This is a genomic window from Devosia sp. 67-54, from assembly GCF_001899075.1.
GTDB lineage: Bacteria > Pseudomonadota > Alphaproteobacteria > Rhizobiales > Devosiaceae > Devosia_A.
Genome location: NZ_MKVA01000011.1, coordinates 669,423 through 726,168, shown reverse-complemented (window position 1 = coordinate 726,168; position 56,746 = coordinate 669,423). Strand labels below are relative to the sequence as shown.

Here is a 56,746-nt window from a genome sequence, read left to right as displayed (position 1 = left end):
GCCGAAATCCGGCCGGGCACCGGCGTGATCCGGGCCAGGAACGGGCATGTCGATATCGGCGCGCTGCTGGGCATGGGGATCGGCAGCGAGGACCATCTCGAGGGCCGCGACAGCGCGCATGAGCTCGAGCATGGTGGCGAAGGGCACGAGCACGACGATTTCGATTCCTTCGCGGTGACACTGCCGGGGGTGGCGAGCCGCGACGAACTGCTGGCGGTGATCGAGGAAACCATCCGCACGCACGACGTGCTGCGGCTCAAGGGCTGGGCGGCGCTGCCGGGCAGCGAGGCGCGACTCGCCATCCAGGCGGTGGGGCCGCGCGTCAATGCGTGGTTCGACCGGCCGTGGAAGCCCGGCGAGGCCCGTGAGACGGCGCTGGTGGTGATCGGCGAATCGCCGCTCGACCACGACGCCATCCGGCAGAGCCTGGAGCGCGCGAGCCGCGTTCCGGCGTGATGCACCTGCTCTCGGCGCAGGCTGGGGCGCTGCAGCAGGACGGCGAGGCGATCGACCTCGGGCAATCGCCGGCGCCGCTGGTGTTCGCCTCGGCGGCGGACAGCGAGCTGGCGCTGCTGGCGGGGGCGGCGGACCGGGCTGCGACGGACGAGCTGCGCTGTGCCAATCTGCTGCGGCTGAGCCACAATCTGTCGGTCGATCTGTGGATCGAAAAGACGGTGTCGCACGCCAAAATGGTGGTGGTGCGGCTGCTGGGCGGGCCGGCCTATTGGCCGTACGGCGTGGACCAGCTCACGGCGCTGGCGGCGGCGGGACAGTTCAAGCTGGCGCTGCTGCCGGGAGATGCGACGCCGGACCCGATATTGCAATCGCGTTCTACCGTGGCGCCGGAGCTGTGGACGCGGCTGCATGCGCTGTTCACGGCGGGCGGACCGGAGAATGCCGACGCGATGTTGCGGCTGATGCGCGAGATGGCGGCAGGGACGGAGCTTGTCGCCCCCACCCCCGGCCCCTCCCCGCAAGGGGGAGGGGAGCCGGCCGGCGCTGATGGCGAGATCAGGCCGTTTCCGCGCTTCGGGTATTGGACGCCTGAGACTGGGGTGACGTTCGAGCTGTCGGCGAGCGAGCGCCCGGCGGTGCCGCTGCTGTTCTACCGCGCGGCGCTGGAGGGGGCGGGGACGGCGACGCTGGAGGCGCTGTATCACGAGATCGCACGGCAGGGGCTCGCGCCGCTGCCGCTGATGATCTCGACGCTGAAGGAAGCGGCCTGCGTGCGCTTCGTCAAGGCGGCGTTCGCGGCGCACCAGCCGCAGGCGATCCTCAATCTCACCGGGTTTGCGCTGGGGCTCGACGGGATCGAGGACAAGCTCAACCCCTTCGCCGAAACCGATGCGCCGGTGATCCAGCTGGTGCAGGGCGGGCGGCCGCAGGTGCAATGGGCGGCCGACAGCCAGGGGCTGAGCGCCAAGGATCTGGCGATGCAGATCGTGCTGCCCGAACTCGACGGGCGGATCGGCGGGCTGATCGTCGGGCACAAGGCCGAGGCGGTGTGGCATGCGCGCACGCAATGCCCGCTGTCGAGCTACGCGCCGGATGCCGACGGGGTGCGGCGTGCGGTGTCGCTGGCGGCGAACTGGGTGAAGTTGCGCGCGACGCCGCGCGGTGAGCGCAGGGTGGCGATGGTGCTCGCCAATTATCCGATCCGCGACGGGCGGCTGGCCAATGGCGTGGGCTATGACGCACCGGCCTCGACGGTAGAGATTTTGCGGGCGCTGGAGACGGCGGGCTATGCGCTCGCGGGTGTGCCGGCGGACGGCAATGCGCTGATCGAGCGGTTGCAGCAGGGGCCGACCAATGCGCATCCCGAGCGCAAGGGCGGCATGCCGTTTTCGCTCACGCGCTATCGCGAGCTGTTTGCAGGCCTGCCGGAGACGGTGCAGCGAGCGGTGACGGCGCGCTGGGGCGAAGCGGAAGCCGATCCGTTCGTGCGTGGAGCGGCGTTCCATCTGCCGGCGGTTCGCTTCGGGCATGTGGCGGTGCTGCTGCAGCCGGCGCGTGGCTACGATCGCGACGACGCAGCAGCGTATCACGATCCGGATCTGGCGCCGCCGCATGCCTATGTGGCGTCGTATCTGTGGCTGAAGCACGAATTCGGCGCCGAGGCGCTGATCCACAACGGCAAGCACGGCTCGCTGGAATGGCTGCCGGGCAAGGCGACGGCGCTCGATGCGACCTCCTATCCGGGGCTGCTGTGGGGCGAGCTGCCGCATCTTTATCCGTTCATCGTCAACGACCCCGGCGAGGGCACGCAGGCGAAGCGGCGGACGGGCGCGGTGATCATCGACCATCTGGTGCCGCCGCTGACGCGGGCCGAGACCTACGGACCGCTGAAGGATCTCGAAGCGCTGCTCGACGAATATTACGCGGCGAGCGGCATGGACCGGCGGCGGCTCTCACACCTCAGGCGGCGCATTCTCGACTTCACGCGCGATGCGCGGCTCGACCGCGACATCGGCCTGCCGGACGACGAGAGCGAGGCGTTGAAGGCGATCGACACCTTCCTCTGCGATCTGAAGGAAGCGCAGATCCGCGACGGGCTGCATGTGTTCGGGCAATCGCCGGCGGGGCGGCTGGAGCGCGACCTGCTGGCGGCGCTGGCGCGGGTGCCGCGCGGGGAGCGCGCGCCGGATCAGTCGCTGATCCGGGCGCTGGCGGACGATCTGAAGCTCGGGGTTGATCCGCTGACGGCGGGGCTGGGGGATGAGTGGACGGGGCCGGACTTTGGGCCGGTGGATGTGGCCCCCACCCCCAGCCCCTCCCCGCAAGGGGGTGGGGGCCGCCTGCGCAGCATCGGCGATGTGGTGGAGCGGCTGGAGGAGTTGGCGGCGGCAATGATCGAGGGAGCCGCCCCTGCCCCGGGTCCGGCGTCGGCGGCGGTGCTGGCGGCGGTCGAGACGGTGATGCGGCCACGGCTCCGGGCGTCGGGGCCGGCGGAGGTCGCGGCGCTGCTTGACGGGCTCGACGGCAAATTCGTCAGGCCGGGGCCGAGCGGGGCGCCGTCGCGCGGGCGGCTCGACGTGCTGCCAACAGGGCGCAATTTCTATTCGGTCGACAACCGCGCCATCCCGACGCCGACGGCGTGGGAGCTGGGGCGCAAATCGGCCGAGGCGGTGCTGGCGCGGCATTTCCAGGATCACGGCGTGGCGCTGCGATCGCTGGCGCTGAGCGTCTGGGGCACGTCGAACATGCGGACCGGCGGCGACGACATCGCGCAGGCGCTAGCCTTCATCGGCGCGAAGCCGGTGTGGGACCCCTCCTCACTCAGGCCCTCGGGCTACGAGATCGTGCCGCTGGCCAGGCTCGGCCGGCCGCGGGTGGACGTGACGCTGCGCATCTCCGGGCTGTTCCGCGACGCGTTCCCGCAGCAGATCGGGCTGTTCGACAAGGCCATCCGCGCCATCGGCGCACTGGACGAGCCGGCGGGCGACAATCCGATCGCGGCGCGCATGCGCTCGGACGCGCTGGAGCTGATGCGCGAGGGCAGGAGCGAAGCCGAAGCGGCGCTGGCGGCGGGGCACCGGGTGTTCGGCAGCAAGCCCGGCGCGTATGGCGCGGGGCTGCAGGCGCTGATCGACTCCGGCATGTGGGAGAGCAAGGCCGACCTCGGGCGCGCCTTCCTCAATTGGGGGCAGTACGCCTATGGCGCGCATGCCGCCGGCACGCCGGAGCTGGCGCGCTTTGCGGCGCGGCTGGGCGACATCGAGGCGGTGGTGCACAACCAGGACAATCGCGAGCACGATCTGCTCGACAGCGACGACTACTACCAGTTCGAGGGCGGGCTGGTGGCGACCGCCGAGAGCCTGACGGGGCGGCGCCCCCTCGCCTACCACAACGACCATTCGCGGCCGGAGCGGCCGGTGGCGCGCACGCTCGAGGAAGAAATCTCGCGCGTGATGCGCGGCCGCGTGGTCAACCCCAAATGGATCGCCGGGGTGAAGCGGCACGGCTACAAGGGCGCCTTCGAGATCATCGCCACGGTGGACTACATGTTTGCCTTCGCGGCGACCACGGGCGCGGTCAAGACGCACCATTTCGACCTGGCGTTCGAGGCGTTCGTCGAGGACGAGGCGATTCGGGCCTTCCTCATCGCCAACAACCGCTTCGGCTATGACGAGCTGATCGACAAATTCAACGAGGCGCGGCGGCGCGGCTATTGGGTGCCGCGGAGCAATTCGGCGTTCCAGTATCTCACGGCCCCTCACCCGGCTGCCACGCGGAACGACTGAGAGTTTGGAGGATGTGATGAGCGACAGGCAGCCCAAGAAGACCGACCTGATGAGCGAGGCGGAGCGCGACGCGTATCACGCCGAAAAGATGCGCAAGAAGAAGGAGGCGCGCACCCGCATGCTCGCCACCAAGACCGAGGAACGCGGCCTCTTGATCGTGCATACCGGCAAGGGCAAGGGCAAGTCGACGGCGGCGTTCGGCATGGTGTTCCGCGCCATCGGGCACGGCTTCAAGGTGGGCGTGGTGCAGTTCGTCAAGGGCGCCTGGGGCACGGGCGAGCGCGACATCCTCGAGAATTATCCCGAGCAGGTGACGATCAAGGCCATGGGCGAGGGCTTCACCTGGGACACGCAGGACCGCCAGCGCGACATCGCGGCGGCGCGGGCGGCGTGGGAGATGGCCAAGCAGATGATTGCCGATCCGGGCTACAAGATGGTGCTGCTCGACGAGCTCAACATCGTGCTGCGCTATGAATATCTGCCGCTCGAGGAGGTGCTGGAGGTGCTGCGCAACAAGCCGCGCGACCTGCACGTGATCGTCACCGGCCGCAATGCACGCGAGGAGCTGATCGAGATCGCCGACCTGGTGACGGAGATGACCGAGATCAAGCACCCGTTCCGTTCGGGGGTGAAGGCACAGGCCGGAATCGAGTTCTAGGCGATGCTCACAGCCGCCGCAGGTGGCTGAGGGCGTAGGCGAGACCGCCCAGGCCGGTGATCCAGAAGCTGGTGGGCCAGTCGGTGACATAGGCGAGCAGCAGGCTGAGCCAGGCGATGCCGACGGCAAGGCCGATGGCGAGCAGGAAGCCGCTGAGGAAGCGGCGGGTGAGACGCAGCGCGGCAGCGGCGGGCGCCACCATCAAGGCAAAGACCAGCAGCACGCCAACGATCTGGATGGCCTGGGCGGTCGCCAGCGCGACGATCAGCATGAACAGCGCCGACAGGCGCCGCAGCGGCACGCCGCGCGCTTCGGCCAGCTCGGGCTGCAGGCTGGCGAACAGCAGCGGGCGGCTGATGAGCGCGAGGCCGGCCAGCGTCACCGCGGCCATGCCGAGCAGCAGCCACACCGTCTGCTGGCCGATGCCCAGCACGTTGCCGAACAGCAGGCTGGTCGCCATGCCGGCATAGGCAGTGTAAAAATGCAGGAACAGCAGGCCGAGCCCGAGCGACAGGGTCAGCACGATGCCGATGGCGACGTCGCGGTTGGCGCGCTGTCCGACGACGGAGATGCCGAGGCCGGCAAGCAGCGTAAAGGCGGTGAGGCCGACAAACGGCGACAGGCCGAGCAGTACCGCGCCGGTGGCGCCGGCGAAGCCGACATGCGACAGCGCGTGGCCGGCGAAGGTCTCGCCGCGCAGCACCAGGAAATAGCCGATGGCGCCGGCGACCACCGCGACGATGGTGGAGGCGGCGAAGGCGTTGCGCATGAACTCGTAGGCGAAGATGTCCATGGTCAGTGCGCGTGCTCGTGGTGGTCGTGCGGGTCGTGACCGTCGAGCGCGCCGGCTTCGGAGTGCACGAAGACGTGGCCGTCGGCGCGGATGACGCGCACCGGCGTGCGGTAGAGGGCGGTCAGCACCTTGTCGTTGACCACCTGGTCGACGGTGCCGATGGCGGCGCGGCCGCCGCCCAGATACAGCACCTTGTCGATAGCGCCGAGCAGCGGATTGACCTCGTGCGCGGAAAACAGCACGGCGACGCCCAACTCGCGGCTGAGGCCCCGCACCAGCTCGACGATGGCGCGCTGTCGCGCCGGGTCGAGGCTGATCAGCGGCTCGTCGAGCAGCAGCAATTGCGGCCGGCCGACCACCGCCTGGGCAATGAACAGGCGCTGGCGCTCGCCGCCCGAAAGCTGGGCGACGGACCGGCGGGCGAGATCGGCGGCGCCGACGCGGGCCAGCGCCTCGGCCACCGCCGTGCGATCGCTCGCCGAGGCCAGCGGAAAGCCCCAGCGTTCGCCGCGATGGGCGCTGAGCAGCAGTTCCTCGCCGGTGATGCCGGGCGGCAGCGGCGTGCGGCGGAATTGCGGGACGTAGCCGATGGCCGGATTGCCGCGGCGCGGCGGCGCGCCGAGCACCTCGATGCGGCCGCCGGAGACGGGCGTGAGCCCGAGGATAGCGCGCATCATCGTGGTCTTGCCGGCGCCATTGGGCCCGAGCACGCCGACGAACTCGCCGGGCGCAATGGCCAGCGACACGTCGGCGAGCACGGCGCGGTCGCCGAGCGTGATGCTCACCCCATCGAAGGCGATGGCGCTCACGAGGTCCCTCCGAGGGCCGCGGCCACCGCCGCGATCTGGCCGGCGAACCAGCTCTGGATGGTCTGTCCCCCCGGCTCGGTTTCGGTGACGCCGATCACCGGCACCTTGGCCGCGTTGGCGAGAGCGAGCAGGCGGGTGGTGGTCTCGTCGGTCACCTGGCTGTTGTAGAACAGGATTTTGGCCGTGCCGGATTTGAGCGAGTCCTCGAAGGCGGCGACGTCGCTGGCGCTCGGCTCGGTCTCGTTCATCACCGCGAGCTGGAAGCGCTGGTTGAGCATGTCGAGGCCCATCGCCGCCGCCATGTAGCCGAAGACCGGTTCGGTGGCCGTCACCTTGACGCCGGCATGCGCCGCCTTGATGGCAGCGATGCCGGCCGTCGCCGTGGCAAAGTCCTGGTTGAACGTCTCGAGATTGGCACTGAACTCGGCGGCATCGGCAGGATCGCGCTTGGCGAGCTCGGCCGCCAGCGCCGCGGCCACCGCCGGGAACGTGGCCGGATCGTACCAGAGATGCGGGTTGTCGCCGCTCTTTCTGCCGACGAGGTCGGCGGCGACGAGCGTGGTGCGGCCGGGCGCGGCGGCTGCGGACAGCAGCTTGTCCATCCACGGGTCGTAGTCGGCGCCGTTGTAGAGGACGATGTCGGCGGTCGCGAGGCTGCGGGCGGTCGACGGGCTCGATTCGAACAGATGCGGGTCGTCGTCGGGGTTGGCCATGATGCTGGTGACGGCCACGTGGCTGCCGCCGATCTGCGCCGCGAGGTCACCGTAGAAATTCTCGGCCGCAACGATCCGGAGCGTGTCGGCGGCCACGGCCGGCTGGACGGATGCCGCAGCCAGAAGCACGACGGTGGCGGCCGACAGGATTTCGAAAAGGCGACGCATGGGAGGCTCCTTTGCCATCTGGTCAAACACGGATCAAGACGTTATAACATTACGTCTAGACAGTCCGAAGCGGGGCTGTCAACAGCGCCGGGGTGGCGCCGGCCAGGGAGACGAACTAGATTTTGCGGATGGCAGACTCGCATGCAGGACACGACCACGTCTGGGCCGACGATTTGACGCGCAACCAGGAGCTGGTGCTGGGCACGCTGGCGCATGCGACGGCGCCGCTGTCGGCCTACGACATCCTCGACCGGCTGCGCGACGAGGGCCTGAGGGCGCCGCTGCAGGTCTATCGGGCGCTCGACAAGCTGACCGAGCGCGGGCTGGCGCACCGGCTGGAATCGCTCAATGCGTTCGTGTGCTGCGCCGATGCACATTGCCACGGCGACGGCGGCAGCACGGCGTTCGCCATCTGCGACAGATGCGGCAAGGTCGAGGAATTCGCCGAGCCGGCGATCGACAGCAAGCTCAGGAGCTGGAGCAAGGCATCGGGTTTCGTGCCCGCGCGGATGACGATCGAGATTCGCGGCCTCTGCAAGGAGTGCAGCGCGAGCCGAGGCCCCTGAGCCTGGCCTACCCGGCCTTGCGCGCCGCCGGCCTGGCCGGGGCCAGCGCCAATTGCGTGAAGGCGGCGAGCGGCAGCGGCCGGGCCAGCAGCTCGCCCTGGAATTCGCGGCAGCCGAGGCGCAGCAGCTTGGCGGCCTGTTCGCGCCGGTCGATGCCGGGCACCGTGACGGCGACGCCGGCGGTGCGCGCCGCATCGACCGTGGCGGCCAGCAGCGCCTCATGCGCGGCGCCGCCATCGCTCCGGCCGGTGAGCGCCGTGGCGAGGCGCACGCGATCGACGAGACCGGCATCGAGATAGGCGGCCGTGGCCGGATCGATGGAGAATTCGGCGAGCGCGATCGTGACCCCGAAGCGGTGCAGCTCGGCGATCGACGGCGCAATGTCGGCGAGCGCGGGCAGCAGCGGCGCATCGACCGCCAGGGTGAGGCGCGCCGCCGGGAAATTGGTGGCGCCGAGGGTGCCGAAGACCTTTTCCGCGTAGACGCTGCTCTGTAGCTGTTCGGGCGTGACGGTGAGGGTCAAATTGACGCCGAGCAGCGGCGCGATCTCGCCGGCGACACGCCGCAGCGCGATGATGCCGGCGCGGTCCAGCAGGCGGGCGCGCTCCCGCGGCGGCAACGATTCCTGGGGGAGGACGGTGCCGTCCGGCGCGGTCCAGCGCAGCAGGGCTTCGGCGCCGACCAGGGCCTCCGAGCGCAGATCGAGAATGGGCTGATACTCGATGACGAAATCGGCGGCGCTGACGCCGCTGATCAGGCCGAGCGGCAGGTCGACCGCCGCGTCGATCGCCACGGCCGCCGCGGCACCGGCGACCACGGCGGAGCTCGCGGCAGTCTCGACGGCCGCCATCTGCGCCGCCGTCACCTCCTCGGCGCGGCGGACCAAAGCACGCCGGATGGCGGCGAGGCACAGCGCGAGGATGACGCCGATGGCGAAGAACACCCCGGTGGCGACGAGGACGGCGTGATTGAAGGCGATCTCGCCCGGACGGTCGGCGGTCCAGGCCAGCGTCCCCACCGGCTTGCCGTCGGCATCGCTGATGGCCAGCGTCGACATGTCGGGGGCGGGCGTGGCGTCGAGCGCGGCAAGCGGGCTCTGGTAGCGGACGGCGATGTCCTGCAGCACGCCGGGCGTCAGATGGCGCGCGATCCACAGGATGCGGCGGGCCTCGCGCGGCACCGCGAGCTGGCCGGGCGAGGATTTGTGGATGCTGATGGCGGCCAGGCCGATACTGCCTTCGGGATCGGCGGCGAAACTGCTGACCGTGGTGGCGTCGCCGGTGGCGGCAATGCCCTTGTCGAGGTTGGCGAGCATGGTGGGCGCCGCCGGGATGTGCGTGGCGATGTTGCCGCTCACCGGACCGGAGGCGTTCTGGCCGAAGACGATGGCGCCGGCCTGGTCGGTGACGAAGACGCTGTCGTAGCTCTGGCCGAGCCGCGCGGTGGCGCCCCATGTGCTGTCGAGCCAGGCCGGGTCGGGCTTGACCACGACGTTGAGGTAGGCCTCGTCCCAGGTGCCCTCGTCGGCGACCGCGCTGCTCAGATCGTTGAGCACCGAGCCGAGCGCCGCATGCATGGAGGTGAGGCTGCGCTGCATCTCGAGCCGATCCATCTCGCCGGCCATGATGGCGAGGGCAGCAATGACCAGCGCCACGCTCATCACGTAGAGCAGGAACACCGGCAGGGCGACGACGAGCCCGAAGGTGCGCAGCGGCCGTGCCCCGAAGGGCAAGACCAAAGCGGGCGCCGGCCCGGCGGAAGCTGCGGTTGCGGTGGTCTCCGGCGCCTTTGCCAAGTCGCTCCGTCCCGGTGTTGACGTCGCGAAAATGGTAAACGGCCGCACTTAATTTCCGGCTAAGCAGGAAATTGCGATGCGCGGCAATGAATTAGGCTGTCAGGCCGGCACGGCGGCGCGCTTGGCGAGGCGCGCCCTGATGTGATCGACGTCGGCGCGCGGCGTCGCGGCGAAGAGCTGGCGGGTGTAGGGGTGCTGCGGATTGGCGAACACCTCCTCGCGCGTCCCCTGCTCCATCACGTCGCCCAGATACATCACCATCACGTCGTCGGCGATGTAGCGCACCACCGATAGGTCGTGGCTGATGAAGACGTAGGTGAGCTGGAACTCGTCCTGCAGGTCGGCGAGCAGATTGAGGATCTGCGCCTGTACCGACAGGTCGAGCGCCGACACCGGCTCATCGAGGACCAGCAGCGAGGGGTTGAGCATCAATGCGCGGGCGATGGCGATGCGCTGGCGCTGGCCGCCCGAGAACATGTGCGGATAGCGGTTGAAGTGCTCGGGACCGAGCCCGACCTTGCGCAGCATCTGCTGGGCGCGCTCGCGCCGCTCGGCGGCGGACATGGTGGTGTTGATGGCCAGCGGCTCGGCCAGCACGTCGCCGATCTTCTGGCGCGGATTGAGCGAGCCATACGGGTTCTGGAACACCATCTGCACCTTACGGCGCAGATCCTTGCCGACGCCATGGCGGCGGATGTCGACGGCCTCGCCCTCGATCAGCAATTCGCCGGCGGTGGGCGCGTCGATCATGGTGAGGATGCGGGCGAGCGTGGATTTGCCCGAGCCGGATTCGCCGACGATGGCGAGGGTCTTGCCCCGCTCGACCTTGAGCGAGGCATCCTTGACGGCGTGGACCACCCGCGCCTTGCCGAACATGCCGCCGCCGACGTGGTAGTCGCGCACGACGTGGCGGGTCTCGAGGACGGGGGCGGTCACGGCGCGGCCTCCGCACGATAGTCGGCGACGGTCGGCAGCCGGTCGCCGGTGGCGTTCTCGGGCAGCGCCGAAAGCAGCGCGCGGGTGTAGCCGGATCTGGGCGCGGTGAAGAGAGTCAGCACGTCGGACTCCTCCATCTTGTGACCGCGATACTGCACGATCACCCGGTCGGCGGTTTCGGCGACGACGCCGATATTGTGGGTGATCATGATGAGACCCATGCCGTGCTGGGCCTGCAGGCGAACGAGCAGGTCGAGGATCTGCTTCTGGATGGTCACGTCGAGCGCGGTGGTGGGCTCGTCGGCGATCAGCAGCTTGGGATTGCAGGCGATGGCCATGGCGATCATCACGCGCTGGCACTGGCCGCCCGACATCTGGTGCGGGAAGGATTTGAGGCGCTGCTCGGCGTCGCCGATGCCGACCTGCTCGAGCAGCTCGATGGCGCGGGCGCGGCGCGCCTTGCGGTCCATGTGGAGGTGGAAGCGCAGCACCTCCTCGATCTGGAAGCCGACGGTGAAGCACGGATTGAGCGAGGCGATCGGCTCCTGGAAGATCATGGCGATGTCGCGGCCGACGATCTGGCGCCGCTGGCCGCGCGACATATGGAGCATGTCCTTGCCGTCGAACTCCATGCGGTCGGCGGTGACGGTGGCCGACGGCGGCAATAGGCCCATCAGCGCCAGCATCTCGACCGATTTGCCCGAGCCGGACTCGCCGACGATGGCCAGCACCTCGCGCGCATCGACGCTGAGGTCGATGCCCTCGACCGCCTTGAACAGGCCGACCGAGGTGTCGAACGAAACGGTGAGATTGCGGATATCGAGCAGCGGCATCAGTGCATGCTCCTTACAGGCGCATGCACTGATGCTGTTCTGCGCATGGCCTGGTCCGAAAACCGACGTACACTTTTCGGGGCCATGCGTGTCAGCTCCGCTTCAGCTTGGGGTCGAGGGCGTCGCGGAGGCCGTCGCCGATGAGGTTGATGGCGAGCACGGTGACGAGGATGCACAGGCCCGGGAAGGTGACGACCCAGGGAGCGCGCTGGATGAATTCGCGGGCATTGGCCAGCATGGTGCCCCATTCGGGCGTCGGCGGCTGCGCGCCCAGCCCGAGGAAGCCGAGGGCGGCGGCGTTGAGGATGGCGTCGGAGAAGCTGAGCGTCGCCTGCACGATGATCGGCGCGAGGCAATTGGGCAGGATGGTGACCAGCATCAGGCGGAAATGCCCGGCGCCGGCGAGACGGGCCGAGGTGACATATTCGCGGTTGCGCTCGGCCATCACCGAGCCGCGCACCAGGCGGGCGAAATAGGGCTGCAGGGTGAGCGCGATGGCGAGCATGGCGTTGACCAGGCCGGGGCCGAGCACAGTGACCAGCACCAGCGCCAGCAGCAGCGGCGGGAAGGCGAGGATCAGATCCATGACGCGCATGATGACGACGTCGACCCAGCCCCGGAAATAGCCGGCGACGAGACCCAGCACGATGCCGCCGACCACCGACAGCACCACCACCATGGCGCCGATGAGCAGCGAGAAGCGCGCGCCGTGGATGAGGCGGGAGAGGATGTCGCGGCCGACCGGATCGGTGCCGAGCAGGAACTGCGGATTGCCGCCGGGGTCCCAGGCGGGGGGCGCGAGGAAGAACTGCTTGTACTGCTCGGTCGGATCGTGCGGCGCGATCCAGGGCGCGAACAGCGCCACGAGGATCAGCAGGATGAAGACGACGAGGCCGAGCACGGCGCCGCGGCTTTGCGAGAAATAATGCCAGAACTCGCGCAGGCCGGCGAAACGGCCGGTGCTGACGACGGGCACGATCTCGGTGGTGTCGGTCATCTTACTGCACCCGGATGCGTGGGTTGACGACGGCATAGAGCACGTCGACCAGAAGGTTCACGCCCATGACGATGAGGGCGATGAGCAGCAGCCCCGCCTGCACCACGACGTAGTCGCGCTTGTAGATGGAATCGACCATCCACTTGCCGATGCCGGGCCAGGCGAAGATCGATTCGGTGAGGATGGCGCCGGCGAGCAGCACCCCGACCTGCAGGCCGATGGTGGTGACCACCGGGATCAGCGCGTTGCGCAGAGCGTGCAGGCCGATGACGCGGCGGGCCTTGAGGCCCTTGGCGCGGGCGGTGCGCACATAATCCTCGCCCATCACCTCGAGCATGGCCGAGCGCGTCTGCCGGGCGATGACGGCGAGCGGGATGGTGCCGAGCACGATGGTGGGCAGGATCAGATGCATGACCACCGAGTGGAACGCCCCCTTCTGCCCCGACAGCAGGCTGTCGATGAGCATGAAGCCGGTCACCGGCTTGAAGAAATACTGCACGTCGATGCGGCCCGAGACCGGGGTCCAGTGCAGATAGCCGGAAAAGAAGATGATAAGCAGCAGGCCCCACCAGAAGATCGGCATGGAATAGCCGACCAGCGCGGTGCCCATCAGCCCCTGATCGACCACCGTGCCGCGGCGCGTGGCGGCGAAGATGCCGGCAGGGATGCCGAGCAGGATGGCGAAGATGATGGCGCACAGCGACAGCTCGACCGTCGCCGGGAACAGCGCCAGGAATTCGGTGACCACCGGCCGGTGGGTGGAGATGGAGACACCGAAATCGCCGTGCAGGGCGTCCCAGATGTAGTGGCCGTACTGCTCCCAGATGGGGCGGTCGAAGCCGAACTGCACCTTGAGCTGCTCATAGCGCTCGGGCGTGACGCCGTGCTCGCCGGCGAGCGCGAGGATGGGATCGCCCGGCAGCAGGCGCACGAAGCCGAAGGCGCAGATGGTGATGCCGATCAAGGTCGGCACGATCAACGCCAGCTTGTTGAGGATATAGCGGAGCATGAAAAAAGCAGGCGGCGCGAGGCATCACGCCCCGCGCCGCCCGCAACGCTTATTCGGTAACGTCGACGCCGTCGAAGCGGTGCATGCCGAGCGGATCCTGGACGAAGCCCTGGACCTTCTTGTCGGTCACCACATAGACCTGCGAGTGCGCCAGCAGGAAGGCGGGAGCCTCCTTGGCGAACACCACCTGCGCATCCTGGTAGTATTTGGTGCGCTCGGCGATATCCGAGGTGGTCTTGGCCTTCTGGATGTCGTTCTCGAAGTCCTTGTCGCACCAGCTCGAATAGTTGGACACGCCGATGGCCGAGCAGGAGAACAGGGTGGCGAAGAAATTGTCCGGGTCGCCATTGTCGCCCGACCAGCCGATCTGGAAGGCGCCGGAACGGTCCTTCTTCTTGCCGTCGGCGCGGTATTTGGTCCATTCCTCGCTGATGATGTTGGCGGTGACGCCGACCTTGGCCCAGTCGGCCTGGATCAGCTCGGCGGCGCGCTGGAAGCTCGGATTGTAGGGACGCGAGATTTCGGCGGCGGCCCACAGATCGATCTTGGTCAGCCCGGCGGCGGCCAGCACCTTCTTGGCTGCATCCGGGTCGTATTTGTCGAACTTCACGTCCTTGTTCCACGACCACATGGTGGGCGGGATCAGATTGTTGGCGGGCGTGGCGCCGGCGTCCTGGAACAGCGCCTTGATCAGCGCGTCGCGGTCGATGGCCATGTTGAGGGCGTGACGCACCTCGGGCTTGTCGAGCGGCGGCAGCGTGGTGTTGTAGCTCATATAGCCGATGTTGAGGCCGGCCTGCTCATAGGTGGTGAGGTTGGCGTCGGCCTTGATCGAGGGCACGTCGGCCGGATTGGGATAGGCCATCACGTCGCACTCGCCGGCGCGGATCTTTTCGAGGCGGGTGGTGGCGTTGCTGACGATGGAGAAGATCAGATTGTCGATCTTTTCCTTGCCCTTGTAGTAGTCGGGGTTGGCCGCGTAGCGGATGGTGGAATCCACCTGGTAGTCGACGAACTGGAACGGGCCGGTGCCGATGGGCTTGGAGGCGAAATCGGCGAGATTGCCGGACGCCTGCAGCTTGTCGGCATATTCCTTGGAGACGATGGAGGCGAAGTCCATCGCAAGGTTGGCGAGCATCGGCGCGTTCGGCTCGGTGAGCACCAGCTGCACGGTGTTGTCGTCGACCTTCTTCCACTCCTTGGTGTATTTCGGCATGTCCATGCCGACATAGTAGTCGTAGCTCAGGTTCGGCAGATAGGTGAACCAGGGCGATTTGTCGTCCTGCTGGCGCATGAACGAGAAGATCACGTCATCGGCGTTGAGATCGCGGGTGGGGGTGAAGTAATCGGTGCTCTGGAACTTCACGCCCTTGCGCAGGTGGAAGGTGTAGGTGAGGCCGTCGGGCGAAATGTCCCAGCTCTCGGCGAGGCCGGGCTCGACCTCGGTGGAGCCGTGCTTGAACTCGACGAGGCGCGAATAGATGGTGCGCGAGGACGCGTCGAAATCGTTGCCGCCGGTGGTGGTGCCGGGGTCGAAATTGGCCGGCGAGCCTTCCGAGCAATAAACGAGCGTCTTGGCATAGGCACTGCCGCCCAGCACGACGGCAAGTGCCGCGGCGGTCAGCAGGATTTTCGCGGATTTCATATGGATGTCTCCCGAAGATTATTTGCGCTCCGGGCACTTTCCACCCCGAGCCTGGGGCGCAACAAAGCGGTTTTCGAGGCGAACCGCAACGGGAATATTCGTCTAGTGCCTTGCAGTTGAACGCGGTTTTCGTCCGGTGCCATGACGGAAAGAGGCTAAACGATTGGTGTGTTTGACCAAATGGTCAACCGACGAACCGAAGGCAGATCATGACCGCGCGCGTGGCGATGACGACATTGGTGGTGGACGATTACGACCGCGCCATCGCGTTCTACCGCGATGCGCTGGGCCTTGCGCTCCTTGCCGACGCCGACATGGGCGGCGGGAAGCGCTGGGTGGTGGTGAGCGGACCGGCCGGCGGGCGGTTGCTGCTCGCCCGCGCCGTGGACGAGGCGCAGCGGGCCGCGATCGGCCGGCAGGCCGGCGGGCGCGTCGGCTTTTTCATGGAGACCGACGATTTCGCGGCCGATCATGCCCGCTTCATGGCCCATGGCGTGCGGTTCCGCGAGGCGCCGCGGCACGAGGCCTACGGCACCGTGGCCGTGTTCGAGGACCCGTTCGGCAATCTCTGGGATTTGATCGAACCGAAAGATTGAGCAGCGCCCTGTGCGGGCAACCGCGGGGCGGCTAGGGTAATTGTTCGACTACCCAACTCGCCTTTTCTGGAGATTGCCATGACCGCCCGCCGCCTCGGCCGCACCGACCTCACCATCGAACCGCTGATCTTCGGCTGCAACGTGCTGGGCTGGACGCTAGAGGAGAGCGCGGCTTTCCGCGTGCTCGACGCCTATGCCGATGCGGGCTTTGCCGCGGTCGACACCTCGGATTCCTATGGCAAGGGCAAGTCGGAGACGATCCTGGGCAATTGGATGAAGGCGCGCGGCAACCGCGACAAGGTGCTGGTGTTCACCAAGGTTGGCTCGGACATGGGCCAGGGACATCGCGACCTCAGCGCCAAATGGATCATCGAGGAGGTGGAGAATTCGCTGCGGCGGCTGCAGACGGATGTGATCGACCTCTACCAGAGCCATTGGCCGGACCCGGCGACGCCGCAGGAGGAAACGCTGGGGGCCTTCGACCGGCTGGTGCAGGCGGGCAAGGTGCGCTGGATCGGCAGCTCGAACCAGGACGGGAAGCTGCTGAGCGAGGCGCTGCGCATTTCCGCCGACAAGGGGCTCGCGCGCTACCAGACGGTGCAGAACGAATTCAACCTCTACGACCGGGACAGCTTCGAAGGCGCGGTGCAGGACATCTGCGTGCGCGAGCAGGTGTCGGGGATCGGCTATTTCAGCCTGGCGCGGGGTTTTCTCGCCGGCAAGTACCGCAGCGTCGCCGATGCCGACAAGAGTCCGCGCGGCAAGGCGGCGGTCGACAAATACCTCAACCCGAAGGGCGAACGCATCCTGCAGGCCCTCGACGCGGTGAGCAAGCGGCGGAACGCGACGCCGGCGGCGGTCAGCATCGCCTGGATCGCGGCGCAGCCGGGCGTCGGCGCCGCCATCGCCTCGGCAACGTCGGTGGAGCAGCTCAAGGCGCTGACCGACGGAGCGCGGTTGGCGCTCGATGCCGACGATTTGGCGCAGCTCACCGAAGCGGGCCGCTGAGCTATCCCGCCACGGTGCCGAACAGGGCGCCGACGACGTAGGTCGCGAGCATCGCCAGCACGCCCCAGAAGGCGACGCGCAGGGCGCCCTTCCACAGCGGGGCGCCGCCGGTCTGGGCGCCCAGGGCGCCGAGGACGAGCAGCACCAGCAGCGAGACGATGGCGACGGCCCAGAGCGTGGCGGTACCGGCGCTGAGCCAGGCCGCGAGCAGCGGCAGCGCCGCGCCGGCGGTGAAGGTGATGGCCGAGGTCCACGCCGCCTGCAGCGGATTGGACGCCGTGGTCTCGGTGATCCCCAGCTCGTCGCGGGCGTGCGCGCCGAGCGCGTCGGCGTCCATGAGCTGCCGCGCCACCTGGTGGGCGAGCTGCGGGTCGAGGCCGCGGCGCTGATAGATGATCGCCAGCTCTTCGAGCTCGTCGTCCCAATGCGTCTCGATCTCGGACTTCTCGCGGGCAAGATCGGCGCGTTCGGTGTCGGATTGCGAGCTCACCGACACATATTCGCCCGCCGCCATCGACATGGCGCCGGCGACCAGCGCCGCAAGGCCCGAGAGCACCACGGTGCCGTGCGGCGAGCCGGCGGCGGCGACGCCGACCAGCACGCTCGCCACCGAGACGATGCCGTCATTGGCGCCGAGCACGGCGGCGCGCAGCCAGCCGATGCGGTGGACGAAATGCGCCTCGGAATGGATCGAAACGGAGGCGTCAGCCGGCAAGATATCCCCCGTCGACCGGCAGCACGGCGCCGGTGATGTAGGCGGCATGGGGGGAACACAGGAAGAGCGCGGCGTTGGCGACGTCCGCGGGCGTGCCGTAGCGGACGAGCGGGATGCGTGGCTTGATGCGCGCCGCGGTGTTGGGGTTGCCGAGCGCGGCGACGGCGATGCCGGCATCGATCCAGCCGGGGGCGAGGGCGTTCACGCGGATGCCGTCGGCCGCGAAATTGCCGGCGAGCGAGCGCGTGAGCTGCGCCACGCCGCCCTTGCTCGCCGCGTAGCCCGGCGCATGCGGCGCGCCGAGGAAGCTGAAGATCGAGCCGATGTTGAGGATCGTGCCGCCGCTGGCCTTGAGCAGCGGCCGGGCCGCGACGCAGACGCGCATGGTGCCCGACAGGTTGACGTCGAGCAACAGGTCGAACGTTTCGGGATCGTATTCTTCGGCACGCTTGATGATGCCGGCGCAATTGACCACGACGTCGAGCCGCGCCAGCCCGGCGACATAGGCCTTGACCGCCGCATTGTCGCGCACGTCGAGGACATGGAACAGCGCATCGCCGCGCGCGGCGCGCACTTCGGCTTCGGTGGCGCCGGTGGCGATGACTCTGGCGCCGCTCTGGGCGAAAGCCTCGACGATACCGGCGCCGATGCCCGAGGTGCCGCCGACGACGAGCACCGTCTTATCCTTGTAGCTGATCTGCACTGGACTGCTCCTCTAGCGCACGAACTGGTCGACATAGCCGGCGCCGAGGCCGACGGAATCGTAGTGCCGGCGGCACATGTCGATCTTGGTGAAGACGTCCTCGAAGCCGATCTGGCGGTTCTGCTCGTCGAGATAGACCATGCAGCCGGAGATATTGAAGAAGGTGATCATCTCGGCGCAATCGTCGGGGACGGTGAGGGTGTGGATCTCGCCGGGCGGCTCGAACACGTAAGAGCCGGTCTCCGCCACCCAGTCGTGCTCGAGATAGTGCCAGCGGCCCCTGATGACGTAGCCGTGCACCGGCGCCGGATGCAGGTGCCGGCTGAGGATGCCGGCGCGGCGGACGCGCAGCAAATTGCACCACTGGCCCTGCACGGTGTTGAGCAGCAGCGGGCGGAACCAGACGCCCTCGGCCTGCGGCACCCAGACCCGCTCGTCCTCGGGGATGGCCATGATCTGGGCTTCCCTGGCGGCCAGCGGATGGGCCGAGCCGTTGAGCGTGTCGTACATGGCGAGACTCCTTTGCCCAAGGGTGCCCGAGGCGGATCGCCAAGGCAATGCACCCCGGGGGTGGACGATCCGGCGGCTTGCCGGCCTCGGCAAGACGGACGGAGAGGAGTAGGAGGGCGGCAGGAGATTCGATCGTGACGACCACCGCCCTGCCCCACGCCACCCCAGCCCAGCGCACCACCTTCGCCATCATCTTCGCGGTGGCGCTCTGCCACGGCATCAACGACATCATGCAGTCGCTGCTGACGGCGATCTACCCGATCCTCAAGGAGAATTACGGGCTCGACTTCGTGCAGCTCGGCCTGTTGACGCTGACCTTCCAGTGCACGGCGTCGCTGCTGCAGCCGATCATCGGCATCTATACCGACAAGCGGCCGCTGCCCTATTCGATCGCGGCGGGCATGGCGTCGACGCTGGTGGGGCTGATCGTGCTCGGCTTTGCGCAGAGCTATCCGCTGCTGCTGGCCGGTTCGGCGCTGATCGGCTTCGGCTCGGCGGTGTTCCATCCCGAAAGCTCGCGGGTGGCGCGGCTGGCGGCGGGCGGGCGCTACGGCTTTGCGCAATCGACCTTCCAGGTGGGCGGCAATGCAGGACAGGCGATCGGGCCGCTGCTGGCGGCGTTCGTGGTGCTGCCGCATGGGCAGAGCTCGGTGGCGTGGTTCGCGCTGGCGGCGCTGTGCGGCATGCTGGTGCTGAGCTGGGTCGGCCGCTGGTATTCCAACCACCAGCGGGCGCAGGCGCTGAAGCCGAAGGCGAGCACCGCCCTGCCCTTCGACATGCGCACCACGATGATCGCGCTGGTGGTGCTGACGCTGCTGACCTTCACCAAGAACATCTACATGGCGGCGGTGAGCAATTACTACACCTTCTACCTGATCCAGAAATTCGGCATGGAGGTGCAGCAGAGCCAGTTGATGCTGTTCCTGTTCCTTGCCGCCTCGGCGGTGGGCACCTTCCTCGGCGGCCCGATCGGCGACCGCTATGGCGCCAAATTCGTGATCTGGCTGTCGGTGCTGGGGGTACTGCCGTTCACCCTGGCGCTGCCCTATGCCGACCTCACCTGGACGGCAATCCTCGCGGTAATCATTGGAATCGTGTTCTCGTCGGCGTTCTCGGCCATCGTGGTGTTCGCGCAGGAGCTGATGCCGGGGCGCATCGGCATGATCGCCGGGATCTTCTTCGGGCTGGCCTTCGGGGCCGGCGGCATCGGCGCCGCGGCGCTGGGAGCGCTGGCCGACGTCAGGGGCATCGACTTCGTGTTCCGGATCACCAGCTACCTGCCGTTCCTGGGGCTGCTGACGATCTTCTTGCCGAATTTCTCGAAGGCGAAGCTACAAACCCAGAGGTAGGTGGATAGGCGGCCCCCTCCATCATGCTTCGCATGGTCCCCTCCTGGTTTTTTCTTGTGCTCTGGCCGATCGAGCCTGAGAAGGCTCGCTCGGCCAACCGCTGGTGATCAGCGGATCAGGATGGCGCGGAAGTCGTTGACGTTGGTGCCGGTGGGGCCGGTGACCACCAGCGCGTCGATGGCCTTGAAGGCGGTGTAGGCGTCGTTGCCGGCGAGCGCGGCGCGGGGGTCGATGCCGGCCTGCCGCATGCGGGCGCAGGTGGTGCCGTCGGCGACGGCGCCGGCATTATCCTCGGAGCCGTCGATGCCGTCGGTGTCGGCGGCGAGCGCCGAGATGCCGTCGACGCCCTCGATGGCGAGCGCGAAGGACAAGAGGAATTCGGAATTGCGGCCGCCTTTGCCCTTGCCGCGCACCGTGACCGTGGTCTCGCCGCCCGAGAGCAGCAGCGCCGGACGGCGGAAGGGACGGTCGCGCAGATCGACCTCCTTGCTCAGCGCCGCGAGGACCTGCGCCACGTCGCGCGCCTCGCCCTCGATGGCGTCGGAGAGAATGTGGCTGTTGAGGCCGCGCTGCCGGCCGAGCGACGCGGCGGCTTCGAGCGACAGCGCCGAGGAGGCGACGATGGTGACGCTGTTGCTGGCAAAGCGCGGATCGTCCGGACGCGGTGCCGGGTTGTCGGCGGAGGCGAGCAGCGCCGTGGCGGCCGGCGGCAGGGTGACGCCGTGCAATGCCAGCAGATGGCGGACCTCGGCGCGCGAGCCGGCGATCGGCACTGTCGGCCCCGAGGCGACCAGCGCCGGATCGTCGCCGGCGACGTCGGACACGATGAGGGTGGCGACGCGGGCCGGCGCGGCCAGCGCAGCGAGGCGGCCGCCCTTGATGGCGCTGAGCTCGTTGCGGACCTGGTTCATCACCGAGATCGGCAGGCCGGAGGCGAGCAGGATGCGCGTCACCTCCTGCTCGTCGTCGAAGCTCATGCCGGCGCCGGGCGCGGGCAGCAGGGCCGAGCCGCCGCCCGAGATCAGCGCCACCACCAGATCGTCGGGACCGAGGCCGTGCACGCTCGACATGATGCGGCGGGCGGCGAGATAGCCAGCCTCGTCGGGCACCGGGTGCGACGCCTCGACGATCTCGATGCGGCTGGTGGGCACGCCATAGCCGTAGCGGGTAACGACGAGGCCGCCGACCGGCTCGCCCCAATGGCGCTCGAAGGCGGCCGCCATCTGGGCCGAGGCCTTGCCGGCGCCGACCACGACGGTGCGGCCGCGCGGCTTGGGCGGCAGATGCGCGGCGACGGCGCGGCCAGGATCGGCGGCGGCGACGGCGGCGCGGAACAGGTCTTCGAGAAGGGCGCGGTCCATGGTGGCTCAAAGGCTTGCGATGGCAGCCACAATGCCGTCAACTGCCGGTTCTAGCCAGAGCCTACCGTGACCGCATCCCCAGCATGACCGAGCGTTTCGCCGTTTATTTCGCCCCGGCCGCCGGCTCGGCGCTGGAGCGGGCGGCGGCGGCGTGGCTCGCCCGGCCGGACCTGCAGGAAGCCACGGTGTCGGCGCGGCGCTACGGCTTTCACGCGACGCTCAAGGCGCCGATGGCGTTGCGGGCCGGCACCGATCGGGCCGGGCTGGCGGCGGCGCTGGCGAGCTTTGCGGCACGCCACCGGCCGGTGATGCTGGATTCCCTCGCGCCGCGGCCGATCGGAGCGTTCCTGGCGCTGACCACCGCGCCGCAGCCGCAGGCGCTCACCGATTTCGCGGCCACGGTGGTGACGGCGTTCGAGCCGTTCCGGGCGCCGCTGACGGCGGAAGACCGGGCGCGGCGGCTCGCAGCGCCGCTGACAACGCGGCAGGCCGAGCTGGTCGATGTCTATGGCTACCCCTATGTGCTCGAGCAGTTCCAGTTCCACATGACGCTGACCGACCGGCTGCCGGCGCCGCGGCAGGCGGCCGTCCGCAGCGCGGCCGAGGCGTGGTTCGCCGCGGCGCTGGCCGCGCCGATCCGGCTTGACCGGCTGGTGCTTTTCCGCGAGGCGCAAGCGGGGGCGCCGTTCGAGCGTCTGGAGGATTTCGAACTTTCGGGAGGTGCCGCGTGACGGAGAGCGCATTCACCAATGCCAGGATCGTGCTGGGCGACGAGATCGTCGACGGCAGCATCAGGATCGTGGACGGAACGATCGCGGCGGTGGATGCGGGCGGCAGCGTCGGCGAGGATTGCGAGGGCGACTATCTGATCCCCGGCCTGATCGAGCTGCACACCGACCAGCTCGAGGCGCATTACCGGCCGCGGCCGGGGGTTTACTGGAACCCGCTCGGGGCGCTGATGGCGCACGACGTGCAGATCGCCGGATCGGGCATCACCACGGTGTTCGACGCGGTGCGCATCGGCTCGGAGCCGGAACAGTCCGAAGGCGGCATGGGCGACCATATCGAGGTGCTGATCGAGGCGATCACCGCCGGGGTCGCCGACGGCCGGCTCAGGGCCGACCATCTGGTGCATCTGCGCTGCGAATTGCCGACGCCCGACGTGGTCGACGATTTCGAGCGCTTCTGCGATCTGCCGCTGGTCAGGCTCGCCTCGGTGATGGACCACACGCCGGGGCAGCGGCAGTACCAGACGATGGGCAAGTTCGTGGCGTTCTACAAGGAACGCATGCGCTTTTCGGACGCCGAGATCGACGCCTTCATCGCAGCCCGGCGCGAGCGGCAGCAGCGCTATGCCGCCGCCAGCCGCGCCGCGATCCTGAAGCGCGGGCTGGCGGCGGGCATCGCCTTTGCGAGCCATGACGATGCGACGCCCGAGCACGTGGCGGAATCGGTGCGCGACGGGGTGAGCATCGCGGAATTTCCCACCACCATGGTGGCGGCGGAGCAGTCGCATGCGGCGGGGCTCGCGGTGCTGATGGGGGCGCCCAACGTGGTGCGCGGCGGCTCGCATTCGGGCAACATCGCCGCCACGGATCTGGCGCGCGAGGGCTGCCTCGACGTGCTGAGCTCGGACTACGTGCCGGGAGCGCTGATCCAGGCGGCGTTCATGCTGCCGCAGGTGGTCGAGGGCGTCGGCCTGCCGCGGGCCATCGGCATGGTGACGGCGACGCCGGCGCGGGCGGCGCATCTGGCCGATCGCGGCGAGATCGCCAGCGGCAAGCGCGCCGATCTGGTGCGGGTGCGCCTGCATGGCGACATGCCGGTGATCCGCGGCGTGTGGCGGCAGGGGCGGCGGGTGAGCTGATGGCCGGCTGCCTCGTGCTGGTGGTCGGGCCGTCGGGCGCCGGCAAGGATACGCTGATCGCGGCGGCGAAGGCGGCGCTGCGGGGCAATCCGAGGGTGGTGTTTCCGCGCCGGATCATCACCCGCAGCGCGGTGGCGGCGCTGGAGGATCACGAGTCCGTGAGCGTGGAGCAGTTCGCCCGGATGCGCGCCGCCGGCGCTTTCGCCCTCGACTGGCAGGCGCATGGGCTGAGCTACGGGCTGCCGGCGACGCTGCTGACCGATCTGCGCGACGGCCGGATTGTGGTGGTCAATGGCTCGCGCGCCATGGTCGCCGAGGCGGGGCGGCGTTTTGCCGAGCTGCGGGTGCTGCTGATCGAGGCGGCGCCGGAGGTGCGCGCCGCGCGGCTGGCCGGCCGCGGGCGGGAAACCGCCGAGGAGATCGGGCGCCGGCTCGCCCGCGAGGTGGCAACGCCGCTGCCCGGCGCCATCCGCATCGACAATTCCGGTTCGCTGGCCGAGGCCACCGCGGCGTTTCTCGCGGCGCTCGGGATTTCCGGGCCGGCGTGAACCTTTTGCTGCGCCGCGGCGTTTTGTGCCGGAAATGCGTCCGCTCGAGGGAACCGGGTGATGAGCCGAAGTGCAATGTTCGCCGTGATCGGCGTGCTGGTCGTGGCGGTGGTCGTGCTTGCCGGCTATCTGATCTACCAGGAAACCCACAAGCCGGCGCTGTCCATCACCGTCGACAAGGGCGGTGTCCAGGTGCAAGGCAATGGCTGAGATTTCCGAACGTATGGTGGTCGACGCGCTGGTCGGCGAACTCGACCGGCAGGGTCAGGGCGGGCGGCCGCCCGACGATCCGCACCGGCTGACGGCCTACCCGATCAAGGGCACCATCGACGTGGTGGCCCTTGCCGAGGCGGTGGAAAGTGCGCTACGCGGCGACACCTCTGAAGACGATGGCAAAGAGCCGGCGGAACTGAACGCCGCCAATGACGGATGAGAACACTGGCTGTTGAGCAGGGAAGCGGCCAAGCGTCAGGCATGATCTACAGCAATCTTCCCGAAACCTCCTCCACCAACCAAGGGTCAACCCCATGAACCGCAACACCTGGATTATCATCATCGTCGCCGTGATCGTGATCATCGGCCTCATCTGGATCTTCAACCGCGGCGGCAACACCACCACGGTGAACACCGCGTCGAGCTCGGCCGTGGTCAGCTCGTCGGAAGCGGCGCCGGCCTCGTCCTCGGAAGCGGCCCCGGTGTCTTCGTCGGAAGCCGCCCCGGTTTCGTCGAGCGAAGCCGCGTCCTCGTCTGAAGCCACGCCGATGGCGCCGGCCTCGTCGTCGGAAGCCACGCCGATGGCTCCCGCGTCGTCGAGCGAAGCCACCCCGATGGCCCCCGCCTCATCGAGCGAAGCGACGCCGATGGCGCCGGCCTCGTCGTCCTCGGCCGGCTGATCCGCTCCGGGTCCATGACAAACCCCCGCCAGCGATGGCGGGGGTTTTTCGTTGCCTATTCGGCCGGAGTGCCTTGCGGCTGCGCCGGCTGCTGGCGGGCGGCATCGGCGATGCGGCGGCGCTCGCGATAGGCGTCGAACTGCTGATCGATCAAGACGCCGATGAGGATGACGCCGCCCATCACCGCGAAGTTGAGTGACGAGGGGATGCCGAGCAAATTGACCAGGTTCTGCAGCTCCTGCAACAGCACCACGCCGAGCAGCGCGCCGATGATCGAGCCCTCGCCGCCGCGCAGCGAGAAACCGCCGAGCACGGCGGCGGCGATGGCGTAGAGCTCGTAGAAATTGCCGTGCGAGCCGGGCGAGATGGAGCGCGTGTACATGGCGAAATACAGCGCCGAAATCACCGTCAGCACCTGGCAGATGACATAGGCGGCGACGATCACCATGCCGGTCTTGATGCCGGAATAGCGGGCTGCCTCTTCGTTCTTGCCCACCGCATAGAGGTAGCGGCCGAACACCGAGCGGTGCAGCACGAACCACATGATGATGGCCAGGATGAGCATGGCGATGAACGAATTGGGGATGCCCCAGCTGCGTCCGGCGGTGATGAATTCGAGGTCGGGGAAGCTCTGGCCGAAGGCGAAGCCGGCGGTCGAATCCTGCGTATAGAAGCGCGCGATGCCGCGATAGAACAGCAGTCCACACAGCGTGACGATGAACGGCTGCATGTGGAGCCTGGTGATCAGGAGGCCATGGAACAGCCCGATGGCGACGCCGAGCAGCAGCATCAGCACCACCGCGACCGGCCAGGGGATGCCCTGGTTGGCGATGAAATCGACGAACAGCACGCCGACCAGGGCGATCATCGAGCCGACCGACAATTCGATGCCGGCGGTGATGATGACGAAGGCCTGGCCGAGCGCCGAGATGCCGAACATGCCGACGAGGTTGGCGGTGTTGGCGATGTTGATCGGCAGCAGGAAGCGCGGGTTGATCAGCGCCACCACGGCGCCCACCACGATGATGAGAATGAGAAGACCGAGGTCCTTCTTGTTCATGCCGCCGTCTCCTCCTGTTGCAACGGCTTGCCCACCGCGAGCTGCAGCACGTTTTCCTCGCTGAAGCGGTCGCGATCCAGCGTCCCCGATATGCGGCCCTCGTGCATGACGGCGATGCGATCGGAAACGCCGATCACCTCCTCCATGTCGGACGAGATCATCATCACGGCGACGCCGGCGTCGGCGAGGCCGCGCATGAGCCTGTAGATTTCGGCCTTGGCGCCGACGTCGATGCCGCGCGTCGGCTCGTCGAAGATCATCACCTTGGGCGACATGGCCAGCCACTTGCCCAACACCACCTTCTGCTGGTTGCCGCCCGACAGATTGGCGGCCTTGGTGCTGACCTGCGGCGCCTTGATGCCGAGGTTGCGCCGCTGCGTTTCGGCCGTCCTGGTCTCGCTCGCGGTGCTGACCATGAAATTGCGCGCATGGGTGGGCAGGTCGGGCAGCGAGATGTTCTGGGTGATCGGCAGGTCGAGCAGCAGGCCGGCGAGCTTGCGGTCCTCGGGCACGAGGAAGAGGCCGCGCTCGACCGCCCGCGAAGCGTGGCTCGGCTGGAACGGCGCACCGTCCAGCTCGAAGCTGCCGCCGAAGATCGGATCGATGCCGAACATGGCGCGGGCGAGCTCGGTGCGCCCGGAGCCGACGAGGCCGGCGATGCCGAGGATTTCGCCGCTCCTCAGCTCGAGGTCGACGGTCTGGCCCGGATAGGTGGCGGTGCGCACGCCGGAGACACGCATGGCCACCTTGCCCGGCGGCTGCGCCGGCGCCGAGACGTGGGCCTTGAGGTCGCGGCCGATCATCAGCTTGACCATGCGGTCGTGCTCGATCTCGGCCTTGTCGAGCGTGCCGGCGAGCTTGCCGTCGCGCAGGACGATGACGCGGTCGGCGGCGGCCTTGATCTCGTGCAGGCGGTGCGAAATGAAGATGACGCTGATGCCGTCGCGCTTCAGGGCGGCGATGACGTCGAGCAGCTTGGCGGTCTCGCTGAGCGGCAGGCTGGAGGTGGGCTCGTCGAGGATGACGAGGCGCGCATGCATCGACAGCGCCTTGGCGATCTCGACCATCTGCTGCTGGGCGAGCGACAGCCGGCTGACGGGCGTCGCCGGGCCGAAGCTGGCGCCGAGGCGCTTCAGGAACGGCGCCACCATCTGGCGCTGCTTGGCGGTGTCGACGATGTTGAGCAGCCCGCCGGTGCGCGGCTCGCGGCCGATATAGACGTTGGCGGCAACGTCGAGATTGTCGAAGAGGTTGAGCTCCTGGTGCACGAAGGCGATGCCGGCGCGCATCGACGCGGCGACGCTCAGCGCGCTTTCCTCGACGCCATCGATGGTGATGGTGCCGGCATCGGGGGCGATGACGCCGCCCAGGATCTTCATCAGAGTGGATTTGCCGGCGCCGTTCTCGCCGACGAGGCCGATGACCTCGCCGGGTGCCACGCTCATCGAAAAGCCCTGCAGCGCGAGAACGCCGGGATAGGCCTTGCGGATGCCCGAAAGGACGAGGAACGGCTCGGCCGGAGCCGGCGCGGAAGCGGCAGCAGCGCTGGTCATCTCAGCTCAAGGTTAGGCCCAAGGGATGCGGGCGACAAGCACGGGGTGCCTGCCGCCCGCCGGGAAGACCGGGTCCGGCCGCTGCTGGGCGGCCGGACCTCCGCACTTACTTGCCCGACATCGCCTTGAGATTGGCGGCGTAGGCATCGATGTCCGCCGCGTACAGGATCTTGGTCGGCACGATGAGCTGGCCGTTGGCCGGGATGCCCGACTTGTCGCCCTTGAGGTAGGCGGCCATCAGCTTGAAGCCCTGATAGGCCCACTCGAAGGGCTGCTGCACCACGGTGCCGGCAATGTTGCCTTCCTTGATGCCGCCCAGGGTGATCGGATCGTCGTCGAAGCCGACGACGGTGATCTGGCCCAGCTTGCCGGCATCCTTGAGCGCCTCGTAGATACGCGGCGTGTTGTAGGAGTAGAAGCCGACCATGCAGTTGATGTCGGGGTTCGCCGCCAGGACGTCGGAGACGTTGGCCTTGGCCCGGGTCTGGTCGATGCCGTCGCCCTTGGTGTCGACGAGCGTGATGTTGGTGCCCTTGAGGCCTTCGACGAAGCCCTGCGCGCGCTCCTTGTAGTTGGCGGCATCGAGCAGGCCGACGAAGCCCATGCATTTGGCGCCGTTGGGCATCGCCTTCTTGGCGATCTCCGCCGCCTGCTTGCCGGCATCGACGTTGGACGAGCCGATATAGGCGATGCGCTTGGAATTGGGCGCGTCGGAATCGGTGGTGAAGAGCGCCGTTTCACCGGCGATCTTGTCGAGCACATCGGTGGCCTTGGGATCGACGGCGGAGACCATGATGGCCTTGACGCCGGCGGTGGCCAGATTGTCCATCAGCGCCTGCTGGTTGGCGACCGACGACTGGTCCGGATATTTGAACTCCAGCGTGTAGTCGGGCAGCTCGGCCTGCGCCTTCTTCATGCCGGCCTCGGCGGCCTTCCAGAAGTCGGACGCACCGTTGGCAACGAAGGCCAGAGTGGGTTTGTCCTGAGCGAACGCGGCGCCCGAGACCATGAGTGCAGCCACCGCGATCGCGGCGGCCGAAGCCAAGACTTTCATCGATATTCCTCCCATGTCCCTGCCGCAGCAGGGTTCCTGTGCGTCGGTCGGCTCGGGCCTGTGCCGGTCTTTGCCGGCTCGGCCCCGGGTCGAGGCACCGCACAAGAAAATCATACTTTTCGACGCTGTCCAGTGAAAAGTATGATTTTTCTCCGGACCGCGTCCCGGAGCGTTCGCCCCGGTCGGCGTGGCGACATGTGACCGTCGCCGCCACAAGTTATGCTTATTACTAATATCGAGGTCAAGCCGGCTTGTGCGGGCAGCGTGGTGATTTCGTTGTCACTAGGGGTGTTTTGGAGCCGTTTTCAGGCAAACCCCTTGCGGGACGCGGCTTTTCGGTGTGATGATTGATAATAAATATTAGTCGCTCGCGCCGATGCGCCGGGTTGCGCCGGGCGGCCAGGAGAGACTATGCGGGGCGGGGACAGGGGGCGATCGACAATGGATGCCGAGGGCAAGGGCGCGGCCGCTACGACGACCGTGCGTCGGCCGCGCCGCACCGGGGCGCGCCGGGTGACGATGATCGACATCGCGCGCGAGGCCGGCTGCTCGCAGGCGACGGTGTCATTCGTGCTCAACCGCACCGCGGGCATCAGGATTTCGCAGCAGACGCGCGAGCGGGTGATCGAGGCGGCGCGCGCTCTGGGCTACGCCGCCGCCAGCTTCGCCGACCTGCAGCCGGCGCCCCCGGTGGTGCGCACCGACGGGCTGATCGGCTTTGCTGTCGACCAGCTGGCGACGAGCCCGGAAGCGGTGGTGGCGATCGAGGGCGCGCGGCAGGCGGCGTGGGGCGCCGGCAACATCATCCTGGTGGCGCAGACGATGTCGGACCCGGTGATGGAGCCGCGCACCATCGCCGCGCTCCTGGCGCAGGGCGTGTCGGCCTTCATCTACATGACCATCTTCACGCGCGAGATCGTGGCGCCGCCGGTGCTCAAGGAGCTCGACGTGCCGGTGATCCTGCTCAACTGCTACACCGCCGACCACGCCTTCCCCTCGGTGGTGCCGGGGGAGATCGCCGGCGGGCAGAGCGCCACCCGCCACCTGATCGAGATGGGGCACCGGCGCATCGGCACGATCCTGGGCGAATCATGGATGGAGGCGGCGCAGGACCGGCTCGAGGGCTATCGGCGGGCGCTGGCGACGGCCGACATCCCGTTCGATCCGAGCCTCGTGGTCGAGGGCGACTGGTCGGCGAGCGCCGGCTATCACGGCACGCGCAAGCTGCTGCAATTGCGCGACCGGCCGACGGCGATCTTCTGCCAGAACGACCGCACCGCGATCGGCTGCTTCGAGGCGCTGAAGGAAGCTGGGCTGTCGATCCCCGAGGACATCTCGGTGGTGGGCTATGACGACGAGGAGATCTCGCGCCATTTGCACCCGCGGCTCACCACCTCGATCCTGCCGCACCGGGCGATGGGGCAATGGGCGATCGAGCGGCTGAGCGAGCCGTTCGACCCGCGGCAGAAGCGGCATCCGATCACCAAGCTCGAATGTCCGCTGGTCAAACGCGATTCGGTCGGGCCGCCGCGGCCGTTCGTCGGCTCCTGACCGGCGACGCGGCGCCGGCGCAGACGCTCAGTCGTCCGCGCCGGTGTGCACGACGGCGCTGACGGCATCGCGCGCCGCTTCGACCGTAGTGAAGATCTTGCCATCGACGGCGAAGGCATTGAGCCGGACGGCGAGGAAGCGATAGCCCTCGTCCGCCGGAACGACGACGCCCAGCGGCTCGCCGTCGACCTCGATGGCGATCGGCTTGGAGGAAGGTGGCCGGGGAAAAGTCTGGTGCTGCATGGAACATGCCTCCTTCGGCGCCGGATGCCGGCGACCGGGGTGTTAGTGGAACTGTGAGACGCGAGAGTGACGGGTCAGACGACCCCAGGGGTCACATTCGCCAGTTTCGGAAACACCCTACGGAGGTGTGTACGCGTTTGGCTTGAATCCCGGCATGGGCAGCGATGCGATCGAGTCGGATCATTCCTTCGTCCCTTTCCGGTCTGGGCCCTGGCGGGCTGGCCAAACACCTGGCCTGGAGATAGGGCGCAATGCCGAATCCGCAAGCCGCTGCAACGGCGAATAATTTCGCCACGCCCACTCATGAGCCGTTTCGTGGGCGAGAGCAAGGCGACGTTTGTCTAAAGCAATCACGCTTGCGAGAAATTTTGCGCCGGCCGGCACCGACCCCGCGGTCTTGAAAACGATTGCACGATCTGGTCAGCTAAGCGAACGAAACAGTGCCACGCGCTGCAGGCTGCCGATATAGGATGGCGGCGCAGGGTCGTGAGGGCGACCGGGCGCTGAGAGGGAGGAACGGTTGGACGAACGTGCCCCGCGGCCGGCACCACGGCCCAAGCGCGGCGCGCCGCGCTCGGACAAGCCCACCCTGCGCACGATCGCCGAGATGACCGGGCTCGCGATCACGACGATTTCGCGTGCCCTCAACAACGCCCCGGAGCTCAGCGAGGAGACCCGCAGCCGGGTGCAGAGGATCGCGGCCGAGATCGGCTACGTGCCCGACCGTACGGCGCTCAGGCTCAAGACCGGGCGCACGCATGTGGTGAGCCTGATCCTCGATCCGCACGACGAAATCCTCAATTTCGGGCAGTCGATGGTGAGCGGGCTGAGCTCTGCCTTCCGCGGTACGCCCTACCACCTGGTGATCACCCCGACCGCGCGGGGCGGCTCGCCGCTCGATCCGATCAACTACGTACTGCGCAACCGCATGGCGGACGGGGTGATCTTTTCGCGCACCGAGCCGGACGATGCGCGGGTGAAGCTGCTGCTCGAAAGCAATTTCCCCTTCGTCACCCACGGCCGTACCGAGATCGGCGGGCACGCCTTCGTCGACTACGACAATTTCACCTTCGCCTACGAGGCGGTGAAGCGGCTGGCCGCCAAGGGACGCAAGCACGTGGCGATGATCTCCGCCAATCCGCGCTTCATGTTCGGCCGGCATCTGCACGACGGACTGGTGCAGGCGGCGGAAGAATCCGGGATGCGCTACGAGCTCGAAACGCGCGTGACGCTGGACGATCCGGCCGAGGAAATCCGCAAGCTGACGATGGCGCGGATCGCACAGGGCGACGCGCCGGACGCCTATGTGTCGCCCGGCGACGCCGTGGCGCTGGCGGTGATCGCCGGCATGGTCGACAGCGGCCTGCAGGTGGGGCGCGACGCCGACATCGTCACCAAGCAGATGAGCGGCATCTTCTCGCTGGTGCGGCCGAAGGTGGATGCGATCAGCGAGGACATCGCGCTCGCGGGCCGGCAGATGGGCGAATTGCTGCTCCGCCGCCTGAAGGGGGAACCGGCCGAAACGCTGCAAATCCTGCAGCTGCCGGAAATCCCGTTCTAGCCAGCGCGGCGCCGTCAGCCCTCGATCTCTTCGCGCAGCATTTCCAGCTCGAGCCAATCGTCCTCCGCCTTGGCCTTGGCAGCTTCGGCGGTGGTGAGCTTTGCCGAGGCGGCGGCGAAGTCCTTAGGGTCGCGACCGTAGAAGCCGGGATCGGCAAGTTGCGCCTGGAGGCGTTCGATCTCGCCGGCGAGCCGGGCGATGTCCTTGGGCAGCGTCTCCAGCGCGTGCTTCTGCTTGAACGACAGCTTGGCGCGAGTCGGGGGCGGCGCCGCCGGGGCGGTTGCGGCGCGCTCGGCCTTCGGCGCCTTTTCCAGCTCCGGCTTGGTGACGCCGAAGCCGCGCTGGGCCACCATGTCGGAATAGCCGCCGGCATATTCGGTCCATTTGCCCTCGCCTTCGGCGACGATCACCGAGGTCGCGACGCGATCGAGGAAGTCGCGGTCGTGGCTGACGACGATGACGGTGCCGGGATAGTCGCCCAGCATCTCCTGCAGCAGATCGAGGGTTTCGAGGTCGAGGTCGTTGGTCGGCTCGTCGAGCACCAGCAGGTTGGAGGGCAGCGCCAAGGCGCGCGCCAACGCGAGCCGGCCACGCTCGCCGCCAGAGAGCTTTTCGACGGCGGTGCGGGCCTGCTCGGGGGTGAACAGGAAGTCCTTCATGTAGCCGACGACGTGCTTGGGCTGGCCGTTGATGATGAGCGTGTCCGAGCCGCCCGCGGTCAGCGCCTCCTTCAGCGTCGCCGAGGGGTCGAGGCTGCGGCGGCGCTGGTCGAGCGTCGCGATCTCGAGATTGGCGCCGAGCCGGACGCGGCCGCTGTCGGGCGCGAGCTCGCCGGTCAACAGGCGCAGCAGCGTGGTCTTGCCGGCGCCGTTGGCACCGATGACGCCGACGCGGTCGCCGCGCAGGATGCGGGTCGAGAAATCGGTGACGATCGGCCGCTCGCCGAACCTCTTGGAGATGCGCTCGGCCTCCAGCACCAGCTTGCCGGACATGTCGGCCTCGGCCACCGACAGCCGCACCGCGCCGACCTGGCGCTTCAGCTCGCGGCGCTCGCGGCGCAGCGTGTGCAGTCCCTCGAGGCGGCGGACGTTGCGCTTGCGGCGGGCGGTGACGCCGTAGGTCAGCCAATGCTCCTCGCGCACGATCTGGCGGTCGAGCTTGTGGCGGGCGGTCGCCTCCTCCTCGAGCACGGTGTCGCGCCAGTCCTCGAAGGCGGAAAAGCCCTTGTTGAGACGGCGGGTGACGCCGCGGTCGAGCCAGATGGTGGCGCGGGTCAGGTCGCTCAGGAAGCGGCGGTCGTGGCTGATGATGACCAGCGCCGAGCGCAGATTGGCCAGTTCGGCCTCGAGCCATTCGATGGCCGGCAGGTCGAGATGGTTGGTGGGCTCGTCGAGCAGCACGATGTCCGGCTCGGGCGCCAGCACGCGGGCAAGCGCGGCGCGGCGGGCCTCGCCGCCCGAGAGGCGCGCGGGGTCTTCGCTGCCGGTGAGTCCCAGATGCTCGAGCAGATAGCGGGCGCGATGCGGATCGTTGCCAGCCTCGAGCCCCGCCGCAGCGTAGTCGAGCGTCGTGGCATAGCCGGTGAGGTCGGGCTCCTGCGGCAGATAGCGGATGGTGGCGCCCGGCTGCAGGAAGCGGCGGCCGCCATCGGGCTCGATCTCGCCCGCGGCGATCTTCAGCAGCGTCGACTTGCCCGAACCGTTGCGCCCGACCAGCGCCAGCTTGTCGCCCGGCAGCACCGACAGCTCGGCATCCTCGAGCAGCAGCGTCGAGCCGAGGGTCAGGCGGATGTTCTGTAGCGTGAGAAGCGGAGCGGCGGCCATGTCAGGCCGCGGACATGCCCCAAACCGCCCGCGCTGTCCATGGCCGCGCCGCCGTCAGAACACCGGGCTTAGCGCAAGGCCGTCAGCGAGGGGGGCGCCGCCCTTGGCGAAGACGATGCGGTCGTCGATGCGCGCGAGGAGATCGCCGGGGGCGACGTGCTGCTGTGCCGCGAGGGCGCTCCTGGGATCGAGAATGTAGAGGGTACCGGGGTCGAAATCGCCGGTTTCGAGGACCTTGCGCTCGCGCGCCCGCAGGGCGGCGAGATCTTTGGCGTCGACGCGGCCGAGATAGACCGAATCGATGCCCATGTCGTGCGTCGCGGCGAAATAGCCGAGCGCCTTCCAGTCGGTGCCGGGGTTCGAGACGACCGGGATGACGCGGATGCGGCTGTAGCCAGCCGCGGCGGCGCGCTGCCAGAAGGGCGATTGCAGCGGGCTCTGCCAATGGTCGCTGACCGGCGCGAGCCGCTCGGAGAAGGTCAGGAGCGCGGGGCCCGAATCGGCCGCCTGCGCGGCGAAGGCGGCGAGCGCCAGCGGAATGGCGAAGGCGGCGCGCAGCCGCGTGCCGATGAGCACCACGGCGCCGATGGTGACCAGATAGAGCAGCGGCCAGACGAAGCGCCCGGTGGAGCGGAAGGTCGAGGCCAGGCTGTCGATCGGCCTGGGCAGCGGAACGACGAACAGCTCGCGGTCGGCGAAGGCCACGTCCTTGGACAGGGCAAAGAGCAGCAGCGCCAGCAGTGTCAGGGTCAGCGGCGCCCAGCGGCGGGTGGCGGCGGCGCGCAGCCGCAGGATGGCGCCGGAGGCGATCGACAGCGCGAGGAGCGCGAGGATGCCGATGCCAAGGAAGCTCAGCCCCTCGTAGTCGTAGCGGGTGTGCGGCAGGTCGGGCACGATCTGCGACCAGCCCTTGTAGGTGAGCAGCGGCCACAACAGGTTGAGCTTGTAGGCGCCGTAGCCATAGGTGCCGGTGGTGCCGCTGACGAAAAAGCCGGCCGCCCACAGGATCAGCAGCGCCGCCGCGAGGCCCGCGGCCAGCTCCAGCGCGGCATCGCGCCAGCGCATGCGCTGGCCGAGCAGGCGCTCGGCGCAGGCGGCGAGCCACAGCGCCATCACCATGGCCAGCAGATAGGCGTGGATGCCGGCGGTCAGCGCCACGAGCAGCGGCCAGGCCCAGCGCGGCGGCGCGTCGCGGCGCACCGAGAGCCAAAGCGCGGCGAGGATGGTCCAGTGGCTCGACAGCGCCAGGTGCATCTCGACGCGGAACATGTAGGCCGGGGTGATCAGCGCGAAGCCGGCGGCGATGAGGGCGAGGATGCGGCCGGCGCCGAGCTCGCGCGCGATGAGCCAGGCGAACAGCGCCTGCAGCGCGAAGCAGCAGAGCAGCCAGACGCCCCAATACTGCACCGGATGCGGCAGCCAGGGCGACAGCAGCTTGGCCGGCAGCGCCAGCAGCGGCAACCCGTCGACGAGGCCGATGGAATTGGCGAGCTCGAGGCCGAGCCGCGGGTTGAGGCCGGGCGGCACGCCCCATGGCGCCTGGCGGAAGAACATCCAGCCCAGCGTGTGCATGGCGCGATCGGCGAAATCGAGCCAGCCGATATTGGTGGGGATGAGGGTGGTCCAGCCGACGAGAACGAAGAAGCCGACCAGGCCGAGGGCGATTGCCGCCAGCGCGCCGGCGATGTCACGCTGCTTGTCGGACACGAATACTCCGCAGGCTTAACCCAGGCTTAAAGCAGCGTTCTATCGATCGGTTCCGCCGCAGCGGACGATTTCCGCTCAGTTGACCGGCGGCGGCGCCGCATCGGCAATGCCGAGGCGTTCGCGCAGCGAGCGCTTCTTGCCGGCGAGGTCGGCGATGGTATAGCCGTCGAGCACGTCGAAGAAGGCCCCCAGCGCCTCGCGCAAGGCGCCGCTCAGATCGCAGGCGTCGGCCAGCGGACAGAGCACGTCGCCGCCGCCGTCGAAGCACTCGGCCATGGCGAAGCTCTCCTCGGTCAGCTTGACGACGTCGAGCAGCGTGATGTCGGCGGCGGGCCGGCCCAGCCGGATACCGCCCTTGCGGCCGCGTACGGTGTCGAGCAGCCCGGCGTCGACCAGCGGCTTGATCAGCTTGAACAGGAACAGCTCGGAGATCGAATGGGCGTGAGCGATGTCGGCGATGCGGCTGAGGTTCGGCGCATTCACGGCGCAATAGACGAGCGTGCGGATGGCGTAGTTGGACTGGCGGGTGAGCCGCATGGCAATGGTCTCCGCTCAAGTCATTGAAAAGCAACGTGCTTTTTGTTGACGAGCACGGTCTAGTTTATAATTGTTCTAAGCTTTGTCAACGCGCCGCGTGTTGCGCCTACCCTTCGAGATAGGGCCGGTGCAGCGCCAGATCGGCGGCGCCGAGCCGGTCGGTGGCGGTGAAGCTCTGGTGCCAGTACGGGTAGATCAGCGGCGGCTGGCTGACCTTGTCGAGGCGCGCCACCTCCTCGGCGGTGAGCTGCAGATGCGCGGCCTTGAGGTTGTCCTCGAACTGCTCGATGCGGCGGCCGCCGATGATCACCGAAGCGACCAGCGGGCGCTGCAGCAGCCAGGCGAGCGACACCTGCGCCCCGGACACGCCATGCGCCGCGGCGACGTCGTTGATCACATCGACGATGTCCCACAGCTTGTCCCAATCGGTGATCGGCGGCTCGCGGAAGCCGCTGACCTGGCGGCCGGATTCGGGCTGCGAATTGCGGGTGTACTTGCCCGACAGCCAGCCGCCGCCGAGCGGCGACCAGATGAGCACCGACACTCCCTGGTCGAGCCCGAGCGGCACCAGCTCGTATTCGGCCTCGCGCGCCTGCAGGGTGTAGTGAATCTGCTGGCTGACGAAGCGCTGCCAATGGGCGCGGTCGGCGATGGCGAGGGCCTTCATCAGATGCCAGGCCGAATAATTGGAGCAGCCGACATAGCGGACCTTGCCCTGCTTGATCAGGGTATCGAGCGCCTCCATGGTCTCCTCGAGCGGCGTCTCGCCGTCCCATTCGTGCACCTGGTAGAGATCGATCACGTCGGTCTTCATGCGGCGCAGCGAATTCTCGCATTCGCGGATGATGTGCCAGCGGCTGAGGCCGCGATCGTTGGGGCCGGGGCCGCGCGCGAAGCGCACCTTGGTGGCGAGCAGCACGCGGTCGCGGCGGCCGTCGCTCAGCGCTTCCCCGAGGATGCTTTCGGACTTGCTGTCGGCATAGACGTTGGCGGTGTCGACGAGGTTGACGCCATGATCGAGGCAGAGGTCGATCTGGCGCTGCGCGTCACTGACGTCGGTGGCGCCCCACAGCCCGTCGCCGCCGAAGGTGGCGGTGCCGATCGACAGGGCGGAAACCTTGAGGCCGGAACGGCCGAGCAGGCGATAGTCCATGGCGCGAATCTCCCGAGGTGAGGCCCGGGGGTTCTAGCGCGTGCAGGCGAACGAGGTAAGGGCGGCGTGGCGCACCGCCGGCCGGGCGCGATGCCCGGGGCTCAGCGGAAGCGGTAGACCAGGCGGCCCTTGGTCAGATCGTAGGGCGTCATTTCGCACAGCACCTTGTCGCCGGCGAGCACGCGGATGCGGTTCTTGCGCAGCTTGCCCGCGGTGTGGGCGATGATCTCGTGGTCGTTTTCGAGCTTCACGCGGAAAGTGGCGTTGGGCAGCAATTCGGTCACGACACCGGGAAATTCGAGGACGTCTTCTTTTGCCATAGGCTCTCCGTAAGGTCCGGCAGGCGCCGGATGAACAGTGTTTCCTGCCGCCGGCCGGAGCCGGCGCATTGCATATATAGGATGCGTTCGAAAGTCGCGGGACCCTATAGGATGCCGACGGCTTTGTGAACCACGCAAGCCTCACGAAATCCGGGACTTAGGGCTGCGGCCGGAGAGCTGTCCGAAAAATCGGCCCGCCGGGCGGAACCAAGCCGCGGCCCAGGCGTTGCGGGCTGGATTTGGGGGTTTCTACGTAATGAGAGTCTTGATCGTCGAGGACGAACCGCTGATCCGGCTGGGGCTGGCGACAGCCGTCGAGGAAGCGGGCTACGAGGTGGTGGAAGCCGGCAATGCCACCGAGGCCATCCGCCGGCTCGAGGCCGATCCGCAGATCCGGCTGCTGCTCACCGATGTCGACATGCCGGGCGGAATGGATGGCATCGCGCTGGCCCACCACGTGCGCGACCGCTGGCCGCCGGTAAGGCTGATCGTGATTTCCGGCAAGATCGGGGTGCGGCCGGGGCAGCTTCCGAGCGGCGCCCGCTTCGTCAGCAAGCCCTACCAGGAGCCGGCGCTGCTGGCGATGGTCGCGGCCATGGCCGCGCCGGACGCCGAGGCGCCATGACGGGAGCGAGGCGTGGCTGACCTTGCCGACAACGCCAGCCGCGTCGCGCCGGGAGCCGACGCGCCGGTGAAACGCCGCTGGCGCGCCAGCGCAGTGGTGCTGGGGCTCGCGGGCGCCCTGGTCTTCGTGATCTTTGCAGTCTTCGCCTTCCTGTGCTGGCAGGGCTACGGCACCACGATCACTGGCGCCAAGGCCAAGGCGCAGGCGGCCGCCGACATCGTCGCCGACCAGCTGCAATGGTCGATGAGCGCCAGCCTCACGGCGCTGCGCTTCATCGCCGACCTCGGCACCGACGCGTTCGATGCGGCCAACCGCCCGAAGATCGCCGTGGCGCTCGACCGGCTGCCCTCCAACACGCATCTGGCGCTCTATGGCCCCGACGGGGCGGTGCGCGGCGATGCCGACGGCCTGCCGGACTCGATTGCCGACGAGGCATATTTCGCCGAACTGAGACAGGGGGAGAACTGGACCATCGTGCCCGCCGGCAGCGACCCGCGCTACATCCTGATCGCGCAACGGCTCAGCGGCAGCAGCTTCGAGGGCGCGGCGCTGCTGGCGTTTCCCGCGGTGCTGCTGGAGCAGTTCTGGGCGCCGCAGAACCTGGGCAAGAGCTCGGCGCTGGCGGTCAACCGCGACGACGGCAAGCTGGTGAGCCGCTATCCGGTATTGGCCGGGCCGCAGGACGTGTCCAAGACTTCGCCGTTCTGGCCCACGGTGTCGAGCACCCCGAGCGGCAGCTACACCGTGAAGTCGCCGGTAGACGGGGTGACCCGCATCGTCGGCTACCGCCACATCCGCGAACTCGGGCTGGTGGTGTTCGCCAGCATCTCGCAGGACACGGTGGTGGCGGCGCTGTGGAACAGCATTATCATCGTGTTGTGGCTGCTGGTGCCGATCGCGCTGATGCTGCTGGTGTTCGCGCTGGTGATCGCGCGCATCCTCGACAGCAGCGAGCGCACCAACCAGCGCCTGGCGGCGGCGCTGGCGCACAACGACGTGCTGTTCCGCGAGATCCACCACCGGGTGAAGAACAATCTGCAGTCAGTGGCCTCGCTGCTGCAGATGCAGCCGATCGCCCGCGAGATCAAGACCAATATGGGCCAGCGCATCGCCGCGATGTCGGCAGTGCACGAGCACATCTACCGCTCCAACAGCTTTTCGACGGTGCTGGCCAAGCCCTACATCGAGACGCTGGTCGAAAACATCCGCGCCGGCGGCGACCCCAAGGTGCGCGTGGTCGAGCAGCTCGACGCGGTGAGCGTCGACAAGGACGCGGCGACGCCGCTCGGGCTGATCCTCAACGAGGTGGTGGCCAACGCCTTCAAGCACGCTTTCCCCGACGGGCGGGAGGGCACCATCACGGTGCAGCTGGCGCGCGGCGATGACGGGCGCGGCCGGCTGGTGGTCGAGGACGACGGCGTTGGCTTCGATCCGGCGACGCCGGCCAAGGGCATCGGGCAGCGGCTGATCCGGGCGCTGACCGAGCAATTGGGCGGGCAGTCGCGCTTCGAGCCCGCCCCCGGCGGCGGCACGCGCTTCGAGCTGACGTTCCCGCTGGCCAAGGACGCAGCATAGCCGCCGGCGCCACCCTAGATCACCACGGTGATCCGCTCGCTGGCGCGGGTGACGCCGGTATAGAGCCAGCGGCGGCGGTCGTCGCGGAAGACGAAGCTTTCGTCGAACAGATAGACCTTGTCCCATTGCGACCCCTGCGCCTTGTGCACGGTGAGGCAGTAGCCGAAGGTAAATTCGTCGAAGCGGCGGCGCTCGGGCCAGCCGAGCTGGTCCTCCTCACCGGAAAAGAATGCCATGTGGGTGACGACGTGCACCGGCGCCTTGCGGCCGGAGGCGGTGGTTTCCTCCTCGGGCTCGAGGGTCAGCGAATAGCGGGCGCCGGAGCGCTTCTTGGCCTCGGAGACGTTCCAGATCTGGCCGTTGAGCAGGCGCTTTTTGGGGTTGTTCCTGAGGCAGACCAGGCGGTCGCCGACCACCGGCTCGTGCCGCGGCAGGTCGCGCAATTCGCGCAGGCGGTCATTGTAGTCCACCCGCGTCTTGTTGCGCCCCACCAGCACCTGGTCGGCGCCGGTGACCTCGTCGCGGTCCACCTCGGATTTGGGGATCACGACCGAGCCGTCGTAGCGGCCATAGTCGAGATGGCCGCCCTCGCGGATCTCCATCGACATGCGGATGATGGGGTTGTCGGCGGCCTGGCGATGGATCTCGGTCAGCATCACGTCGGGCTCGTGCGCGGTGAAATAGCCGGCGCCCTGCACCGGCGGCAATTGGAACGGATCGCCGAGCACCAGCACCTTGGTGCCGAAGCTCAACAGGTCGGTGGCCAGCGCCTCGTCGACCATCGACACCTCGTCGATGACGATGAGGTCGGCGAGCGCCGCCTCGGAGTCCGGATCGAGGGCAAAGCGCGGCTCGCCCTCCTTCTCGGAGACCAGGGTGTAGATCAGCGAATGGATGGTGGAGGCGCCGCGGCAGCCCTTCTTGCGCATGACCAGCGCCGCCTTGCCGGTGAAGGCGGCGTATTTCACCGAGCGCACGCCCTCGGCGAGATAGCGCGCCAGCGTCGACTTGCCGGTGCCGGCCCAGCCGAACAGGCGGAACACCTGCGGTCCGTTCTTGTCCTTGAGCCAGTTGGACACGGCCATCAGCGCCGCATCCTGCTGGGGCGACCAGGTGGGCATCAGCGCGCGAATATGAACTTGAACATGCCCCCGGTTTTAGGGGAAACCGCGCGGAAACAAAACAGGAACTTTAGGGTCTATGCCGGCAGGATTTCCGGCTTCACTTCCTCGAGCTCGATCAGGGTGCCGTCGAAATCCCTGGGGTGGAGGAACAGCACCGGCAGGCCGTGGGCGCCGATGCGGGGCTGACCGTCGCCGAGGATGCGGGCGCCGCCGGCGGCGAGCGTGCGGGCGGCGTGCGCCAGGTCGGGCACCTCGAAGCAGATGTGGTGCATGCCGCCGGCCGGGTGCTCGGCGAGGAATTTCGCCACCGGCGAATTGGCGCCGAGCGGCGTCATCAGCTCAAGCTTGCTGTTGTCGAGGGTGACGAACACCACGGTGACGCCGTGCTCGGGCAGGTCGCGCGGCGCCCCGACTTCGGCGCCGAGCAGGTCGCGATATTTCGCCGCCGCGGCGGCGAGGTCGGGCACGACGATGGCGACGTGGTTGAGGCGGCCGATCATCCGGAACTCCTTGCACTGCAACGGTATCAGGTGCCGCGCGGCTTGGCGCGGGTGGTGGGCGCGGCGGCGGCGGGATCGTCGGGCCAGGGATGGCGCGGATAGCGGCCGCGCATGTCCTTGGCGACGTCCGCCCAGGAGCCGCGCCAGAAGCCGGGGAGGTCGCGCGTGGTCTGGATGGGGCGGCGCGCCGGACTGAGCAGAACGAGGGTCAGCGGGATGCGGCCATGGGCGATGCTCGGATGCCGGTCGAGGCCATAGAGCTCCTGCACCCGGACCTCGATGGCGGGGCCGGATTGTGCAGCATAATCAATGGGGATACGGCTGCCCGAGGGGGCCTCGAAATGGCTCGGCAAGGCGCGGTCGAGCTCGGCGCGGAGGGCGTAGGGAAGCAGCGGATCGAGGTCGGCGGGGGCGATCTCGGACAGGGCCGTCTTGCCGTGCAATTGTGTCAGGAGATCGCGGGTTGGAATCGCGAAATCGGCGTCGAGATAGCAGGCGCGTGCCAGGAGCGTCCGCTGCGCCGCCGACCAGGGCAGGCGCTCGGCGACGTGCTCGACGAGGAGCGCCGTCGCGGCGGCCGCGTCGGGGGGCGGCACCGGATCGTCGGCGAGAACGAGCGCACCGTAGAGGCGGCGGCGGCGGGCGCGGACGGAGGCGCTCGGCTCGTCCCAGTGGAGCGTCGTTTCAGACATGATGCGGGCGGCGAACAGCGCCTCGATGTCGTCGCGGCCGAGCGCGGCAGCGGCGCGGATGCGGCCGCTGGCGGCGGCGCCGGTGACCTCGGTGACCGCGAGGAACGGCGCGCGCGCCAGCGCGTCGGTCTCCGCGAGCGCGGCGGCGCGGCCGTTGGCGAGGCGGAAGCGGCCGCGGGCGCCGGCGGCCTGCGCCACGCGGTCGGGATAGGCGCGCGCCAGCAGGCGGCCGATGCCGGCCTCGCCGCCCGGCGCGCCGCCCCAGCGGCGGGCGAGCGCGCGCGCCTCGTCGGCGCGGCGCGAGCGGTCGGCGCGGAAGCGCGACAGGCGATGCGCGAGGTCGGTGTCGTCGCCGCCAAGGCCGCGCTCGGTGAGCAGCACCGCGAGCTCGGCGGCGGTGCCCCGATCCTCGGCGGCGTGGACCATGTGGGCGAGGCGCGGATGCAGCGGCAGGCGCGCCAGCGCCCGGCCCTCGGCGGTGATGCGACCGGCCGCGTCCAGCGCCTCTAGCTTTTGCAGCAGCGCCACCGCCTCGGCCCAGGCGGGCGCCGGCGGCGGATCGAGGAAGGCCAGCGCCCCTGGGTCGGAAACGCCCCAGCTGGCGAGGTCGAGCGCCAGCCCGCTGAGGTCGGCGCTGAGGATTTCGGGCGTATCGAAAGGCACCAGCGCGCCGGTCTGGCCCTCGCTCCACAGCCGGTAGCAGATGCCCGGCGCGGTGCGGCCGGCACGGCCGCGGCGCTGGTCGGCGGCGGCGCGCGACACGCGGCGCGTCTCCAGCGCGCTGAGGCCGGTGGCCGGATCGTAGACCGGCACGCGGCGATAGCCGGAATCGACGACGATGCGGATACCCTCGATGGTGAGCGACGTCTCGGCGATGGAGGTGGCGAGCACCACCTTGCGGCGGCCGGCCGGCGCCGGGGCGATGGCGCGATCCTGCGCGGCGGCGTCGAGCTGGCCGTAGAGCGGGGCGATGTCGGTGTCGCCGCCGACGCGGCCGGCGAGGCGTTCGGCGACGCGCGCGATCTCCCCCTGCCCCGGCAGGAAGACGAGGATGGACCCTGCATCGCTGCGCAGCGCCGCGAGCACCGCCGCCGCCACCTGGTCCTCCAGCCGCTGCAGCGGATCAGGCGGCGCGTAGCGGGTCTCGACCGGGAAGACGCGGCCCTCGCTCTCGAGCACCGGAGCATCCCCCAGGAGCTTGGCGACGCGGGCGCCGTCGAGCGTGGCCGACATCACCAGCAGCCTCAGGTCGGGGCGGAGCGCGATGGCGTCGAGCGCCAGCGCCAGACCGAGATCGGCATCGAGGCTGCGCTCGTGGAATTCGTCGAAGATCACCGCGGCGACGCCGGAGAGCTCGGGGTCGTCGAGCAGCATGCGGGTGAACACGCCCTCGGTCACCACCTCGATGCGCGTGCGCGGGCCCACCCGCGTGTCGAGGCGGACGCGATAGCCGACGGTGTCGCCCACCGCCTCGCCCAGCGATTGCGCCATGAAACGCGCTGCGGCGCGGGCCGCCAGCCGGCGCGGCTCCAGCATGACGATCCTGCCATGGGGTCGTTCGGGCGAGGGCTCTTTTTCCTGCTCTGGACCGAGCGATCGCAAACGCGATCGTTCGGCCAACCGCTCTGCTTCCTGCTCTGGACCGAGCGACCCGGAGACGGGTCGCTCGGCCAACCGCGGGAGCGCCGCCAGCAGGGCCAGCGGCACGCGCGTGGTCTTGCCGGCGCCCGGCGGGGCGACCAGCACCGCCCGCGGGTGGGCGGCAAGGGCGGCGAGCAGAGCGGGCAGGATGGCGTCGATGGGCAGCGGCATTGACGCTGTCTTGGCCGCAATCGCCGGCCGGCGCAAGCGGCGGCAACTTCCGGGCCGGCTGGGGCGTTAGGCGGCAAGACCAGGAGATGTCCATGTTGTTCCGGCCCGCCCGGGATCGGGCGCGGCGGAGCGAGGCGCCGTGCGTCGCGGCCCGCTCGACCACGCCATGACCAGCCGCCCCGAAACGCTGATGCTGCCGCCCGGCGCCAGCATGCCCAACAGCCGGCTGCCGGTGCTGATCTACCGCGGGGCGCACGCCGGCGACGGGTTCGACGCGCTGTTCGAGCGCAATGGCTGGACCGGCCTGTGGCACGACGGCATCTACGATTTCGACCACTACCATTCGAATGCGCACGAGGTGCTGGGGATCGCCCGCGGCAGCGCCACGCTGCGCCTCGGCGGCGAAGACGGCCGGGCGATCGAGGTGCGCGCCGGCGACGTGCTGGTGCTGCCGGCCGGCACCGGCCATCGCAACCTTGGAAGCAGCGACGATTTCGAGGTGGTCGGCGCCTATCCGCCCGGGCAGGTGCAGTACGACATCTGCCGCGAGCGCAGCCCCGAGGCCGAGCTGCGGATCAGCAAGGTCCCCCTGCCCCCGGCCGACCCGGTGCACGGCGTGGACGGGCCACTGCTGGAGCTGTGGCGGTAACTGGATCGGCGTTCCATGTCGGGGGAGAAGGTGGCGCGTTGCGGCAGCACCGCTCGGAGGAAGTATCGCACCCCTCACCCGCTTGCTAGGCTCGCTGCGCTCGCCAAGCGCGCGACCTCTCCCCTGAAGGGGCGAGGTGAGGCTGACTGCGAGATGGAGGAAGACCGAAGGGCTGCAGTCGGATCCTCCCCTACGGCGCAGCCGGGGGGAGCTAGCACGCGTTAGCGCAGCTTCGGAGCGACAGCGACGTAGCGGAGCTGGGTGAGGGGTGCGGCGGTGAACCTTGCGCGTTGCGGCAGCACCGCTCGAAACGAGAGATCGCACCCCTCACCCGGCTTCTAGGCTCGCTCTGCTCGCCAAGGCGCCGACCCCGGATCAAGTCCGGGGCAGGCTCTCTCCCCTGAAGGGGCGAGGTGAGGCTGGGGGAAACGCCAGTGGTGCAAGCCGAACTGGCGTTCCAGGGCGTCGCAGTGGGGCTCCTTCCCCCGCGAGCGGGAGAGGAGTCCCGACTGCTGGCGCTTATTGCAAATGCGGGCGGCGCAGATAGCTGGTGCGGTCGGCGGATTTGACGCGCACCCAGGTGTCGCGGCCGTCGCGCACGATGCGCATGGCGACTTCGGCGCCGGCCGGGCCGCTGCCCCAGACCTTGCGGTAGAAATCGGCGAGGCCGGAGATCTGCTGGTCGCGGATGTCGGAGATGATGTCGCCGCGCTTGAGCCCGGCCTTGTCGGCGGGGGAATTGTCGGAGACGTTCATCACCACCACGTCGCCGTCGCTCTCGGCGGTGAACACGCCGAGCCACGGGCGCGGCGGGCGGTCGACGGCACCGCGGGTCACCAGATCGTCGAGGATGGGCGGCAACAGGTCGATGGGCACCACCATGTTGATGTCGGCGACGGCGCCGTTCTGGATCATCTGCAGGCGCAGCGAGCCGATGCCGAGCAGCTTGCCGTCGGCGCCCAGCATGCCGGCGCCGCCCCAGGAGGGATGCGCCGGGGCGATGAAGATCGCCTCGTCGAGCAGATATTCCCAATAGCCGGCGAATTCCTGCTTGGCGACGATCGAGGCGCGCACCGCATTGCCGGTGCCGTCGGCAAAGGTCACGGCGTCGCCGAGGCGCGTGGCGCCGGCCTTGCCGAGCGGCAGCGCCGGCAGGCCGAGCGGCCCCAGCGCCTGGATGAGGCCGAAGCCGGTCTCCTGGTCGTAGGCGAGCGCGTGGCCGGCGACGACGCGGCCATCCTGCAGGGTCAGCCACACCTCCTCGGCCTCGGTGATGAGATAGCCGATGGTGAGCACCAGCCCCTTTTCGGAGATGACGACGCCGCTGCCCTCGCGGCGCGTGCCGAGGCCGGACGCGGTGAAGGCATCCTCGGGAATATGGGTGCGCACGGCGACGATGGACTTGATGGCGGTGTCGATGTCCATGGGCGTTGCCTTTCGGTGAAAGGGACGCCGCGGCCGGCAGCGGCCGCAGGCGATGTCACCTCACAACATATGAGGCGGGAGGGGAGGCAACAAGGCTGGCGCTGCTGCACATTCTCCCGGGGTCATTGCCGCAAGAGCGGGAACCTCCGTTGGCAGCGGGAGCGGGGCACTCGGGATCTGGCCGGGCGTCGCCCGGCTCGTCGCCGCGCTGCCGACTGCGTGTCCGGCAAACGGAGGTTCCCGCTTTCGCGGGAATGACCCGGTGGGTGGGGACGATCTATCGGTTCGCGCGCTGCTACCCGCAACGTGCAAGGTGCGCCATCGCACCCCTCACCCAGCTTCGCTACGTCGCTTCGCTCCGAGCTGCGCTACCCTCTCCCCTGAGGGGCGAGGGGACCGACCGAGGGAGTTGTTTGGGTTCAGTCCTTGGCGCGTTCGACGTAGGAGGCGTCTTCGGTCATGACCACGACGCGGGTGCCGACGCCGATGTGGGGCGGCACCATGGTCTTGACGCCGTTCGACAGGATGGCGGTCTTGAACGAGGAGGAGGCGGTCTGGCCCTTCACCACCGGTTCGGTCTCGGCGATCTCGAGGGTGACGCGCTGCGGCAGCTCGATCGAGAGGGCATTGCCCTCGAAGGTCTTCATGAACACCTTCATGCCGTCCTGCAGGAACGCCTTCTGGTCGCCGATCACGTCTTCGCGCACGGCGATCTGCTCGTAGGTGGTGGGCTCCATGAAATGGTAGCCCTCGGCGTCGTTGTAGAGATACTGGTATTCGCGCTCGTCGACGTCGGCCTTCTCCACCATTTCGGTGGTGCGCCAGCGCTCGGAGACCTTCACGCCGTCGGTGATGCGGCGCATGTCGACCTGGGTCACCGAGGCGCCCTTGCCCGGATGGATGTTTTCGGCCGTCAGCACGACATAGAGCTTGCCGTCCTGATCGACGACCTGGCCCTTGCGCAGCGACGAGGCAATGACTTTGACCATTTTTCTTCCTTGTTCGGATGGGGGCGGCGGCCTACAGAGCGGCGGCGCGAAACGCAATTTCGGGCGCCAACTATCCTAATTTCCGGCAGGAATCAAACTTGGCCGAGACCACGCCCTGGTGGAGCCCCGCGCGCCACGCCGACCGGCGGCCGGTCCTTCTGGCCCGCAACCGCATCGAAGCGGCGATCCGCGCCTATTTCGCGCGGCACGATTTCGTGCTGGTCGACCCGCCGGGACTGCAGCGCTCGCCGGGCAACGAGGCGCATCTGCACGCCTTTTCGACCGAACTGATCGACGAGGCGGGGCGGGCCGAGACGCGGTACCTGCACACTTCGCCGGAATTTTCGATGAAGAAGCTGCTGGCGGCGGGCGAGCGGCGCATCGCCAGCATCGGCCACGTCTGGCGCAACCGCGAGCGCACCGGCACGCACCATCCGGAGTTCACCATGCTCGAATGGTACCGGGCGGGCGAGCCCTATGCCGCGGTGATGGACGACTGCCTCGAGATGATCCGCCTCGCGGCGCGGGTGACGGGGGCGGCGGAGCTGCGCGGCAAGGGCAGGACGGCCGATCCGTTCGCGGCGGCGGAGCGGCTGAGCGTGGCGGACGCCTTCGCGCGCCACGCCGGCATCGACCTGCTGGCGACGATCGGGGCGGACGGACGGCCCGACGCCGCGGCGCTGGCGAGCGAGCTGCGGCGCGCCGGGCTGGCGGTGCCGGCGGAGCACACCTGGTCGTACCTGTTCACGCGCGTGCTGGTCGAGCGGGTGGAGCCCGAGCTCGGCATGGGGCGGGTCACCATCCTCGACCGCTATCCGGCGTGCGAGGCGGCGCTGGCGCGGCGCTGCGCCGACGATCCGCGGGTGGCGGAGCGGTTCGAGATCTATGCCTGCGGCGTCGAGCTCAGCAACGGCTTCGGCGAATTGATCGACCCCGAAATGCAGCGGCGCAACCTGACGGCCGAGATGGACGAAAAGCAGCGGCTCTATGGCGAGCGCTATCCGCTCGACGAGGAGTTTCTCGCGGCGCTGGCGCTGATGCCGGAGGCGAGCGGGGTGGCGCTGGGCTTCGACCGGCTGGTGATGCTGGCGACGGGCGCGCCGCGCATCGACGACGTGGTGTGGGTGCCGGTGGGGTAGAGGCTTTTTACGCTCTGGACCGAGCGATCGCAAACGCGCTCGCTCGGCCAACCGCTGAGTCAGGCGGCGCGGATCTTGCGGTCCTGCCAGTTGGCGAGGAAGCGCTCGAGGCTGTTGGGGCTAAGTGGCCTCGCGAAGGCGTAGCCCTGCAGCACGTCGGCCTGCAGGTCGGTGACGATGCGGGCGTGCTCGTCGGTTTCCACCCCTTCGGCGACAACGCCGATGCCGAGCGAATGGCCGATGTCGACGATCGAGGCGATGAGCTGGCGCTGGCTTTCGGACTCGACCACCGGCATCACCAATTGCCGGTCGATCTTGAGGCGCCGCGGCCGGAGCTTGAGCAGGCTGACGATGGAGGCGTAGCCGGTGCCGAAATCGTCGATCTCGATGTCGATGCCGAGCTCGCGGATCTGGTCGATGTTGAAGGCGACGATGTCGTCGCTCTCGTCGAGATAGATGGATTCGACCAGCTCGAAGCTGATGCTGCCGGGCGCGATGTCGAGCTTCCTGAGGCTTTTGATCAGATTCTCGTCGCGCAGGCGGCGGGCCGAGACGTTGACCGAGGCGCGCGGCACGACGATGCCCTGGGCGCGCCACACGTCCATCCAGGCGAGGGTCTGCTCGAGGATCATGCGGTCGATGGTGGCGACGACGTTGAGGTCCTCGGCGATGGGCATGAACAGATCGGGTGGCACGACGCCGCGCGTCGGGTGCTCCCAGCGGGCCAGCGCCTCGACGCCGCTCACCTCGTGCGTGCGGGCGTCGAATTGCGGCTGGTACCAGGCGATGAACTGGCCCTGCTCGATGCCGCTGAGGATGTCGTCGGCCATCTGCTTGGTCGAGACGATCTCGGCCTGCAGCGCTGCGGTGAAGAATTCGTAGCGGTTGCGGCCGCGGCCCTTGGCGCGATAGAGCGCGATGTCGGCGTCGATCAGCAGGCGCTTGTCGTCGACCTTGCCGGCGCGCTGATAGGCGATGCCGACCGAGACGCCGCAGCGGCATTCGTGGCCCATATAGGGCATCGGGTGGCGCATCCGGTCGATGATGCGCGAGGCGAGCCGGGTCAGATCGCGGCGGCCGTTGCGCAGCGCGCTCACCACGACAAACTCGTCGCCACCGATGCGCGCCACGAAGTCCCCGTCATGCACGTTCTCGCGCAACACATTGGCGGCGTGCACCAGCATGGCGTCGCCCGCCGCATGCCCCAGCGTGTCGTTGATCTGCTTGAAGCGGTCGAGGTCGATGTGCAGCAGCGCGATGCCGGACTCGTCGCCGGTGGCGGCGGCGCGCTCGCTGAGGAAGCGGTCGAGATAGCGGCGGTTGGGCAGGCCGGTGAGCGCGTCGTGCAGCGAGGTGTGCTCGATGCGCGCGGTGGCCTCGACCAGCTCGGCGTTGCGGGCTTCGGCCTCGGCCTTGGCGCGCTCGAGCGCCTGCTTGTTGGCGACGTCGTCGGTCACGTCCCAGTTGCAGCCGACGACGCGGGTGGAGCCGTCCTGCTCGCGGTAGCAGGCGCCGATGGCGCGGATGACGCGCTCGGCGCCGTCGGAAAGGCGCAGGCGGAACTCGGAGACGTAGCGGCCGCGCAGACGCACCGCCTCGTCGAATTCGCGGGCGGCGCGCGGCCGGTCGTCGGGATGCAGGGCGTCGCGCCAATGGCCGTAATTGCGCGGCTGGCCGTCGCGGGGCTGACCGTAGAGGTCGTTCATGCGGTCGTCCCAGACCAGATGGTCGGTATCGATGTTGTAGTCCCAGACGCCGACCTGCGAGGTGTCGAGCGCCAGCCCGAGGCGGCGCGACAGCACGTCGAGCTGGTGCTCGCGCTGGCGCAGGATGCCGATGTTGCGGGCCCGCTCGTTGATCAGATGGCGGCCGACAAACAGCGGGATGAGGACCAGCGCCACAGCGAGCGCCAGGCCGAACCGGAAGACCAGCGGGCTCGGCAGGGCCGCCGCCCAGCCGGCGGCGGGACGGCCGAGGATCTGCCACGAGCCGGTGGGCAGCGCGATGTCGGCGACGACCGGGTTGTCGTCGAGAACCGCCGCGTCGCCGTAGAACACGCTGCCGGCGGCGCCGGTGCCGTCGGGGCCGCGCAGGGCGATGTCGAGCCCGGGCTCGGCATCGAACAGCCCGCTATAGGCGTAGAGCAGGTCGGCATCGACCACGGCCGAGACGATGCCCCAGAACCGCTCGACGCCATCGGCGCCGTCGGTGAAGACCGGGAAGCGGCCGACGAAGCCGGTGCCGCCCTGCACCAGCTTGACCGGACCGGCGAGGATGAGCTCGCGCCGGTCGCGGGCGCGAAGGATGGCGGTGCGCTGGTCGTCGAGCCTGTTGTAGTCGACGCCGAGCAGCGCCTCGTTGCCCTTGACGGGATAGAGCAGCGAGATTTTGAGGTCGGGCGCGCCGGCGATGTCGCGCAACTGCGAATTGTCGTCGAACAGCTCGGCGGCGAGCGCGGTGAAGCGCTGCTGCGTCATGTCGGGCTCGGTGGCGATGGTGCCGACGAGGCCGCGCACCAGCTGCATGTTGCCGGTGATGTTGCCTTCGAGGCGGGCGCGCAGCACGCTGACCTGGCGGCTGACCAGGGCCCGCACCTGCTGCTCCTGCAGGGCGCGGTTCTGCATGTCGGCAAACACCGCCGAGCCGATCACCACGACCAGCGCGACGCTGCCAATCAGATTGGTGGGCCGAAAAACGGCCGCGAGTGCCTTGCGGACACTGCCCAAAACCATGCTGCCCCAGCCCCCGCGGGGGTTCCCCGGCTGACCATCGCGGCAGTGTTCATGGCGGCGCCTTAAGTTTGGCTTAGCGGGACGGCGGCGGGGCCGGAGGGCGCCCGATTGCCGGTTCCCATGGTTGACCCGGGGTTAAGCGAAATATTTCGCCCGAGCGATGAAACCACCGGCGGCCGGGCGCGTTGATGTGCTGTCCCCGAACGATTGTTGACCCTGAAGCGCCGCTCCGTCTCCTCCCCCGAGACCGAGCGGCGCGACTTTTGTGCCGGCGTTTGTGCATTGGCGGCGCGGATTGGGTTGTTTTCGGCGCGGTGGGGCGGGTAGCATCGGCAAGACCCCTCGTCTTTGCGTCAAAACGAGCCGAAATGCCGAGCAAACTCCCCGATTTCGACCAGTGGATCGACGCCATGGCCCCGGTGGTGAAGCTCGAGATCGCCGCCGAGCAGCGCGCCGGGGTGAAAGCCCACCTCAAGACGGCAAGCAAGCTGGCCGCGCTGCTGGAAAAGGCGCCGCTCAAGGACGAGACGGACAGCGCGCCGGTCTATCGCGCATGAACTCGACCACGGGCGCCGCCGAAATCGCCAGGGCCGTCGGCAACGGGGACACCACCGCGCGGGCGGTGGTGATCGCGGCGCTGGCGCGGATCGAGGCCAATAACGGCCGGGTCAACGCCTTCACCGACGTGACCTCGGCGCGGGCGATGGCGCGGGCCGAAGCGGTGGATGCCGAGGTGCGGGCGGGCAAGGCGCTGCCGCTCGCCGGCGTGCCGTTCGCGGTGAAGAATTTGTTCGACCTCAAGGGCGTGACGACGCGCGCCGGCAGCAGGATCAACCGCGACAATGCCCCCGCCTTCGCCGACGCCGTGCTGGTCGGCCGGCTGGAAGCGGCGGGCGCGGTGTGCGTCGGGGCGCTCAACATGGACGAGTACGCCTCGGGCTTTACCGGCGAGAACGCGCATGACGGGGCGGTGCACAACCCGCACGGGCTCGACCATATGACGGGCGGCTCGTCGGCCGGTCCGGCGGCGGCGGTGGCGGCCGGCATGGTGCCGCTGAGCCTCGGCTCGGACACCAATGGCTCGATCCGGGTGCCGGCGTCGCTGTGCGGGGTGTTCGGGCTGAAGCCGACCTTCGGGCGGCTGAGCCGCAGCGGCACGTTTCCGTTCGTCGCCGATTTCGACCATGTGGGACCGCTGGCGCGCTCGGTCGAGGATCTGGCGCTGAGCTACGACGTGCTGCAGGGCTTCGACGGCGACGATCCGGCGCTGGTGCGGCGGCCGCTGGAGGCGGTGGCGGGACGGCTGGCGCGCGGCGCGGCGGGATTGCGGCTGGCCATCGCCGACGGCTCGCTCGGCGGCGAGGGCGAGGTGCGCGAGATGATGGAGACCGTCGCGAGGCGGCTCGAGATCGGCCGGCGGATCGGCCTGCCCGAGGTGCAGGCGGCGCGGGCGGCGGCATATCTGATCAGCATGAGCCAGGGCGCGGCGCTGCACGCCACCCGGCTGCGGACGCGGGTGGCCGATTTCGACCCCGAGGTGCGCGACCGGCTGCTGGCGGGGGCGCTGCTGCCGGCCGGCTGGGTGGAGCGGGCGCAGAAATTCCGCCGCTGGTTCCGCGACCAGATGCTGGAACTGTTCAACGGCGTCGATGCGATCCTGGTGCCGTCGACGCCGATGCGGGCGCCGAAGCTGGGGCAGAAGACGGCGCTGTTCGGCGGGGTGGAGATGCCGATCCGGCCCAATCTGGGGCTGTTCACGCAGCCGTTCTCGTTCGTCGGCCTGCCGGTGGTGGCGGCGCCGATCGCGATCGACGGCCACGCTCTGCCGCTGGGGCTGCAGATCGTCGCCGCCCCCTGGCGCGAGGACACCGCGCTGCGGATCGCGCGGCAGCTCGAAACGCTGGGGCTGGCCAAGGCGCCGGTGGCGCGCGGCTTCGCCGAGGAGGGGTAGGCGGCCGGGCGTGGATGCCTCCTTGGGCCCGGTGGGTGCGGCCCCCACCCCCGGCCCCTCCCCGCAAGGGGGAGGGGGGCGATGGAGCCGCGGGATTTGGGGTTCTGGTTCGACGGCCGGCCCGCGGGATTTGGGGTTCTGGTTCGACGGCCGGCCCGCGGGATTTTGGCGGGCGGTCTCCCGGAGCCGTTCGGCGGCTTGACCGGCGGGGCGGCTTGCATACTAGTGTGCATTACCTCCCAGACAGTGGTTTTGCGATGCTCGACGACGACCGATTGTTCCCAGCCGACCCCAGCACGCGGGAGATCGCCAGGCGGCTGTTCGCCGGCATCCGCACGCTGCCGCTGATCAGCCCGCACGGGCACACCGAGCCGCGCTGGTATGCCGAGAACCTGCCGTTTCCCGATCCGGCGCAATTGCTGGTGGTGCCCGACCATTACGTGACGCGCATGCTGGTGAGCCAGGGGGCGACGCTGGAGTCGCTGGGGGTGCCGCGGCGCGACGGCGGTGCGGTGGAGGCCGACGGGCGGACGATCTGGCGGATTTTCGCCGAGCACTATTACCTGTTCCGCGGTACGCCGACGCGGAGCTGGCTCGACACCACGTTCGAGGCGCTGTTCGGCATCGACGAGCCGCTGACGCCGCAAAGCGCCGACCGCCTCTACGACACGATCGCGGCGGCGCTGACGACGCCGGAGTATCGCCCGCGGGCGCTGTTCGAGCGCTTCAACCTCGAGGTGATCGCGACCACCGACAGCGCCGTGGACGAGCTCGGCTGGCACAGGACGATCCGCGAGTCGGGCTGGGCCGGCCGCGTGGTGCCGACCTATCGGCCCGACACGGTGGTGGACCCCGATAAAGCGACGTTCCACACCGATCTCGACCGGCTCGGCGCGCTCACCGGCTGCGACACCGGCACGTGGCGCGGCTATCTCGAGGCGCATGTGAAGCGCCGCGCCTTCTTCAAGAGCATGGGGGCGACGGCGAGCGATCACGGCCACCCGAGCGCGCTGACCGCCGACCTGCCGCAAAGCGAGGCGGCGGCGCTGTTCGATGCGGTGCGCACCGGCAAGGCCGATGCCGGGCAGAAGGAGCTGTTCCGGGCGCAGATGCTGACCGAGATGGCGCGAATGAGCGTCGACGACGGGCTGGTGCTGCAGATCCATCCGGGCGCCTGGCGCAACCATTCGCCGGCAACGTTCGCGGCGTTCGGCGCCGACAAGGGCTTCGACATCCCCAGGCGCACCGACTACGTGGCGGCGCTGAAGCCGCTGCTCGACCGCTTCGGCATGGAAAAGCAGCTCCGCATCATCCTCTTCACGCTGGACGAATCGAGCTATGCGCGCGAGCTGGCGCCGCTGGCCGGCGTCTATCCGGCGCTCAGGCTCGGGCCGCCCTGGTGGTTCTTCGACAGCCCCGAGGGCATGCTGCGCTTCCGCGAGCTGGCGACGGAAACGGCGGGGTTCTACAACACCGTCGGCTTCAACGACGACACGCGGGCCTTCCCCTCGATCCCGGCGCGGCACGACGTAGCGCGGCGCATCGACTGCGCCTACCTGGCGCGGCTGGTGGCCGAGCACAGGCTGCGCGAGGACGAGGCGCACGAGGTGGCGCGCGACCTCGCCTACCGGCTGCCCAAGGAGGCGTATCGGCTGTGAGACTTTGCAACGCAACGCTGCGGCAGGTCGCGGCGGGGGTCGCGGTTCCGGCCTATGACCGCCGGGCGGTGACGCCGGGGATCGTGCATCTCGGCATCGGCGCCTTCCACCGGGCGCACCAGGCGGTGGTGATCGACGACGTGCTGCGGCAGGCGCCGGACTGGGGCATCGTCGGGGCGAGCCTCAGGCGACCGGACACGAAGGAGGCGCTGGCGCCGCAGGACGGGCTCTATACGCTCTTGATCAAGGACGGGGAACAGCGGTCGCCGCGGCTGATCGGCTCGGTGCTGGGCGTGCTCGACGCGCCGCACGAGAAGGAGGCGCTGCTGAGCCGCATGGCCGACCCGGCGACGCGATTGGTGTCGCTGACGGTGACCGAGAAGGGCTATTGCTACAATGCCGCGACCGGCGGGCTGGACGCGGCGCATCCCGACATCGTCGCCGATCTCGCCAATCCGCAGCAGCCGGCGACGGCGGCGGGGATCGTGACCGAGGCGCTGCGGCGACGGATGGTGGCGGGGCTGGCGCCGTTCACGGTGCTGAGCTGCGACAACCTTCCGCACAACGGCCAGGTGGCCGGGCGGGTGTTCACCGAATTCGCCGAAGCGGTGGACGCGGGGCTCGGGCGCTGGGTGCGCGAGAATGTGGCGTTCCCCGGAACCATGATCGACCGCATCGTGCCGGCGACGACCGATGCCGACCGCGCCGAGGTCAAGGCGCTGATCGGGCTCGATGATGCCTGGCCGGTGATGGGCGAGCCGTTCCTGCAATGGGTGGTGGAGGACAGATTCGTGGCCGGCACGCGGCCGCCGCTCGAGCTGGGCGGGGCCGAGTGGACGGGCGACGTGGCGCCGTATGAGCGCATGAAGCTGAGGATGCTCAACGGCACGCATTCATCGATGGCGTATCTGGGCTATTTGTGCGGCTACGACTTCATCGCCGAGGTGATCGCCAATCCCGACTTCCGGCGCTTCGTGGGCAACGAGCTGACGGAGGAGATCGCGCCGACGCTGGGCATGCCCGCGGCGCAGACCGACGCCTATGCCGGCAAGCTGCTGGAGCGCTATTCCAACACGGCGATGAAGCACCGCACCTACCAGATCGCCATGGACGGCAGCCAGAAGCTGCCGCAGCGGCTGCTGGGAACCATCGCCGACCGGCTCAGGGCCGGCGCGCCGTTCGAGCGGCTGGCGCTGGCGGTGGCGGCGTGGATGATCTACGCGCGCGGCGTGGATTTGTCGGGCAAGCCGATCGCGGTGCAGGACCCGATGGCGAAAGAGTTCGCGGCGATCGACCCCGCGCGGCTGGTCGCGGGGTATCTCGCGATCGAGCGGGTGTTTCCGCGCGAGCTCGCGGCGCATGCCGGGCTGCGGCAGGCGCTGGAGGAGAAGGTGGCGCTGTTGCGCGAGGTTGGCGCGGCCGAGGCGGTGCGGCGGACGACGTAACACGCGGTGCACTCGGCCCCCACCCCCGGCCCCTCCCCGCAAGGGGGAGGGGGGCGATGGAGCCGCGATCACGGTGGTGCAGTCAGGCTTCCCTCCCCCTCGCAGAGGATCGCCGGCTGGAGATCCTGCGACGGCCCCTCACCCGCCTTGCTGCGCAAGGCACCCTCTCCCCGGAGGGGAGAGGGGAGGTGGTGCCGACTGCAGGTTTTGGAGCGCTATTTCAGATCGCAGGCGACACGGAGGCCGAGGGTGGGGGAGGACCAGGGGCGGGCGTTGTCGGTGCGCGGCGCGGTGCCGCCGGCGGCGATGGCGGGGAGCGCCTCGGCGCGGGTGGCGTAGGAGCCGCCCATGACGCGGCCGGGCGTGCACCGGCCGGACTGCCGCAGCGCCGTGAGATCGCAGGCCGGGGCGGACGGATCGGCGCCATCGGCGACCCATTCCCAGAGATTGCCCAGCATGTCGTAGAGGCCGGAGGCGTTGGCCGGCGCGGAAGCGACGCGCAGCGCAGCGGTGCCGTCGTCGCCGGCGCCGCAGCCCCAGCAGACGGGCTGGCCGTCGGCGACGGCGCTGGCCCAGGCGACGGGGCCGGCGGTGGAATAGAGGGCGGCGGCGGTCCATTCGGCGGCGGTGGGCAGGCGGTAGTCGTCGCAGGGCGCATCGGCGGCGGCCTTGCTGCCGAGCCAGGTGACGTATTCGAGCGCGTCGAGCCAGGTGACGTTGCCGGCGGGGCGGTCGCCGCGGCCGAAGCCGTCGTCGCTGAGATAACGGTGGCAGCCCATTTCGCGATAGCAGGCATCCCACTGCGCGTAGGTGATCTCGGTCGAGGCCAGCGCCAGCTTCGGCGCGGCGGGCTGGGTGACCATGGTCGGGCAATCGACGCAGGCGAGGAACTGGCCGGCGCCCAGCCGCGCCGTCTTCTGCCTGAGCAGCGCCTGCTGCGCGCTGAGGCCGGCCTCGGCGGCGGGCTTCGGACCGGCGGGGCTGAGGAAGATGAAATCGCCCTGCAGCGCGTAGTCGATCTTGTCGCCGGCCGGCAGATCGGGGCGCGGCTCGACCGGCGGCACGAGCTTGGGCAGCACGGCGAACACCGGATCGTTGGCGTGGCCGGCGAGGCGGGTGGCGCGGGCGACGCGGCCGCGCACGAATTGCGCGATC

At 69.0% G+C, this 56,746-nt stretch carries 52 protein-coding genes (2 of these 52 only partly in view); 23 read left to right on the top strand and 29 right to left on the bottom strand.

The features are described 5' to 3' along the window. The 3 genes in view from cobW to cobO are tightly spaced (at most 16 nt apart) and all read left to right on the top strand, a layout consistent with a single transcriptional unit that may run on beyond the window. On the top strand, positions 1-456 hold the 3' portion of the coding sequence (cobW, locus tag BGO82_RS20365; RefSeq protein WP_291307452.1) for a cobalamin biosynthesis protein CobW. 597 nt of this gene lie to the left of the window's left edge; only the last 456 of its 1,053 coding nucleotides appear in the window; the start codon falls outside the window, past its left edge; it ends in the stop codon at positions 454-456. Continuing rightward, complete coding sequence (gene cobN, locus BGO82_RS20360) at positions 456-4,241, top strand: cobaltochelatase subunit CobN (protein WP_291307588.1); 3,786 nt, start codon at positions 456-458, stop codon at positions 4,239-4,241. The genes cobW and cobN overlap by 1 nt, the downstream gene beginning before the upstream one ends. Before the next feature lie 16 nt (positions 4,242-4,257). Further along, entirely contained in the window at positions 4,258-4,899 is a 642-nt protein-coding gene (gene cobO / locus BGO82_RS20355; RefSeq protein ID WP_291307451.1) for a cob(I)yrinic acid a,c-diamide adenosyltransferase, read from the top strand. Between the two features lie 7 nt (positions 4,900-4,906). On the opposite strand, the gene BGO82_RS20350 is transcribed toward cobO, so the two are convergent. The 3 genes from BGO82_RS20350 to BGO82_RS20340 are packed head-to-tail and all read right to left on the bottom strand — an operon-like array spanning position 4,907 to position 7,382. Next, a complete protein-coding gene (locus tag BGO82_RS20350) occupies positions 4,907-5,692 on the bottom strand; it encodes a metal ABC transporter permease (RefSeq protein WP_291307450.1) in 786 nt (261 codons plus the stop codon). A 2-nt stretch (positions 5,693-5,694) separates the two neighbouring features. Continuing rightward, positions 5,695-6,501 carry an ABC transporter ATP-binding protein gene (locus tag BGO82_RS20345; RefSeq protein WP_291307449.1) on the bottom strand — a complete coding sequence of 269 codons (807 nt, stop codon included), beginning with the start codon at positions 6,499-6,501 and terminating at the stop codon, positions 5,695-5,697. After that, complete coding sequence (locus BGO82_RS20340) at positions 6,498-7,382, bottom strand: zinc ABC transporter substrate-binding protein (protein WP_291307448.1); 885 nt, start codon at positions 7,380-7,382, stop codon at positions 6,498-6,500. The genes BGO82_RS20345 and BGO82_RS20340 overlap by 4 nt, the downstream gene beginning before the upstream one ends. A 128-nt stretch (positions 7,383-7,510) precedes the next feature. Between BGO82_RS20340 and BGO82_RS20335 the strand changes: the two genes are divergently transcribed. Further along, the gene (locus BGO82_RS20335) at positions 7,511-7,948 is read left to right on the top strand and encodes a Fur family transcriptional regulator (protein WP_291307447.1); all 438 of its coding nucleotides are present in this window, start codon (positions 7,511-7,513) and stop codon (positions 7,946-7,948) included. Positions 7,949-7,955: 7 nt separating this feature from the next. Here the strand turns inward: BGO82_RS20335 and BGO82_RS20330 are convergent, their stop codons facing one another. The 6 genes from BGO82_RS20330 to BGO82_RS20305 all read right to left on the bottom strand — a co-directional run bounded on the left by BGO82_RS20330 (position 7,956) and on the right by BGO82_RS20305 (position 15,163). Next, positions 7,956-9,686: an EAL domain-containing protein gene (locus BGO82_RS20330; protein ID WP_291307446.1), complete on the bottom strand. Its 1,731-nt coding sequence runs from the start codon at positions 9,684-9,686 to the stop codon at positions 7,956-7,958. 156 nt (positions 9,687-9,842) lie between these two features. Beyond that, positions 9,843-10,679: a dipeptide ABC transporter ATP-binding protein gene (locus BGO82_RS20325; RefSeq protein ID WP_291307445.1), complete on the bottom strand. Its 837-nt coding sequence runs from the start codon at positions 10,677-10,679 to the stop codon at positions 9,843-9,845. Further along, positions 10,676-11,512 carry an ABC transporter ATP-binding protein gene (locus BGO82_RS20320; protein WP_291307444.1) on the bottom strand — a complete coding sequence of 279 codons (837 nt, stop codon included), beginning with the start codon at positions 11,510-11,512 and terminating at the stop codon, positions 10,676-10,678. Before BGO82_RS20320 ends, BGO82_RS20325 begins: the two co-directional genes overlap by 4 nt. 91 nt (positions 11,513-11,603) lie before the next feature. Further along, positions 11,604-12,509 (bottom strand): ABC transporter permease subunit, encoded by a 906-nt coding sequence (locus BGO82_RS20315; RefSeq protein WP_291307443.1) that lies wholly within the window; start codon positions 12,507-12,509, stop codon positions 11,604-11,606. Between the two features lies 1 nt (position 12,510). After that, complete coding sequence (locus BGO82_RS20310; RefSeq protein WP_291307442.1) at positions 12,511-13,518, bottom strand: ABC transporter permease subunit; 1,008 nt, start codon at positions 13,516-13,518, stop codon at positions 12,511-12,513. A 49-nt stretch (positions 13,519-13,567) separates the two neighbouring features. Continuing rightward, positions 13,568-15,163, bottom strand: a complete 1,596-nt coding sequence (locus BGO82_RS20305; RefSeq protein ID WP_291307441.1) for an ABC transporter substrate-binding protein — start codon at positions 15,161-15,163, stop codon at positions 13,568-13,570. A gap of 209 nt (positions 15,164-15,372) precedes the next feature. On the opposite strand from BGO82_RS20305, the gene BGO82_RS20300 reads away from it, so the two are divergent. Continuing rightward, a complete protein-coding gene (locus tag BGO82_RS20300; protein WP_291307440.1) occupies positions 15,373-15,759 on the top strand; it encodes a VOC family protein in 387 nt (128 codons plus the stop codon). Positions 15,760-15,837: 78 nt separating this feature from the next. Beyond that, positions 15,838-16,767: an aldo/keto reductase gene (locus BGO82_RS20295; RefSeq protein WP_291307439.1), complete on the top strand. Its 930-nt coding sequence runs from the start codon at positions 15,838-15,840 to the stop codon at positions 16,765-16,767. A 1-nt stretch (position 16,768) separates the two neighbouring features. On the opposite strand, the gene BGO82_RS20290 is transcribed toward BGO82_RS20295, so the two are convergent. From BGO82_RS20290 to BGO82_RS20280, 3 genes are read right to left on the bottom strand one after another with little or no spacing between them, the layout of a single operon-like run. Next, a complete protein-coding gene (locus BGO82_RS20290) occupies positions 16,769-17,482 on the bottom strand; it encodes a VIT family protein (protein WP_291307438.1) in 714 nt (237 codons plus the stop codon). Next, a complete protein-coding gene (locus tag BGO82_RS20285) occupies positions 17,472-18,185 on the bottom strand; it encodes an SDR family oxidoreductase (RefSeq protein WP_291307437.1) in 714 nt (237 codons plus the stop codon). The genes BGO82_RS20290 and BGO82_RS20285 overlap by 11 nt, the downstream gene beginning before the upstream one ends. A gap of 12 nt (positions 18,186-18,197) precedes the next feature. Further along, positions 18,198-18,695, bottom strand: a complete 498-nt coding sequence (locus BGO82_RS20280) for a 2,4'-dihydroxyacetophenone dioxygenase family protein (RefSeq protein WP_291307436.1) — start codon at positions 18,693-18,695, stop codon at positions 18,198-18,200. Positions 18,696-18,829: 134 nt separating this feature from the next. On the opposite strand from BGO82_RS20280, the gene BGO82_RS20275 reads away from it, so the two are divergent. After that, positions 18,830-20,044: an MFS transporter gene (locus tag BGO82_RS20275; RefSeq protein ID WP_291307435.1), complete on the top strand. Its 1,215-nt coding sequence runs from the start codon at positions 18,830-18,832 to the stop codon at positions 20,042-20,044. A gap of 107 nt (positions 20,045-20,151) precedes the next feature. Here the strand turns inward: BGO82_RS20275 and BGO82_RS20270 are convergent, their stop codons facing one another. Further along, complete coding sequence (locus tag BGO82_RS20270; RefSeq protein WP_291307434.1) at positions 20,152-21,405, bottom strand: glycerate kinase; 1,254 nt, start codon at positions 21,403-21,405, stop codon at positions 20,152-20,154. An 83-nt stretch (positions 21,406-21,488) separates the two neighbouring features. On the opposite strand from BGO82_RS20270, the gene BGO82_RS20265 reads away from it, so the two are divergent. The 6 genes from BGO82_RS20265 (at position 21,489) to BGO82_RS20240 (ending at position 24,713) form a co-directional block, all read left to right on the top strand. Further along, the gene (locus tag BGO82_RS20265) at positions 21,489-22,136 is read left to right on the top strand and encodes a DUF1045 domain-containing protein (protein ID WP_291307433.1); all 648 of its coding nucleotides are present in this window, start codon (positions 21,489-21,491) and stop codon (positions 22,134-22,136) included. Continuing rightward, the gene (locus BGO82_RS20260; protein ID WP_291307432.1) at positions 22,133-23,272 is read left to right on the top strand and encodes an alpha-D-ribose 1-methylphosphonate 5-triphosphate diphosphatase; all 1,140 of its coding nucleotides are present in this window, start codon (positions 22,133-22,135) and stop codon (positions 23,270-23,272) included. Before BGO82_RS20265 ends, BGO82_RS20260 begins: the two co-directional genes overlap by 4 nt. Next, on the top strand, positions 23,272-23,820 hold the full coding sequence (phnN, locus tag BGO82_RS20255; protein ID WP_291307431.1) for a phosphonate metabolism protein/1,5-bisphosphokinase (PRPP-forming) PhnN: 549 nt from the start codon (positions 23,272-23,274) through the stop codon (positions 23,818-23,820). The genes BGO82_RS20260 and phnN overlap by 1 nt, the downstream gene beginning before the upstream one ends. A gap of 60 nt (positions 23,821-23,880) precedes the next feature. Continuing rightward, positions 23,881-24,030 (top strand): hypothetical protein, encoded by a 150-nt coding sequence (locus BGO82_RS20250; protein ID WP_291307430.1) that lies wholly within the window; start codon positions 23,881-23,883, stop codon positions 24,028-24,030. Continuing rightward, entirely contained in the window at positions 24,023-24,253 is a 231-nt protein-coding gene (locus BGO82_RS20245) for a hypothetical protein (protein ID WP_291307429.1), read from the top strand. The genes BGO82_RS20250 and BGO82_RS20245 overlap by 8 nt, the downstream gene beginning before the upstream one ends. A 94-nt stretch (positions 24,254-24,347) precedes the next feature. Next, complete coding sequence (locus tag BGO82_RS20240; RefSeq protein WP_291307428.1) at positions 24,348-24,713, top strand: hypothetical protein; 366 nt, start codon at positions 24,348-24,350, stop codon at positions 24,711-24,713. 55 nt (positions 24,714-24,768) lie between these two features. Here BGO82_RS20240 and BGO82_RS20235 read toward each other — a convergent pair whose 3' ends face one another. The 3 genes from BGO82_RS20235 to BGO82_RS20225 all read right to left on the bottom strand — a co-directional run bounded on the left by BGO82_RS20235 (position 24,769) and on the right by BGO82_RS20225 (position 28,380). Continuing rightward, the gene (locus tag BGO82_RS20235; RefSeq protein WP_291307427.1) at positions 24,769-25,773 is read right to left on the bottom strand and encodes an ABC transporter permease; all 1,005 of its coding nucleotides are present in this window, start codon (positions 25,771-25,773) and stop codon (positions 24,769-24,771) included. Continuing rightward, entirely contained in the window at positions 25,770-27,326 is a 1,557-nt protein-coding gene (locus tag BGO82_RS20230; protein WP_291307426.1) for a sugar ABC transporter ATP-binding protein, read from the bottom strand. Before BGO82_RS20230 ends, BGO82_RS20235 begins: the two co-directional genes overlap by 4 nt. A 106-nt stretch (positions 27,327-27,432) precedes the next feature. Next, the gene (locus BGO82_RS20225; RefSeq protein ID WP_291307425.1) at positions 27,433-28,380 is read right to left on the bottom strand and encodes a sugar-binding protein; all 948 of its coding nucleotides are present in this window, start codon (positions 28,378-28,380) and stop codon (positions 27,433-27,435) included. Positions 28,381-28,821: 441 nt separating this feature from the next. On the opposite strand from BGO82_RS20225, the gene BGO82_RS20220 reads away from it, so the two are divergent. Then, entirely contained in the window at positions 28,822-29,931 is a 1,110-nt protein-coding gene (locus tag BGO82_RS20220; protein ID WP_291307424.1) for a LacI family DNA-binding transcriptional regulator, read from the top strand. 27 nt (positions 29,932-29,958) lie between these two features. On the opposite strand, the gene BGO82_RS20215 is transcribed toward BGO82_RS20220, so the two are convergent. Further along, positions 29,959-30,174: a hypothetical protein gene (locus BGO82_RS20215; protein ID WP_291307423.1), complete on the bottom strand. Its 216-nt coding sequence runs from the start codon at positions 30,172-30,174 to the stop codon at positions 29,959-29,961. 520 nt (positions 30,175-30,694) lie between these two features. On the opposite strand from BGO82_RS20215, the gene BGO82_RS20210 reads away from it, so the two are divergent. Next, a complete protein-coding gene (locus BGO82_RS20210) occupies positions 30,695-31,735 on the top strand; it encodes a LacI family transcriptional regulator (protein WP_291307422.1) in 1,041 nt (346 codons plus the stop codon). A 14-nt stretch (positions 31,736-31,749) separates the two neighbouring features. On the opposite strand, the gene BGO82_RS20205 is transcribed toward BGO82_RS20210, so the two are convergent. The 5 genes from BGO82_RS20205 to infA form a co-directional block, all read right to left on the bottom strand. Next, positions 31,750-33,558: an ABC-F family ATP-binding cassette domain-containing protein gene (locus BGO82_RS20205; RefSeq protein ID WP_291307421.1), complete on the bottom strand. Its 1,809-nt coding sequence runs from the start codon at positions 33,556-33,558 to the stop codon at positions 31,750-31,752. Between the two features lie 54 nt (positions 33,559-33,612). Further along, a complete protein-coding gene (locus BGO82_RS20200) occupies positions 33,613-35,265 on the bottom strand; it encodes a DUF6311 domain-containing protein (RefSeq protein WP_291307420.1) in 1,653 nt (550 codons plus the stop codon). A gap of 75 nt (positions 35,266-35,340) precedes the next feature. Continuing rightward, positions 35,341-35,802, bottom strand: coding sequence for an iron-responsive transcriptional regulator RirA (gene rirA, locus BGO82_RS20195; RefSeq protein WP_291307419.1), 462 nt, complete (start codon positions 35,800-35,802; stop codon positions 35,341-35,343). Positions 35,803-35,908: 106 nt separating this feature from the next. Beyond that, positions 35,909-36,955, bottom strand: coding sequence for an aldo/keto reductase (locus BGO82_RS20190; RefSeq protein ID WP_291307418.1), 1,047 nt, complete (start codon positions 36,953-36,955; stop codon positions 35,909-35,911). Positions 36,956-37,056: 101 nt separating this feature from the next. Continuing rightward, a complete protein-coding gene (gene infA / locus BGO82_RS20185) occupies positions 37,057-37,275 on the bottom strand; it encodes a translation initiation factor IF-1 (RefSeq protein ID WP_291307417.1) in 219 nt (72 codons plus the stop codon). 256 nt (positions 37,276-37,531) lie between these two features. On the opposite strand from infA, the gene BGO82_RS20180 reads away from it, so the two are divergent. Both BGO82_RS20180 and BGO82_RS20175 read left to right on the top strand, forming a co-directional pair. Then, positions 37,532-37,900 (top strand): response regulator, encoded by a 369-nt coding sequence (locus BGO82_RS20180; protein ID WP_291307416.1) that lies wholly within the window; start codon positions 37,532-37,534, stop codon positions 37,898-37,900. Positions 37,901-37,912: 12 nt separating this feature from the next. Further along, on the top strand, positions 37,913-39,475 hold the full coding sequence (locus tag BGO82_RS20175; RefSeq protein WP_291307415.1) for a histidine kinase dimerization/phosphoacceptor domain -containing protein: 1,563 nt from the start codon (positions 37,913-37,915) through the stop codon (positions 39,473-39,475). Between the two features lie 14 nt (positions 39,476-39,489). Here the strand turns inward: BGO82_RS20175 and BGO82_RS20170 are convergent, their stop codons facing one another. The 3 genes from BGO82_RS20170 to hrpB form a co-directional block, all read right to left on the bottom strand. After that, positions 39,490-40,596 (bottom strand): AAA family ATPase, encoded by a 1,107-nt coding sequence (locus BGO82_RS20170; protein ID WP_291307414.1) that lies wholly within the window; start codon positions 40,594-40,596, stop codon positions 39,490-39,492. A 77-nt stretch (positions 40,597-40,673) separates the two neighbouring features. Beyond that, positions 40,674-41,099, bottom strand: coding sequence for a methylmalonyl-CoA epimerase (gene mce, locus BGO82_RS20165; protein ID WP_291307413.1), 426 nt, complete (start codon positions 41,097-41,099; stop codon positions 40,674-40,676). Positions 41,100-41,125: 26 nt separating this feature from the next. Then, positions 41,126-43,603, bottom strand: a complete 2,478-nt coding sequence (hrpB, locus tag BGO82_RS20160) for an ATP-dependent helicase HrpB (protein WP_291307412.1) — start codon at positions 43,601-43,603, stop codon at positions 41,126-41,128. Between the two features lie 190 nt (positions 43,604-43,793). Between hrpB and BGO82_RS20155 the strand changes: the two genes are divergently transcribed. Continuing rightward, a complete protein-coding gene (locus tag BGO82_RS20155; RefSeq protein ID WP_291307587.1) occupies positions 43,794-44,252 on the top strand; it encodes a cupin domain-containing protein in 459 nt (152 codons plus the stop codon). Positions 44,253-44,771: 519 nt separating this feature from the next. Here BGO82_RS20155 and BGO82_RS20150 read toward each other — a convergent pair. Both BGO82_RS20150 and efp read right to left on the bottom strand, forming a co-directional pair. Continuing rightward, positions 44,772-45,677 (bottom strand): S1C family serine protease, encoded by a 906-nt coding sequence (locus tag BGO82_RS20150; protein ID WP_291307411.1) that lies wholly within the window; start codon positions 45,675-45,677, stop codon positions 44,772-44,774. Between the two features lie 419 nt (positions 45,678-46,096). Continuing rightward, on the bottom strand, positions 46,097-46,666 hold the full coding sequence (gene efp / locus BGO82_RS20145) for an elongation factor P (protein WP_291307410.1): 570 nt from the start codon (positions 46,664-46,666) through the stop codon (positions 46,097-46,099). A 98-nt stretch (positions 46,667-46,764) separates the two neighbouring features. Between efp and epmA the strand changes: the two genes are divergently transcribed. Continuing rightward, positions 46,765-47,805, top strand: a complete 1,041-nt coding sequence (epmA, locus tag BGO82_RS20140) for an EF-P lysine aminoacylase EpmA (RefSeq protein WP_291307409.1) — start codon at positions 46,765-46,767, stop codon at positions 47,803-47,805. A gap of 59 nt (positions 47,806-47,864) precedes the next feature. Here epmA and BGO82_RS20135 read toward each other — a convergent pair whose 3' ends face one another. Then, complete coding sequence (locus BGO82_RS20135) at positions 47,865-50,537, bottom strand: EAL domain-containing protein (RefSeq protein ID WP_291307408.1); 2,673 nt, start codon at positions 50,535-50,537, stop codon at positions 47,865-47,867. A 368-nt stretch (positions 50,538-50,905) separates the two neighbouring features. Between BGO82_RS20135 and BGO82_RS20130 the strand changes: the two genes are divergently transcribed. The 4 genes from BGO82_RS20130 to BGO82_RS20115 all read left to right on the top strand — a co-directional run bounded on the left by BGO82_RS20130 (position 50,906) and on the right by BGO82_RS20115 (position 55,591). After that, the gene (locus BGO82_RS20130) at positions 50,906-51,094 is read left to right on the top strand and encodes a DUF4089 domain-containing protein (RefSeq protein ID WP_291307407.1); all 189 of its coding nucleotides are present in this window, start codon (positions 50,906-50,908) and stop codon (positions 51,092-51,094) included. Next, positions 51,091-52,488 (top strand): AtzE family amidohydrolase, encoded by a 1,398-nt coding sequence (locus BGO82_RS20125; protein WP_291307406.1) that lies wholly within the window; start codon positions 51,091-51,093, stop codon positions 52,486-52,488. The genes BGO82_RS20130 and BGO82_RS20125 overlap by 4 nt, the downstream gene beginning before the upstream one ends. Before the next feature lie 257 nt (positions 52,489-52,745). After that, on the top strand, positions 52,746-54,146 hold the full coding sequence (gene uxaC / locus BGO82_RS20120) for a glucuronate isomerase (RefSeq protein ID WP_291307405.1): 1,401 nt from the start codon (positions 52,746-52,748) through the stop codon (positions 54,144-54,146). After that, a complete protein-coding gene (locus tag BGO82_RS20115; RefSeq protein WP_291307404.1) occupies positions 54,143-55,591 on the top strand; it encodes a mannitol dehydrogenase family protein in 1,449 nt (482 codons plus the stop codon). The genes uxaC and BGO82_RS20115 overlap by 4 nt, the downstream gene beginning before the upstream one ends. Before the next feature lie 215 nt (positions 55,592-55,806). Here the strand turns inward: BGO82_RS20115 and BGO82_RS20110 are convergent, their stop codons facing one another. Further along, on the bottom strand, positions 55,807-56,746 hold the 3' portion of the coding sequence (locus BGO82_RS20110; RefSeq protein WP_291307403.1) for a formylglycine-generating enzyme family protein. 806 nt of this gene lie beyond the right edge of the window; the window shows 940 of its 1,746 coding nt (coding positions 807-1,746); the start codon falls outside the window, past its right edge — the gene reads right to left on this strand; its stop codon occupies positions 55,807-55,809.

Coding starts and splice junctions, on each gene's coding strand:
- cobN (WP_291307588.1), top strand. CDS start 456: ATGCACCTGCTCTCGGCGCAGGCTGGGGCGCTGCAGCAGGACGGCGAG.
- cobO (WP_291307451.1), top strand. CDS start 4,258: ATGAGCGACAGGCAGCCCAAGAAGACCGACCTGATGAGCGAGGCGGAG.
- BGO82_RS20350 (WP_291307450.1), bottom strand. CDS start 5,692: ATGGACATCTTCGCCTACGAGTTCATGCGCAACGCCTTCGCCGCCTCC.
- BGO82_RS20340 (WP_291307448.1), bottom strand. CDS start 7,382: ATGCGTCGCCTTTTCGAAATCCTGTCGGCCGCCACCGTCGTGCTTCTG.
- BGO82_RS20335 (WP_291307447.1), top strand. CDS start 7,511: ATGGCAGACTCGCATGCAGGACACGACCACGTCTGGGCCGACGATTTG.
- BGO82_RS20320 (WP_291307444.1), bottom strand. CDS start 11,512: ATGCCGCTGCTCGATATCCGCAATCTCACCGTTTCGTTCGACACCTCG.
- BGO82_RS20315 (WP_291307443.1), bottom strand. CDS start 12,509: ATGACCGACACCACCGAGATCGTGCCCGTCGTCAGCACCGGCCGTTTC.
- BGO82_RS20310 (WP_291307442.1), bottom strand. CDS start 13,518: ATGCTCCGCTATATCCTCAACAAGCTGGCGTTGATCGTGCCGACCTTG.
- BGO82_RS20305 (WP_291307441.1), bottom strand. CDS start 15,163: ATGAAATCCGCGAAAATCCTGCTGACCGCCGCGGCACTTGCCGTCGTG.
- BGO82_RS20300 (WP_291307440.1), top strand. CDS start 15,373: ATGACCGCGCGCGTGGCGATGACGACATTGGTGGTGGACGATTACGAC.
- BGO82_RS20295 (WP_291307439.1), top strand. CDS start 15,838: ATGACCGCCCGCCGCCTCGGCCGCACCGACCTCACCATCGAACCGCTG.
- BGO82_RS20280 (WP_291307436.1), bottom strand. CDS start 18,695: ATGTACGACACGCTCAACGGCTCGGCCCATCCGCTGGCCGCCAGGGAA.
- BGO82_RS20270 (WP_291307434.1), bottom strand. CDS start 21,405: ATGGACCGCGCCCTTCTCGAAGACCTGTTCCGCGCCGCCGTCGCCGCC.
- BGO82_RS20265 (WP_291307433.1), top strand. CDS start 21,489: ATGACCGAGCGTTTCGCCGTTTATTTCGCCCCGGCCGCCGGCTCGGCG.
- phnN (WP_291307431.1), top strand. CDS start 23,272: ATGGCCGGCTGCCTCGTGCTGGTGGTCGGGCCGTCGGGCGCCGGCAAG.
- BGO82_RS20250 (WP_291307430.1), top strand. CDS start 23,881: ATGAGCCGAAGTGCAATGTTCGCCGTGATCGGCGTGCTGGTCGTGGCG.
- BGO82_RS20245 (WP_291307429.1), top strand. CDS start 24,023: ATGGCTGAGATTTCCGAACGTATGGTGGTCGACGCGCTGGTCGGCGAA.
- BGO82_RS20240 (WP_291307428.1), top strand. CDS start 24,348: ATGAACCGCAACACCTGGATTATCATCATCGTCGCCGTGATCGTGATC.
- BGO82_RS20235 (WP_291307427.1), bottom strand. CDS start 25,773: ATGAACAAGAAGGACCTCGGTCTTCTCATTCTCATCATCGTGGTGGGC.
- BGO82_RS20230 (WP_291307426.1), bottom strand. CDS start 27,326: ATGACCAGCGCTGCTGCCGCTTCCGCGCCGGCTCCGGCCGAGCCGTTC.
- BGO82_RS20225 (WP_291307425.1), bottom strand. CDS start 28,380: ATGAAAGTCTTGGCTTCGGCCGCCGCGATCGCGGTGGCTGCACTCATG.
- BGO82_RS20220 (WP_291307424.1), top strand. CDS start 28,822: ATGGATGCCGAGGGCAAGGGCGCGGCCGCTACGACGACCGTGCGTCGG.
- BGO82_RS20215 (WP_291307423.1), bottom strand. CDS start 30,174: ATGCAGCACCAGACTTTTCCCCGGCCACCTTCCTCCAAGCCGATCGCC.
- BGO82_RS20205 (WP_291307421.1), bottom strand. CDS start 33,558: ATGGCCGCCGCTCCGCTTCTCACGCTACAGAACATCCGCCTGACCCTC.
- rirA (WP_291307419.1), bottom strand. CDS start 35,802: ATGCGGCTCACCCGCCAGTCCAACTACGCCATCCGCACGCTCGTCTAT.
- BGO82_RS20190 (WP_291307418.1), bottom strand. CDS start 36,955: ATGGACTATCGCCTGCTCGGCCGTTCCGGCCTCAAGGTTTCCGCCCTG.
- infA (WP_291307417.1), bottom strand. CDS start 37,275: ATGGCAAAAGAAGACGTCCTCGAATTTCCCGGTGTCGTGACCGAATTG.
- BGO82_RS20180 (WP_291307416.1), top strand. CDS start 37,532: ATGAGAGTCTTGATCGTCGAGGACGAACCGCTGATCCGGCTGGGGCTG.
- BGO82_RS20170 (WP_291307414.1), bottom strand. CDS start 40,596: ATGCCCACCTGGTCGCCCCAGCAGGATGCGGCGCTGATGGCCGTGTCC.
- mce (WP_291307413.1), bottom strand. CDS start 41,099: ATGATCGGCCGCCTCAACCACGTCGCCATCGTCGTGCCCGACCTCGCC.
- hrpB (WP_291307412.1), bottom strand. CDS start 43,603: ATGCCGCTGCCCATCGACGCCATCCTGCCCGCTCTGCTCGCCGCCCTT.
- BGO82_RS20155 (WP_291307587.1), top strand. CDS start 43,794: ATGCTGCCGCCCGGCGCCAGCATGCCCAACAGCCGGCTGCCGGTGCTG.
- BGO82_RS20150 (WP_291307411.1), bottom strand. CDS start 45,677: ATGGACATCGACACCGCCATCAAGTCCATCGTCGCCGTGCGCACCCAT.
- efp (WP_291307410.1), bottom strand. CDS start 46,666: ATGGTCAAAGTCATTGCCTCGTCGCTGCGCAAGGGCCAGGTCGTCGAT.
- BGO82_RS20135 (WP_291307408.1), bottom strand. CDS start 50,537: ATGGTTTTGGGCAGTGTCCGCAAGGCACTCGCGGCCGTTTTTCGGCCC.
- BGO82_RS20130 (WP_291307407.1), top strand. CDS start 50,906: ATGCCGAGCAAACTCCCCGATTTCGACCAGTGGATCGACGCCATGGCC.
- BGO82_RS20125 (WP_291307406.1), top strand. CDS start 51,091: ATGAACTCGACCACGGGCGCCGCCGAAATCGCCAGGGCCGTCGGCAAC.
- uxaC (WP_291307405.1), top strand. CDS start 52,746: ATGCTCGACGACGACCGATTGTTCCCAGCCGACCCCAGCACGCGGGAG.